The sequence below is a fragment of the Providencia sp. 2.29 genome (assembly GCF_015832305.1).
Classification (GTDB): Bacteria; Pseudomonadota; Gammaproteobacteria; order Enterobacterales; family Enterobacteriaceae; genus Providencia; species Providencia stuartii.
Genome location: NZ_CP065420.1, coordinates 3,569,042 through 3,626,712 on the forward strand (window position 1 = coordinate 3,569,042; position 57,671 = coordinate 3,626,712).

At 42.3% G+C, this 57,671-nt stretch carries 49 protein-coding genes, 2 tRNA genes, 3 rRNA genes and 1 pseudogene (2 of these 55 running past the window's edge); 17 read left to right on the forward strand and 38 right to left on the reverse strand.

Translation table 11 applies throughout. The features are described from left to right. Both pssA and I3B46_RS16860 read left to right on the forward strand, forming a co-directional pair. Positions 1 to 381 carry the end of a CDP-diacylglycerol--serine O-phosphatidyltransferase gene (gene pssA / locus I3B46_RS16855; RefSeq protein WP_004917572.1) on the forward strand. 975 nt of this gene lie to the left of the window's left edge, so only the last 381 of its 1,356 coding nucleotides appear in the window; the start codon falls outside the window, past its left edge; the stop codon is at positions 379 to 381. A gap of 73 nt (positions 382 to 454) precedes the next feature. Then, on the forward strand, positions 455 to 802 hold the full coding sequence (locus tag I3B46_RS16860; RefSeq protein WP_014657697.1) for a YfiM family lipoprotein: 348 nt from the start codon (positions 455 to 457) through the stop codon (positions 800 to 802). On the opposite strand, the gene I3B46_RS16865 is transcribed toward I3B46_RS16860, so the two are convergent. From I3B46_RS16865 to gmhB, 7 genes are all read right to left on the reverse strand, one after another. Further along, positions 794 to 1,441, reverse strand: coding sequence for a YiiX family permuted papain-like enzyme (locus I3B46_RS16865; protein ID WP_163762160.1), 648 nt, complete (start codon positions 1,439 to 1,441; stop codon positions 794 to 796). The two genes, I3B46_RS16860 and I3B46_RS16865, sit on opposite strands and share 9 nt — an antisense overlap. Positions 1,442 to 3,058: 1,617 nt before the next feature. Next, a 5S ribosomal RNA gene (gene rrf, locus I3B46_RS16870) occupies positions 3,059 to 3,174 on the reverse strand. Between the two features lie 130 nt (positions 3,175 to 3,304). Beyond that, a 23S ribosomal RNA gene (locus tag I3B46_RS16875) occupies positions 3,305 to 6,316 on the reverse strand. A 325-nt stretch (positions 6,317 to 6,641) separates the two neighbouring features. Next, positions 6,642 to 6,717 (reverse strand) — tRNA-Ala (locus I3B46_RS16880). Between the two features lie 180 nt (positions 6,718 to 6,897). Further along, positions 6,898 to 6,974, reverse strand: a tRNA-Ile gene (locus I3B46_RS16885). 64 nt (positions 6,975 to 7,038) lie between these two features. Then, positions 7,039 to 8,578, reverse strand: a 16S ribosomal RNA gene (locus tag I3B46_RS16890). Together the 16S, 23S and 5S rRNA genes with 2 tRNA genes alongside form the textbook arrangement of a ribosomal RNA operon. Positions 8,579 to 8,994: 416 nt before the next feature. Next, a complete protein-coding gene (gmhB, locus tag I3B46_RS16895; protein ID WP_004916695.1) occupies positions 8,995 to 9,561 on the reverse strand; it encodes a D-glycero-beta-D-manno-heptose 1,7-bisphosphate 7-phosphatase in 567 nt (188 codons plus the stop codon). A gap of 170 nt (positions 9,562 to 9,731) precedes the next feature. Between gmhB and metN the strand changes: the two genes are divergently transcribed. The 6 genes from metN to proS all read left to right on the forward strand — a co-directional run bounded on the left by metN (position 9,732) and on the right by proS (position 15,418). Further along, positions 9,732 to 10,763, forward strand: coding sequence for a methionine ABC transporter ATP-binding protein MetN (metN, locus tag I3B46_RS16900; RefSeq protein ID WP_004916698.1), 1,032 nt, complete (start codon positions 9,732 to 9,734; stop codon positions 10,761 to 10,763). After that, a complete protein-coding gene (gene metI / locus I3B46_RS16905; protein ID WP_004916702.1) occupies positions 10,756 to 11,409 on the forward strand; it encodes a methionine ABC transporter permease MetI in 654 nt (217 codons plus the stop codon). The genes metN and metI overlap by 8 nt, the downstream gene beginning before the upstream one ends. 62 nt (positions 11,410 to 11,471) lie before the next feature. After that, on the forward strand, positions 11,472 to 12,293 hold the full coding sequence (locus tag I3B46_RS16910) for a MetQ/NlpA family lipoprotein (protein WP_004916705.1): 822 nt from the start codon (positions 11,472 to 11,474) through the stop codon (positions 12,291 to 12,293). Between the two features lie 141 nt (positions 12,294 to 12,434). Continuing rightward, on the forward strand, positions 12,435 to 12,839 hold the full coding sequence (gene rcsF, locus I3B46_RS16915) for an Rcs stress response system protein RcsF (RefSeq protein ID WP_004916709.1): 405 nt from the start codon (positions 12,435 to 12,437) through the stop codon (positions 12,837 to 12,839). A gap of 7 nt (positions 12,840 to 12,846) precedes the next feature. Then, entirely contained in the window at positions 12,847 to 13,569 is a 723-nt protein-coding gene (gene tsaA, locus I3B46_RS16920; protein ID WP_060560934.1) for a tRNA (N6-threonylcarbamoyladenosine(37)-N6)-methyltransferase TrmO, read from the forward strand. A gap of 121 nt (positions 13,570 to 13,690) precedes the next feature. Further along, positions 13,691 to 15,418 (forward strand): proline--tRNA ligase, encoded by a 1,728-nt coding sequence (proS, locus tag I3B46_RS16925; RefSeq protein WP_163762161.1) that lies wholly within the window; start codon positions 13,691 to 13,693, stop codon positions 15,416 to 15,418. 40 nt (positions 15,419 to 15,458) lie between these two features. Here proS and chbG read toward each other — a convergent pair whose 3' ends face one another. The 7 genes and pseudogenes from chbG to nlpE all read right to left on the reverse strand — a co-directional run bounded on the left by chbG (position 15,459) and on the right by nlpE (position 21,697). After that, the gene (gene chbG, locus I3B46_RS16930) at positions 15,459 to 16,214 is read right to left on the reverse strand and encodes a chitin disaccharide deacetylase (RefSeq protein WP_072502894.1); all 756 of its coding nucleotides are present in this window, start codon (positions 16,212 to 16,214) and stop codon (positions 15,459 to 15,461) included. Beyond that, on the reverse strand, positions 16,211 to 17,599 hold the full coding sequence (locus tag I3B46_RS16935; RefSeq protein WP_154598844.1) for a 6-phospho-beta-glucosidase: 1,389 nt from the start codon (positions 17,597 to 17,599) through the stop codon (positions 16,211 to 16,213). Before I3B46_RS16935 ends, chbG begins: the two co-directional genes overlap by 4 nt. Before the next feature lie 56 nt (positions 17,600 to 17,655). Next, entirely contained in the window at positions 17,656 to 18,507 is an 852-nt protein-coding gene (gene chbR, locus I3B46_RS16940; protein WP_432653048.1) for a transcriptional regulator ChbR, read from the reverse strand. A gap of 15 nt (positions 18,508 to 18,522) precedes the next feature. Beyond that, positions 18,523 to 18,864, reverse strand: a complete 342-nt coding sequence (gene chbA, locus I3B46_RS16945; RefSeq protein ID WP_004916722.1) for a PTS N,N'-diacetylchitobiose transporter subunit IIA — start codon at positions 18,862 to 18,864, stop codon at positions 18,523 to 18,525. Between the two features lie 33 nt (positions 18,865 to 18,897). After that, positions 18,898 to 20,257: pseudogene (gene chbC, locus I3B46_RS16950) on the reverse strand (PTS N,N'-diacetylchitobiose transporter subunit IIC). Positions 20,258 to 20,356: 99 nt separating this feature from the next. Continuing rightward, the gene (locus I3B46_RS16955) at positions 20,357 to 20,674 is read right to left on the reverse strand and encodes a PTS sugar transporter subunit IIB (protein ID WP_036944146.1); all 318 of its coding nucleotides are present in this window, start codon (positions 20,672 to 20,674) and stop codon (positions 20,357 to 20,359) included. 366 nt (positions 20,675 to 21,040) lie between these two features. Beyond that, positions 21,041 to 21,697, reverse strand: coding sequence for an envelope stress response activation lipoprotein NlpE (gene nlpE / locus I3B46_RS16960; protein ID WP_004916731.1), 657 nt, complete (start codon positions 21,695 to 21,697; stop codon positions 21,041 to 21,043). A gap of 272 nt (positions 21,698 to 21,969) precedes the next feature. Between nlpE and rof the strand changes: the two genes are divergently transcribed. Continuing rightward, positions 21,970 to 22,233: a Rho-binding antiterminator gene (gene rof, locus I3B46_RS16965; protein ID WP_004916733.1), complete on the forward strand. Its 264-nt coding sequence runs from the start codon at positions 21,970 to 21,972 to the stop codon at positions 22,231 to 22,233. A 71-nt stretch (positions 22,234 to 22,304) separates the two neighbouring features. Here rof and tilS read toward each other — a convergent pair whose 3' ends face one another. The 19 genes from tilS to rpsB form a co-directional block, all read right to left on the reverse strand. Further along, positions 22,305 to 23,657, reverse strand: coding sequence for a tRNA lysidine(34) synthetase TilS (gene tilS / locus I3B46_RS16970; RefSeq protein ID WP_014657690.1), 1,353 nt, complete (start codon positions 23,655 to 23,657; stop codon positions 22,305 to 22,307). A 19-nt stretch (positions 23,658 to 23,676) separates the two neighbouring features. Next, positions 23,677 to 24,561, reverse strand: coding sequence for a DMT family transporter (locus I3B46_RS16975; RefSeq protein ID WP_014657689.1), 885 nt, complete (start codon positions 24,559 to 24,561; stop codon positions 23,677 to 23,679). 245 nt (positions 24,562 to 24,806) lie between these two features. Further along, the gene (gene accA, locus I3B46_RS16980; protein WP_004916741.1) at positions 24,807 to 25,766 is read right to left on the reverse strand and encodes an acetyl-CoA carboxylase carboxyl transferase subunit alpha; all 960 of its coding nucleotides are present in this window, start codon (positions 25,764 to 25,766) and stop codon (positions 24,807 to 24,809) included. A gap of 12 nt (positions 25,767 to 25,778) precedes the next feature. Continuing rightward, positions 25,779 to 29,261, reverse strand: a complete 3,483-nt coding sequence (gene dnaE, locus I3B46_RS16985; RefSeq protein WP_040132401.1) for a DNA polymerase III subunit alpha — start codon at positions 29,259 to 29,261, stop codon at positions 25,779 to 25,781. Between the two features lie 11 nt (positions 29,262 to 29,272). After that, complete coding sequence (gene rnhB, locus I3B46_RS16990; RefSeq protein WP_104873321.1) at positions 29,273 to 29,866, reverse strand: ribonuclease HII; 594 nt, start codon at positions 29,864 to 29,866, stop codon at positions 29,273 to 29,275. Beyond that, entirely contained in the window at positions 29,866 to 31,020 is a 1,155-nt protein-coding gene (lpxB, locus tag I3B46_RS16995) for a lipid-A-disaccharide synthase (protein ID WP_036943426.1), read from the reverse strand. The genes rnhB and lpxB overlap by 1 nt, the downstream gene beginning before the upstream one ends. Before the next feature lie 47 nt (positions 31,021 to 31,067). Continuing rightward, the gene (gene lpxA, locus I3B46_RS17000) at positions 31,068 to 31,865 is read right to left on the reverse strand and encodes an acyl-ACP--UDP-N-acetylglucosamine O-acyltransferase (RefSeq protein WP_004916754.1); all 798 of its coding nucleotides are present in this window, start codon (positions 31,863 to 31,865) and stop codon (positions 31,068 to 31,070) included. A 1-nt stretch (position 31,866) separates the two neighbouring features. Next, entirely contained in the window at positions 31,867 to 32,319 is a 453-nt protein-coding gene (gene fabZ / locus I3B46_RS17005) for a 3-hydroxyacyl-ACP dehydratase FabZ (RefSeq protein ID WP_004916757.1), read from the reverse strand. A 130-nt stretch (positions 32,320 to 32,449) separates the two neighbouring features. Further along, the gene (lpxD, locus tag I3B46_RS17010) at positions 32,450 to 33,487 is read right to left on the reverse strand and encodes a UDP-3-O-(3-hydroxymyristoyl)glucosamine N-acyltransferase (protein ID WP_004916761.1); all 1,038 of its coding nucleotides are present in this window, start codon (positions 33,485 to 33,487) and stop codon (positions 32,450 to 32,452) included. A gap of 3 nt (positions 33,488 to 33,490) precedes the next feature. After that, positions 33,491 to 33,985 carry a molecular chaperone Skp gene (gene skp / locus I3B46_RS17015; RefSeq protein WP_004916764.1) on the reverse strand — a complete coding sequence of 165 codons (495 nt, stop codon included), beginning with the start codon at positions 33,983 to 33,985 and terminating at the stop codon, positions 33,491 to 33,493. 90 nt (positions 33,986 to 34,075) lie between these two features. Continuing rightward, on the reverse strand, positions 34,076 to 36,490 hold the full coding sequence (gene bamA, locus I3B46_RS17020; protein WP_004916767.1) for an outer membrane protein assembly factor BamA: 2,415 nt from the start codon (positions 36,488 to 36,490) through the stop codon (positions 34,076 to 34,078). 40 nt (positions 36,491 to 36,530) lie between these two features. After that, positions 36,531 to 37,883: a sigma E protease regulator RseP gene (gene rseP, locus I3B46_RS17025; protein ID WP_014657684.1), complete on the reverse strand. Its 1,353-nt coding sequence runs from the start codon at positions 37,881 to 37,883 to the stop codon at positions 36,531 to 36,533. Positions 37,884 to 37,891: 8 nt separating this feature from the next. Next, positions 37,892 to 38,755, reverse strand: coding sequence for a phosphatidate cytidylyltransferase (cdsA, locus tag I3B46_RS17030; RefSeq protein WP_061064346.1), 864 nt, complete (start codon positions 38,753 to 38,755; stop codon positions 37,892 to 37,894). 12 nt (positions 38,756 to 38,767) lie between these two features. Continuing rightward, on the reverse strand, positions 38,768 to 39,520 hold the full coding sequence (gene uppS, locus I3B46_RS17035; protein WP_004916773.1) for a polyprenyl diphosphate synthase: 753 nt from the start codon (positions 39,518 to 39,520) through the stop codon (positions 38,768 to 38,770). 180 nt (positions 39,521 to 39,700) lie between these two features. Further along, positions 39,701 to 40,900 (reverse strand): 1-deoxy-D-xylulose-5-phosphate reductoisomerase, encoded by a 1,200-nt coding sequence (gene ispC / locus I3B46_RS17040; protein ID WP_036943421.1) that lies wholly within the window; start codon positions 40,898 to 40,900, stop codon positions 39,701 to 39,703. A 134-nt stretch (positions 40,901 to 41,034) separates the two neighbouring features. Further along, positions 41,035 to 41,592: a ribosome recycling factor gene (gene frr, locus I3B46_RS17045; RefSeq protein WP_004916781.1), complete on the reverse strand. Its 558-nt coding sequence runs from the start codon at positions 41,590 to 41,592 to the stop codon at positions 41,035 to 41,037. Positions 41,593 to 41,700: 108 nt separating this feature from the next. Further along, entirely contained in the window at positions 41,701 to 42,429 is a 729-nt protein-coding gene (gene pyrH / locus I3B46_RS17050) for a UMP kinase (RefSeq protein ID WP_004916784.1), read from the reverse strand. Positions 42,430 to 42,582: 153 nt separating this feature from the next. After that, positions 42,583 to 43,434: a translation elongation factor Ts gene (tsf, locus tag I3B46_RS17055; protein WP_004916787.1), complete on the reverse strand. Its 852-nt coding sequence runs from the start codon at positions 43,432 to 43,434 to the stop codon at positions 42,583 to 42,585. A gap of 143 nt (positions 43,435 to 43,577) precedes the next feature. After that, positions 43,578 to 44,303: a 30S ribosomal protein S2 gene (gene rpsB, locus I3B46_RS17060; RefSeq protein ID WP_004916790.1), complete on the reverse strand. Its 726-nt coding sequence runs from the start codon at positions 44,301 to 44,303 to the stop codon at positions 43,578 to 43,580. Positions 44,304 to 44,981: 678 nt separating this feature from the next. On the opposite strand from rpsB, the gene map reads away from it, so the two are divergent. The 4 genes from map to I3B46_RS17080 all read left to right on the forward strand — a co-directional run bounded on the left by map (position 44,982) and on the right by I3B46_RS17080 (position 50,195). After that, positions 44,982 to 45,779, forward strand: a complete 798-nt coding sequence (gene map / locus I3B46_RS17065) for a type I methionyl aminopeptidase (RefSeq protein ID WP_004916796.1) — start codon at positions 44,982 to 44,984, stop codon at positions 45,777 to 45,779. A 185-nt stretch (positions 45,780 to 45,964) separates the two neighbouring features. Next, positions 45,965 to 48,604 carry a bifunctional uridylyltransferase/uridylyl-removing protein GlnD gene (gene glnD, locus I3B46_RS17070; protein WP_104873320.1) on the forward strand — a complete coding sequence of 880 codons (2,640 nt, stop codon included), beginning with the start codon at positions 45,965 to 45,967 and terminating at the stop codon, positions 48,602 to 48,604. Between the two features lie 48 nt (positions 48,605 to 48,652). Beyond that, on the forward strand, positions 48,653 to 49,477 hold the full coding sequence (dapD, locus tag I3B46_RS17075) for a 2,3,4,5-tetrahydropyridine-2,6-dicarboxylate N-succinyltransferase (RefSeq protein WP_040132403.1): 825 nt from the start codon (positions 48,653 to 48,655) through the stop codon (positions 49,475 to 49,477). Between the two features lie 331 nt (positions 49,478 to 49,808). Next, entirely contained in the window at positions 49,809 to 50,195 is a 387-nt protein-coding gene (locus I3B46_RS17080) for a DUF3461 family protein (RefSeq protein ID WP_014657679.1), read from the forward strand. Positions 50,196 to 50,256: 61 nt separating this feature from the next. On the opposite strand, the gene I3B46_RS17085 is transcribed toward I3B46_RS17080, so the two are convergent. From I3B46_RS17085 to I3B46_RS17095, 3 genes are read right to left on the reverse strand one after another with little or no spacing between them, the layout of a single operon-like run. Then, positions 50,257 to 50,709 (reverse strand): flavodoxin, encoded by a 453-nt coding sequence (locus I3B46_RS17085; protein ID WP_036943415.1) that lies wholly within the window; start codon positions 50,707 to 50,709, stop codon positions 50,257 to 50,259. 21 nt (positions 50,710 to 50,730) lie between these two features. After that, positions 50,731 to 51,489 carry a tRNA pseudouridine(65) synthase TruC gene (truC, locus tag I3B46_RS17090; protein WP_104873319.1) on the reverse strand — a complete coding sequence of 253 codons (759 nt, stop codon included), beginning with the start codon at positions 51,487 to 51,489 and terminating at the stop codon, positions 50,731 to 50,733. Positions 51,490 to 51,496: 7 nt separating this feature from the next. After that, positions 51,497 to 51,832 carry a YqcC family protein gene (locus I3B46_RS17095; protein ID WP_004916805.1) on the reverse strand — a complete coding sequence of 112 codons (336 nt, stop codon included), beginning with the start codon at positions 51,830 to 51,832 and terminating at the stop codon, positions 51,497 to 51,499. Positions 51,833 to 52,091: 259 nt separating this feature from the next. Here I3B46_RS17095 and I3B46_RS17100 point away from each other — a divergent pair, with 259 nt between their 5' ends. Next, positions 52,092 to 53,006 carry a VirK/YbjX family protein gene (locus I3B46_RS17100; protein ID WP_036943413.1) on the forward strand — a complete coding sequence of 305 codons (915 nt, stop codon included), beginning with the start codon at positions 52,092 to 52,094 and terminating at the stop codon, positions 53,004 to 53,006. A 405-nt stretch (positions 53,007 to 53,411) separates the two neighbouring features. Here the strand turns inward: I3B46_RS17100 and syd are convergent, their stop codons facing one another. Beyond that, complete coding sequence (gene syd / locus I3B46_RS17105) at positions 53,412 to 53,972, reverse strand: SecY-interacting protein (RefSeq protein ID WP_004915359.1); 561 nt, start codon at positions 53,970 to 53,972, stop codon at positions 53,412 to 53,414. A 155-nt stretch (positions 53,973 to 54,127) separates the two neighbouring features. Here syd and queF point away from each other — a divergent pair, with 155 nt between their 5' ends. From queF to xni, 3 genes are all read left to right on the forward strand, one after another. After that, positions 54,128 to 54,973 (forward strand): NADPH-dependent 7-cyano-7-deazaguanine reductase QueF, encoded by an 846-nt coding sequence (gene queF / locus I3B46_RS17110; RefSeq protein WP_004915363.1) that lies wholly within the window; start codon positions 54,128 to 54,130, stop codon positions 54,971 to 54,973. Between the two features lie 193 nt (positions 54,974 to 55,166). After that, entirely contained in the window at positions 55,167 to 56,534 is a 1,368-nt protein-coding gene (ppnN, locus tag I3B46_RS17115) for a nucleotide 5'-monophosphate nucleosidase PpnN (protein ID WP_014657675.1), read from the forward strand. Positions 56,535 to 56,564: 30 nt separating this feature from the next. Further along, the gene (gene xni / locus I3B46_RS17120) at positions 56,565 to 57,323 is read left to right on the forward strand and encodes a flap endonuclease Xni (protein WP_036943252.1); all 759 of its coding nucleotides are present in this window, start codon (positions 56,565 to 56,567) and stop codon (positions 57,321 to 57,323) included. Between the two features lie 88 nt (positions 57,324 to 57,411). On the opposite strand, the gene rlmM is transcribed toward xni, so the two are convergent. Beyond that, positions 57,412 to 57,671: the 3' end of a 23S rRNA (cytidine(2498)-2'-O)-methyltransferase RlmM gene (rlmM, locus tag I3B46_RS17125; RefSeq protein WP_004916579.1), read on the reverse strand. The gene runs 838 nt beyond the window's last position; only the last 260 of its 1,098 coding nucleotides appear in the window; the start codon falls outside the window, past its right edge; the stop codon is at positions 57,412 to 57,414.

The window sequence follows — 57,671 nt, forward strand, 5'->3', positions numbered from 1 at the left end:
ATTAATCTACGGCGGTTTGTTAGCCGCTTACAAAAATTTGTTGATAGTAAGCAATTAACAATTCGTCTGTGGAAAGATGGTGATAATACTTATCACTTAAAAGGGATGTGGGTTGATAGCCAATGGCAACTTATTACAGGCAATAATCTTAACCCACGAGCGTGGGGATTGGATCTTGAAAATGCGGTTTTAATTCACGACCCAAATCAAGAGATGCAAGAGCAGCGTCAGCATGAACTTGACTGTATTCGCACTCATACAAAAATTGTGAGTCATTATCGTGAATTAGATAGTATCCAAACCTATCCAATCAAAGTGAAAAAACTCATTCGCCGCTTAAGACGAATTAGAGTAGACCGCTTAATCAGTCGTATTTTGTAATTTATCCGTATCTTGTATCTATAAAAAGCGCCACGACTGTGGTGCTTTTTATATTAGACCCGTTGATAAACAAATGAATCTGCTAAAAACATTATTATCTTATTTACTTATTGGCTTAATTTTTACGATAACAGGCTGTTCAGGGGCCCACTGGGCAAATGATAATTGGCAAGGTAAGGATAAGGCACAGCATTTTGCTTTTTCAGCCGCAATGGCGATGGCCGGCAATGCTTATGCTGATAGGCAAAATTGGCAACATCGAGATGCTGCGCAATTTGGCGTTTTATTTTCCATTACCCTAGGAGCAGCAAAAGAGCTGTATGACAGTCGACCTAATGGTACGGGATGGAGCTGGCATGACTTTGCTTATGATGTCGCTGGAGCCGTTGCTGGGTATAGTCTCTATCAATCATTAAAATGAATCCACCGTCATTAATAATGGTGAATCGAAGATAGCATTTGGCGAAATGACGGTTTCATCAAAAGGAATATTATCGCCATAACGCTCTTTTAATTTTTTAATTACCTTGTCTGAAGATAGGTCAAATTCATGTAATTTTTGTAAATGACCAACCTCAATATCAAGGGCACTCTTATAGATCTTCCATACGAGTTCAGAACAATAAATTCTTTCATCACTCCATGAAAAAGTTAAATCATAAGGTTTTGATTGATATGGAATGGCTTTTTGGATAAGTAACGCTTTTTGTTGTTCTGTTAAAGGGTTTTTCAATCTTTTAATGACATATTTATTTGCTACCCCTTGTTTTATCCATTGCTTTAATGGGGTGAATTTAACAACATTAGAAGCTTCATAAACATAGGGGTTATCATTCTTAAACAATATAATGCCCATATGGCTATAAGGCGATCGGGTTGCAGCCTGAATAGCTAGGCTTTGTTCTGAACGTGAAGTATGAAAAATAATATCCCCAGTTTCTGGTTGATATTGGTTATTAGCGAGCGCACTGTTAAAAGAAAATATGATTAATAAACACAGTAACAATGTAATATGCAGTTTGCGCCGCTGTAGTAACTGACGAATACTCAACCAATCCATTTTTTTATTAATACCTATTTAAAGAATCCACAATAAAAAGTGATATTAGATAAAGCAATGCCAATAAACAAGTAAGTCTTGGTGCACTATTTTATATCTAATGGCTCTATCATTTCGTCAATATGGAACAATAACCCAGTGAGCTGTTACTTACTACTTTATATTTGCCAAACCTATTCACCCTACCAATAGCTATCAAAAAAACAGTGAGTGATACCTTTTTCATTAATATCCTTTAAACATTGAAATAGCTAATAATTAATAATAAATTTGATATCCTCACCTCAATACCGGAACATACAAACCTGTGAGCTGTTACTCACTACTTTATATCCACTCAACCTATTCACCCTACCAATAGCTATCAAAAAAACAGTGAGTGATACCTTTTTCATTAATATCCTTTAAACATTGAAATAGCTAATAATTAATAATAAATTTGATATCCTCACCTCAATACCGGAACATACAAACCTGTGAGCTGTTACTCACTACTTTATATCCACTCAATCTATTCACCTTATCAATATCCAGCAAAGAGATTAGTGAGTTATAAATTCCTTGCTAATAATTCATTAACTCATTGAAATAAATAGTTTAGCAACTAACTTGATATCCTGATTAATACCGAAACACACAAATCTGTGAGCTGTTACTTACTACTTTATATTTGCCAAACCTATTCACCTTATCAATGTCCATCAAAAGAAGCGGTAAGTGATAAGTTTTTTACTCATCTGCCCTAATCCATTGGGATAGATAATAATTAACAACATATTTGATACCCTCAATACCTGAACACACAAACCTGTGAGCTGTTACTCACTACTTTATATCCACTAAACCTATTCACCCTATCAATACACAGCAAAAAACAGTGAATGATACCTTTTTTATTAACACCCTCTAACACATTGAAATAGCTAATAATTAGTAATAAATTTGACACTCTCAATACTGGAACACACAAACCTGTGAGCTGTTACTCACTACTTTATATTTACTCAATCTATTCAATGACCAAATAATTTTGTTTAAAGCAGGGCATTATCACTGAAGCTTTAATTCCCCCCTTTAATTAACGCATCAATCATCCTATCAATAACGGTTCATGTAGTGTGCCAAACTCGGTATAGCTGTGCTGTAGAGGGAGAATAACAACCATATTTATGGTTATAGCTAATCAGGGGGAGATATGCTCTGAGATAAAAAGTGGTTAATAAAGTATGAGATGGGGTTTGGGGTTTGGGGTTTGGGGTTTGGGGTTTGGGGTTTGGGGTTTGGGGTTTGGGGTTTGGGGTTTGGGGTTTAATTTTATGATATCGATAATAACCGCCATCAAAATAATGTATCAGCCACCATACCGTGTTTTATGGGATGCGGTGATTTAAATCGTGTGTGGCTGCCTATTCTTGCTAGGCTAAACTTCCCCCCACTATGTAAACAAAACTAAAAGTACAGGCGACTGAATTTGCCAAAATCAGTAAAACTGAAGGGGGGCGTGATGTTCGCAACGGCCTCTCACCGTGAGGCCGCTACCACAAAGTAAGGGATTAAACTTTATCTTCTCCAAACGCAAAAAAGCCACCCATCGGGTGGCTTTCTCACTGATTTGATGTCTGGCAGTTCCCTACTCTCACATGGGGAGACCCCACACTACCATCGGCGCTACGGCGTTTCACTGCTGAGTTCGGCATGGGGTCAGGTGGGACCACCGCGCTATTGCCGCCAGACAAATTCGGTTTCGTTCTCGTTCGCGTCGACACCGCAAACCAGAACTGCAATCTTGAACAAGCTGATTTCTCGCACCACTCTATCTCGTGCACTTCAACAATCGTCTCTCTAAAACACCTTCGGTGTTGTCAGGTTAAGCCTCACGGTTCATTAGTACTGGTTAGCTCAACGTATCGCTACGCTTACACACCCAGCCTATCAACGTCTTCGTCTTAAACGTTCCTTTAGGACCCTTAAAGAGTCAGGGAAGACTCATCTCAAGGCAAGTTTCCCGCTTAGATGCTTTCAGCGGTTATCTCTTCCGCACTTAGCTACCGGGCAGTGCCATTGGCATGACAACCCGAACACCAGCGGTGCGTCCACTCCGGTCCTCTCGTACTAGGAGCAGCCCCTTTCAATCTTCCAACGCCCACGGCAGATAGGGACCGAACTGTCTCACGACGTTCTAAACCCAGCTCGCGTACCACTTTAAATGGCGAACAGCCATACCCTTGGGACCTACTTCAGCCCCAGGATGTGATGAGCCGACATCGAGGTGCCAAACACCGCCGTCGATATGAACTCTTGGGCGGTATCAGCCTGTTATCCCCGGAGTACCTTTTATCCGTTGAGCGATGGCCCTTCCATTCAGAACCACCGGATCACTAAGACCTACTTTCGTACCTGCTCGAGCCGTCACTCTCGCAGTCAAGCTGGCTTATGCCTTTGCACTAACCGCATGATGTCCGACCATGCTTAGCCAACCTTCGTGCTCCTCCGTTACGCTTTGGGAGGAGACCGCCCCAGTCAAACTACCCACCAGACACTGTCCGCACCCCAGATTATGGGGCTACGTTAGAACATCAAACATTAAAGGGTGGTATTTCAAGGTTGGCTCCATGCAGACTGGCGTCCACACTTCAAAGCCTCCCACCTATCCTACACATCAAGGCTCAATGTTCAGTGTCAAGCTATAGTAAAGGTTCACGGGGTCTTTCCGTCTTGCCGCGGGTACACTGCATCTTCACAGCGAGTTCAATTTCACTGAGTCTCGGGTGGAGACAGCCTGGCCATCATTACGCCATTCGTGCAGGTCGGAACTTACCCGACAAGGAATTTCGCTACCTTAGGACCGTTATAGTTACGGCCGCCGTTTACTGGGGCTTCGATCAAGAGCTTCTCCTTACGGATAACCCCATCAATTAACCTTCCAGCACCGGGCAGGCGTCACACCGTATACGTCCACTTTCGTGTTTGCACAGTGCTGTGTTTTTAATAAACAGTTGCAGCCAGCTGGTATCTGCGACTGGCTTCAGCTCCATGGGTAAACCACTTCACCTAATGCCAGCGTGCCTTCTCCCGAAGTTACGGCACCATTTTGCCTAGTTCCTTCACCCGAGTTCTCTCAAGCGCCTGAGTATTCTCTACCTGACCACCTGTGTCGGTTTGGGGTACGATTAATGATAATCTAGAGCTTAGAGGCTTTTCCTGGAAGCGGGGCATGAGCTACTTCGCCACCGTAGTGACTCGTCATCAGACCTCAGTGTATAGCGAACCGGATTTGCCTAATTCACCCACCTACATCCTTAAACCGGGACAACCGTCGCCCGGCCAGCCTAGCCTTCTCCGTCCCCCCATCGCAATTATCACCAGTACAGGAATATTAACCTGTTTCCCATCGACTACGCATTTCTGCCTCGCCTTAGGGGTCGACTCACCCTGCCCCGATTAACGTTGGACAGGAACCCTTGGTCTTCCGGCGTGCGGGTTTTTCACCCGCATTATCGTTACTTATGTCAGCATTCGCACTTCTGATACCTCCAGCATGCCTCGCAGCACACCTTCACAGGCTTACAGAACGCTCCCCTACCCAACAACATTTACATGTCGCTGCCGCAGCTTCGGTGCATGGTTTAGCCCCGTTACATCTTCCGCGCAGGCCGACTCGACCAGTGAGCTATTACGCTTTCTTTAAATGATGGCTGCTTCTAAGCCAACATCCTGGCTGTCTGAGCCTTCCCACTTCGTTTCCCACTTAACCATGACTTTGGGACCTTAGCTGGCGGTCTGGGTTGTTTCCCTCTTCACGACGAACGTTAGCACCCGCCGTGTGTCTCCCGTGATAACATTCTTCGGTATTCGTAGTTTGCATCGGGTTGGTAAGTCGGGATGACCCCCTAGCCGAAACAGTGCTCTACCCCCGAAGATGAGTTCACGAGGCGCTACCTAAATAGCTTTCGGGGAGAACCAGCTATCTCCCGGTTTGATTGGCCTTTCACCCCCAGCCACAAGTCATCCGCTAATTTTTCAACATTAGTCGGTTCGGTCCTCCAGTTAGTGTTACCCAACCTTCAACCTGCCCATGGCTAGATCACCGGGTTTCGGGTCTATACCCTGCAACTCATTCGCCCAGTTAAGACTCGGTTTCCCTACGGCTCCCCTATTCGGTTAACCTTGCTACAGAATATAAGTCGCTGACCCATTATACAAAAGGTACGCAGTCACCCCACCACTAAGCCCCCTTTGCTTGATTTTTTGGGTTGGGCGTCACAAAGGACGTTCCGCCAACCGCCATCAAGTAAGGATGACGCTGTGATGACTCACCACTGGCTTAGTGGTGGGGCTCCCACTGCTTGTACGTACACGGTTTCAGGTTCTATTTCACTCCCCTCGCCGGGGTTCTTTTCGCCTTTCCCTCACGGTACTGGTTCACTATCGGTCAATCAGGAGTATTTAGCCTTGGAGGATGGTCCCCCCATATTCAGACAGGATAACACGTGTCCCGCCCTACTCGTCGAGTTCACAACACCAACACCTTCGGATACGGGGCTATCACCCTTTATTGCCGGCCTTTCCAGACCGTTCTCCTGATGCTGATGCTGATTAAGACTCTGGGCTGCTCCCCGTTCGCTCGCCGCTACTAGGGGAATCTCGGTTGATTTCTTTTCCTCGGGGTACTGAGATGTTTCAGTTCCCCCGGTTCGCCTCGTTTGACTATGGATTCATCAAACGATAGTGCAACGAATTGCACTGGGTTTCCCCATTCGGACATCGTCGGTTATAACGGTTCATATCACCTTACCGACGCTTTTCGCAGATTAGCACGTCCTTCATCGCCTCTGATTGCCTAGGCATCCACCGTGTACGCTTAGTCGCTTAACCTCACAACCCGAAATTGTTTCAACGATCACCTGACTGTCATGGCTGTGCGTGGTGAACTTCTGCGTTGGGCAGTGCTCGCAATGCTCACGTACTCCTGTACGCTGCGCTTGCTGCGCGCTGTCCGCCTTGAATTTCACCCTGCTCGCTCATGCCACTCGTTTGAATGACCGAAAATTTCAGGTTTGAAATTTTGAGAGACTCTCACATTGTTTAAGCGATAAACAATGTGCGTTGTTTCAATTTTCAGCTTGTTCCAGATTGTTAAAGAGCATAATTATTCGCAATAGACTAAAACTAATCTATTCTGAATAATTCAAAAATATTATGGTGGAGCTAAGCGGGATCGAACCGCTGACCTCCTGCGTGCAAGGCAGGCGCTCTCCCAGCTGAGCTATAGCCCCATAACAGGTTTAACAGTATCAATTAATCTCTTTGTAAGTTTCTTTACTTGGAGATCTTTTTTCTTAGGCAAGCACGTTTTTGCTATGCTTAAGTTGGTTAATTTTGTTTAGACTAGGCGTGGATTAGCGACGTTTACAATAAGTAAACGAGCTGAGCCACAACGACGTATTAACAAAATTTGGTAGGCCTGAGTGGACTTGAACCACCGACCTCACCCTTATCAGGGGTGCGCTCTAACCACCTGAGCTACAAGCCTATTGATACCGTTGACTCTTTCATCAGACAATCTGTGTGAACACTTCACAAAAACACTTCAACGGTAAGGAGGTGATCCAACCGCAGGTTCCCCTACGGTTACCTTGTTACGACTTCACCCCAGTCATGGATCACAAAGTGGTAAGCGCCCTCCCGAAGGTTAAGCTACCTACTTCTTTTGCAACCCACTCCCATGGTGTGACGGGCGGTGTGTACAAGGCCCGGGAACGTATTCACCGTAGCATTCTGATCTACGATTACTAGCGATTCCGACTTCATGGAGTCGAGTTGCAGACTCCAATCCGGACTACGACGTACTTTATGAGTTCCGCTTGCTCTCGCGAGGTCGCTTCTCTTTGTATACGCCATTGTAGCACGTGTGTAGCCCTACTCGTAAGGGCCATGATGACTTGACGTCATCCCCACCTTCCTCCGGTTTATCACCGGCAGTCTCCTTTGAGTTCCCGACCGAATCGCTGGCAACAAAGGATAAGGGTTGCGCTCGTTGCGGGACTTAACCCAACATTTCACAACACGAGCTGACGACAGCCATGCAGCACCTGTCTCAGAGTTCCCGAAGGCACTTCAGCATCTCTGCCAAATTCTCTGGATGTCAAGAGTAGGTAAGGTTCTTCGCGTTGCATCGAATTAAACCACATGCTCCACCGCTTGTGCGGGCCCCCGTCAATTCATTTGAGTTTTAACCTTGCGGCCGTACTCCCCAGGCGGTCGATTTAACGCGTTAGCTCCGGAAGCCACTCCTCTAGGGAACAACCTCCAAATCGACATCGTTTACAGCGTGGACTACCAGGGTATCTAATCCTGTTTGCTCCCCACGCTTTCGCACCTGAGCGTCAGTCTTTGTCCAGGGGGCCGCCTTCGCCACCGGTATTCCTCCACATCTCTACGCATTTCACCGCTACACATGGAATTCTACCCCCCTCTACAAGACTCTAGCTAACCAGTCTTAGATGCCATTCCCAGGTTAAGCCCGGGGATTTCACATCTAACTTAATTAACCGCCTGCGTGCGCTTTACGCCCAGTAATTCCGATTAACGCTTGCACCCTCCGTATTACCGCGGCTGCTGGCACGGAGTTAGCCGGTGCTTCTTCTGTCGGTAACGTCAATCGTTGATGGTATTAACATCAACGCCTTCCTCCCGACTGAAAGTACTTTACAACCCTAGGGCCTTCTTCATACACGCGGCATGGCTGCATCAGGCTTGCGCCCATTGTGCAATATTCCCCACTGCTGCCTCCCGTAGGAGTCTGGGCCGTGTCTCAGTCCCAGTGTGGCTGATCATCCTCTCAGACCAGCTAGGGATCGTCGCCTAGGTAAGCCATTACCTTACCTACTAGCTAATCCCATATGGGTTCATCCGACAGCGCAAGGCCCGAAGGTCCCCTGCTTTGCTCCTAAGAGATTATGCGGTATTAGCCACCGTTTCCAGTAGTTATCCCCCTCTATCGGGCAGATCCCCATACATTACTCACCCGTCCGCCGCTCGTCAGCGAGAAGCAAGCTTCCCCTGTTACCGCTCGACTTGCATGTGTTAGGCCTGCCGCCAGCGTTCAATCTGAGCCATGATCAAACTCTTCAATTAAAAGCGTTTGATGCTCAAAGAATTAAACTGACTACATTCTTTCATATATGAATTAACGTGTTAGTCACTCTTCAAGACTTTAAAATCAAATATTTTTTTGATAGTGTCCTGTGAGTGCCCACACAGATTGTCTGATAAATTGTTAAAGAGCGTTGCGACTTTATCTTTCGATATTAACCAGTTAGGTCGTTGTCGCGAGGTGGCGTATATTACGCTTTCCTCATCGAGAGTCAAGCTTTTTTTTCGCTTATTCTTTTCAGAATCTCTCGCCTGCCTTCGTTAGCCTGTTGGGCTTGCCATCACATTCAGTGTCGGCTCATCGTCGGTCAGTGGAGGCGCATTATAGGGAGTCAGAAAATTCTGGCAAGTGTTTTTTGAAAAAAAATTATCACTTGGTCAAATATCACTCACAAAGCCTATTTTTTGATACTTTTTACTACTTTTGGTAGCTCTGCGATACTTTCAATCACCATATCGGCATTCGCAATCGCTTCTTCTGATACCGCTTCACCACTTTTCACTAGAATAGTTGTACCCACTTTTGCTGCTTTCCCTGCTTGCATGTCTGCTAATTTATCTCCCACCATTATAGAAGATGCCATATCTATATTAAGAAATGATTGAGCATCTAGCAGCATGCCGGGTTTAGGTTTACGACAATCGCAATCTTGACGATACTCTTTATCTTTAGCTTCTGGGTGATGAGGGCAAAAATAGATGCCATCCAGATCAACACCGCGGTCGGCTAATGACCAATCCATCCATTCTGTCAGTTGCATAAAACTATCTTCAGAATAGATCCCTCTACCGATGCCTGATTGGTTCGTCACTACGACAAGCGCGTAACCCATTTTCTTTAACTCAGCCATGGCTTCAATGGCACCTTCAATAAATTGAAAGTCATCTATTTTGTGTACATAGCCGTGATCAATATTGATTGTACCGTCTCTATCTAAAAAGATTGCTGGTATGCCTTTACTCACCGATTTACTCCTCAAACTAAATGAGTTTTAAGTATCTCATGAAAAGAAAATAAATGAGAATAGAATAAATAAACCAAACCTTGTTGACTTAGACGTCTAGACGCCTTAACATCCAACCATATTAGATTTAGACATCTAAAAATTGATTCCTATATACTTAGAAGAAATAAATGATAAAGCTCTCAAATATTAATAAAGTTTTCCAGCAAGGAAGCCGTAACATTCAGGCACTTACAGATATTAGCCTGCATGTTCCTGCTGGACAGATCTATGGTGTTATCGGTGCTTCTGGCGCGGGTAAAAGTACGCTAATCCGTTGTGTAAATATGCTTGAACGCCCAACCTCTGGGCAAGTTATCGTTGACGGTCAAGATTTAACGGCTTTACCTGAAAAATCTTTGACGAGAGCACGTCGTGGTATTGGCATGATCTTTCAACATTTTAATTTGCTATCTTCTAGGAACGTATTTGATAACGTGGCACTGCCACTTGAGCTAGATAATACGCCTAAAGATAAAATTAAAGCGCGTGTTAGCGAATTACTGGATCTTGTTGGCCTAACAGAGAAAAAAGATGCTTATCCCGCGAATCTTTCGGGAGGGCAAAAGCAGCGTGTAGCAATCGCGCGTGCATTAGCCAACTCGCCAAAAGTTTTATTATGTGATGAAGCTACGAGTGCACTGGATCCTGCGACAACACGCTCCATCTTAGAGTTACTCAAAGATATAAACCGCCGTTTAGGGCTAACTATTCTCTTAATCACCCATGAAATGGATGTGGTGAAGAATATTTGTGACCAAGTCGCTGTCATTAGTGGCGGTCAGTTGATTGAACAAGATAAAGTAAGTGAGGTTTTCTCTCATCCTAAAACGCCTGTGGCACAAGAGTTTATTAAATCAACGTTGGTCATTGATATTCCTGATGACTATAAAGAACGACTCAAAAATGAACCAGCAGCAGATTTATCGCCTTTATTGAAGTTAGAATTCACAGGGCAATCTGTTGATGCACCACTAATTTCTATGGCTGTTCGTAAATTTGACATCGATATCAATATATTAAGTTCACAAATTGACTATGCTGGTGGCGTAAAATTTGGCGTCATGCTCGCTGAATTACATGGGGTTAATGGCGGTGTTGAAGCAACCATTGAATTTTTGAAAGAGCATCATGTCAAAGTAGAGGTTTTGGGTTATGTCTGATGGAATGATTTCACTGCTTATATCGGGAACGATTGATACTATTATTATGACTTTCGTTTCGGCGATCCTCGGTTTTATCATGGGCGTACCTACAGGGGTTCTACTCTATGTGACTCGCCGAGGGCAAGTCATGGAAAATACGGCTCTTTATGCGGTGATCTCGGCTATAGTGAACATTTTCCGTTCAATACCATTTATTATTCTATTAGTCTGGATAAGCCCGTTTACCAAGTTTTTAGTCGGCTCAGCAATCGGCATTGAAGGTGCTATTGTTCCCCTTACTGTTGGTGCAATCCCTTTTATTGCTCGTATGGTTGAAAATACCTTATTAGAAGTACCAAGTGGTTTGATTGAAGCATCCAGAGCTATGGGCGCTACACCACTGCAAATTATTCAAAAGGTTCTATTACCTGAGTCTTTACCTGGGATCATCAACGCTGCAACGATCACCTTAATTATGCTGGTTGGGTATTCTGCAATGGGCGGTGCTGTCGGTTCAGGTGGCCTAGGCCAAATAGCAATGCAGTATGGTTATTACAGTTATAATCCATTAGTGATGAATACCGTACTTGTCCTGTTAGTCATCTTAGTTTTCGCCATTCAATTTACTGGTGAATACTTAATGAAAAAAGTGTCACATAAATAGTCCGTAAAATAGCAGCGCCGTTATTAAGGTGCTATAAAGAAAAGCATTTAAGGGGTATATCTATGTCTATTAAGTTGAAATCTATCGCAGTTGTCGGCGCGCTATTAGGATCATTAGTTCTAGTGGGTTGTGGCGAAAAAGAAAAAGATCCCAATAGCATCAAAGTCGGTGTTATTATGGGGAAAGAGCTAGAAGTTGCTGAAGTTGCACAAAAAGTAGCAAAAGAAAAATATGGTTTGAATGTGGAACTGGTTGCGTTTAATGACTTTGTTCTACCAAACGAAACCTTAAGCAAAGGTGATCTTGATGCCAACGCATTCCAACACAAACCGTATCTTGATCAGCAAATTAAAGATCGTAACTATAAATTAGTGCCTGTAGGTAATACATTTATCTACCCAATCGCGGCATACTCTAAACAAATTAAATCAGTTGATGAACTTGCCGATGGCTCACAAATTGCGTTGCCTAACGATCCAACTAACTTAGGTCGTTCACTACTTCTGCTGGAAAAACAAGGCTTAATTAAACTGAAAGAAGGTACTGGTTTAATGCCGACCGCTTTGGATGTGGTCGAAAACCCTAAGAACTTGAAATTTGTTGAATTAGAAGCACCACAATTGCCACGTGCATTGGATGATAAAAAAATTGCTCTGGCCATCATCAACACAACTTGGGCGAGCAGCGCAACGCCTAAACTGACGCCAGCAAAAGATGGTTTATTTGTAGAAGATAAAGATTCTCCTTATGTCAACATTATTGTGACTCGTGACGATAATAAAGATAATGAGAATGTGAAGAAGTTTGTTCAAGCATATCAATCAGATGAAGTTGCTAAGAAGGCAGATGAAGTCTTTGATGGTGGTGCAGTTAAAGGCTGGTAATCTTTTTTATTAGTAAAAAAGCGATTAATATACTAGGTGGTCAGTGCCACCTAGTATTTTTTGTATTATATAAAGACAACACATAGCAAATATCATTTTCCCAATACCTATAAGACTATAAGATTAAAAAAGGAAAAACTTATGAGATTGTTATTGCTCACCCTAGCAACTTTTGTTCTCGCTGGGTGTGGAATGAATCAATACATTCATCAGGGTCCAAATAAAGGCTTCACAAGTATGAAGCTTTCAAAACCAGTACCAAAAACAGACACCAAACCTAGCACGACAAATGTAAAACTCATGAACAGCCCTGAAGAGCTATTGGGAATGCCATTTAAAGATTTAGGTGTTGTTTCAGGTCAATCATGTCGTGAAAGCCTTCAAAGCCCACCAGCAAATCTGAATACTGCGAAGAAAAGTATGTTAACCAAAGCAGCGTATATCGCCGCCGATGCTGTTGTATTGCATCAATGCCAAACAATGGCTTCTCCTGGTTGCTACCAAGCAACGATTTGTGAAGGTAGTGCGATAAAAATTGTCGAATAAATACCTAATGAAATCGTTCGAATGTAATGTAATTGGGCATATTGAATCCCCCTATAAGGAAAAATTTGCCATCCCACGCCAACCTGGACTTGTTCCAGGTGGCTCGGGGCGATTGCATTTGCATCCTCCCTATAATGATCCTAATTCGATTAGAGGTTTAGACCAGTTCAGCCATATTTGGGTACTATTTGTTTTCCACCAAACCATGCAAGGGGGGTGGAAACCACTAGTGCGCCCTCCTCGGCTTGGTGGTAATGAGAAAATGGGCGTTTTCGCTACACGCTCAACCTTTAGACCAAACCCAATTGGCATGTCATTAATTGAATTAAAAGGAATAAGCCAAAATAATAATCAAATTATTTTGGAGTTAGGGAGTTTAGATTTAGTTGATGGCACTCCAGTCATTGATATCAAACCATACTTACCTTTTGCTGAAGCTATCCCTACAGCGCAGGCTGGTTTTGCTCAAGATGCCCCGGCGGATGATATGCAAGTGATTTTTCATCCCCAAGTTCAGCAAGATTTATTAAAATACCAAACAAGCTACCCTGGGATCGCGCAATTTATACAGCAAGTTCTCATGCAAGATCCACGTCCAGCCTACAAGAAACAGGCTATGACTGAAGAGCGTAACTATGCTGTGCATTTACTCGATTTTAATGTGCGTTGGAGAGTGCTCAATAATATAACAGAAGTGTTCGCCATCGAACCTTATGAAAAAATCGACTAACCCCTTTTGGCAAAGCACGGTCACTGGTAGACTAGCTGTTTTATCATGCTGCTTTTGCAGCCTAGATTAAGTTGGCAAGAACATTTTTGCCATCACCCGTTGTTCTAATGGAACCTATACAATGCGTACTAGCAAATATCTGCTCTCAACACTAAAAGAGACTCCTGCAGATGCCGAAGTGATCAGTCACCAATTGATGCTTCGTGCAGGAATGATCCGTAAACTTGCATCTGGCCTTTATGACTGGTTACCGACTGGTGTCCGTGTTCTGCGTAAAGTCGAAAACATTGTCCGTGAAGAAATGGAAAATGCGGGCTCAATTGAAGTGTCTTTGCCCGTTGTTCAACCCGCTGATTTGTGGCAAGAGAGTGGTCGCTGGGAGCAGTATGGTCCTGAATTACTGCGTTTCGCTGATCGTGGCGAGCGCCCTTTCGTTTTAGGTCCAACCCATGAAGAAGTCATTACTGATTTAGTGCGTAATGAAATTACTTCATACAAACAGCTACCACTGAATTTATTCCAAATTCAGACAAAATTCCGTGATGAAGTGCGCCCACGTTTCGGTATCATGCGCTCACGTGAATTTATTATGAAAGATGCTTACTCTTTCCATACATCGCAAGAATCATTGCAAGAAACCTATGATGCAATGTATGAAGCCTACAGCAAAATCTTTACTCGTATCGGTTTTGATTTCCGTGCTGTACAAGCTGACACAGGCTCAATTGGGGGCAGTACTTCTCACGAATTCCAAGTGCTTGCGCAAAGCGGTGAAGACGATATCGTATTCTCTACAGGCTCTGATTTCGCAGCAAATATTGAGCTGGCTGAAGCCATCACTCCGCTAACACCACGTTCAGCGCCAACAGAAGAAATGCGCCTTGTCGATACACCAAACGCAAAAACTATTGCGGAGTTGGTGGAGCAATTCGGTTTGCCTATCGAAAAAACCGTTAAAACACTCATTGTTAGAGCTAAAAAAGAGTCTGGGCACACATTAGTTGCCTTATTAATTCGTGGCGATCATGAATTAAACGAAGTTAAAGCGGAAAAACACCCATGGATCTCTAGCCCATTAGAGTTTGCATCTGAAGAAGAAATCAAAGCGGCAGTTAAAGCAGCACCGGGCTCATTAGGCCCTGTCAATATGCCTCTGCCAATGGTGATTGACCGTAGTGTTGCCGTAATGAGTGACTTTAGTGCAGGTGCCAATATCGATGGCAAACACTACTTTGGTATCAACTGGGAACGTGATTTAGCACAACCTGAAACGTTCGATTTACGCAATGTTGTTGAAGGGGATCCAAGCCCAGACGGCAAAGGCACATTGCTGATTAAGCGTGGTATTGAAGTAGGGCATATCTTCCAACTGGGGACTAAGTATTCAGAAGCGATGAAAGCTTCAGTACAAAATGAAGAAGGTCATAATCAAATCGTAACCATGGGTTGCTATGGTATTGGTGTTACGCGTATTGTTGCAGCGGCAATTGAACAGAGCCACGATGAGCGTGGTATCATTTGGCCAGATGCGATTGCGCCATTCCATGTTGCGATCCTGCCGATGAATATGCACAAATCTTATCGAGTCAAAGAAGTCGCGGAAAAACTGTATGCTGACTTAAAAGCACAAGGTATTGACGTTATTTTTGATGACCGTAAAGAGCGCCCAGGCGTTATGTTTGCTGATATGGAGCTTATCGGTGTTCCATACACCATTGTTATTGGCGACCGTAACTTAGACAATAATCAAGTTGAATATAAAGCTCGCCGTAATGATGAAAAAGCCCTTATCGGTCTTGATAATGTTGTCAGTTTCTTAAAAGAGAAGCTCGCAAATACTGTGCGCTAATCCTTCCTGCCCAACCTATTACCTGATAGGTTGGGCATATTTATGATAAATCTAAATACGAACCAAGTAAAAACCCCTTCTCAGCAATAGCCGCTTTTAAGTTTTTTGACGTTAAAACGTCTAACTCTTTTACTCGGGAATACACATAGCCGCTATTTAATAATTCATTATCAATAAATGCGGGATGGCACATTATTTCGAGTGAACGCTCCCCTCGTTGCTTTGCCTTATGGAGTATTTCTAAAAAAAGCGACTCTGATATGCTATTTGGCTCCCCATAAAAGTCAGCGGAAAACGCATCTGTTGTACGTACTTGAGTATTTTTTATTTTATTGTGGTAACCGACCCGTAATGCTATCCCTTTTTGATTGGCGAAATCGACCATTAAAGGATAAAGGGACGCCATCATATGTACATGATGATGGCTATCAATGTGGCTGGGGGGTTTACCAAAAATATCAATAAACTGATTATATTGGCAGTGTAGCTCTTGCACTATTTCGGCTATAGGAAGTTGATCTGATTTTTCCATCTCCCATATCCACTTCCCTAATATACCGTTACGCACAAGCGAAGGCATTGGCGAACACGGTTTCCCCATTGTAAGGACAAAATGCATTCCTACAGCCAATAATGGCTGCTCTGTGGCTAATTGTGCCGCATGTTGGATACTAGGCATATTTACCATGGCCGTAGTTGATGTCACAATACCATTTCGATGAGCCTCTAAGATCCCATAATTGACCGACTTACATAAGCCAAAATCATCTGCGTTCACAATAAGTAAACTCGTCATACTGCAATGCCATTAAGATGGGGTTTATTCGCACTCCCCTCTTCTTCAAGATATTTAATTACCTTAGAAAAATTCGGTAAATAATGTTTATGGGCTAAAAGAAGTGCTTTAGCCATATCCCGAGCATCATTGTCTGAATGAACTAAAGGATTTAAGTTCATTGCTAATAAAAGCTCATTAAAATCGCCACTCACTGCCGCTTGGCTCGCGGCTATTTCAAATTCTTTGATGCTATAAATTAAGCCGAGAACTTTTTCATCGAACTGAGTCACTCTTTCGTGCGGTGTAACGCCATTACGCCCTAATTTACAGGTCATTTCGACAACCCAATTTGCAGGGATATTACTAATATGGCCGTTATGGGGAATATTCACATAATGCTCGGTCTGCTTGTCATTATACAGTGCATTTATCACTTCACAGGCGGCATCTGAATAATAAGCTCCCCCCCGCAATTCAAGCTGTTTTGGTTTAATTTTTAATTCGGGATCTTGGTATAATTCAAAAAGCTCTTTTTCAATTTTTTGTACAACTTGCGCTCTGGTGCCTTCTTTATAGAATTCCGCCATTTCAATCGCGAGCATTTCTTTATACTTAAAATAGTACTGTAAGTATGAGCATGGAATTAATTTCAAGGCCTTCAATAACCCACTATCAAAGGGTAAACCTGTAATATTTTTTACCGAGCTTGCTTTATAAGCTTTCGAAATAATGCCATTAAGTACTTCATCAAAGCGAGACACGCCGTCGACAAAAATGTCTTTGACAAATACCATATGATTTAAACCAAAAAGCGTTATCGACAAATTATTTTTTTTTGTTAAACCGAGCACATCCGTAATAAACATTTTCAGGCCAATTGGAATATTACAAACGCCTATAAAACGTCTAAATTGCGTATGCCGGTATACTGCTTCGGTTATCATTCCTGCTGGATTGGTAAAATTAATCACCCAGGCTTGGGGGCAGAGAGCTTCAATATCTTTAAGGATCTCAAAAATTACCGGAATGGTACGTAACCCTTTAAATAAGCCTCCCACTCCATTCGTTTCTTGCCCTAAGTATCCATATTGTAATGGTATTACTTCATCTTTCTCTCTCGCTTTTAATAACCCGACACGTAGCTGTGTCGTCACAAAATCAGCATCCTTTAGTGCAGCTTTGCGGTCTAATGTTTTATAGAGTTTTAACGGTATATTGGCATTTTTTATCATGCGCAACCCTAGCTCATAAATGATATCGAGTTTTTCTTTTCCTTCTTCAATATCAACCAGCCAAAGTTCACTAATCGGTAGTTCATGATAACGTTTAATAAAACCATCTATTAATTCAGGAGTGTAACTGCTTCCACCACCAATAGTGACGACTTTTAATTTATGCACCATATTAACACCTACCTATTTTATTAATAAACATTGGCTATCATTTTCACTGGATATCTTTAATAAAAACTTGACTGTAGGCTTTTTCTATATTCACTTGGTGTTAATGATGTCGCCTCTTTAAATTTTTTCACAAATAAACTAGGGCTACTGTAACCTGATTCAAATGCAATATCAGTGATTGAATAATTTGTAATTTCTAGCTGTTTTTTAGCAAAATTAATTCTAATTTCATTAATGATTTGCATTGGCGTTTTTCCGCAATAGCGCTTTGTGGCACGAGTTAAATACTCTTGTGACTTCCCTGTTATTGTCACCATATTTTCTAACGCATTTTCATTAAACATTGCAATTTCATGCATTTCTTCAATCGTGTTTTTTAGCCATTGTGGCGTATCATCATAGACTTTGCTTTCTCTATAATGACGTAGTCTATTGACCACATTAAAGGTTACTACCTCAATAAACTCATTAAATTCACTATCAAGAAAGTTTAATGACGCAATCACTGATTCTATATAAGCCATAAATTCATTTTTTAATGGGTAGGCTTGAGAGGCAACAAAAAATGATGGTAATAAGGGTGAAAAATATTTTTCGAAGAATGACTTTCTTATACCAACATTTAAAATTCTTGTTGCTCCAAAGTCATAGAAACTTTCATGATGAGAGCCAATTGGCAGAAAAACAAAATTCCCTCGTTCAAGCAATACTTTTCTGCCATTAATTTTTTGATAATAACGCCCTGTTAGGACAATCGTATATTCATAATAATCATGCTGATGCAGCCCTGTTGCACTTTCTGTTTTATTATAAATAACAACATGGAAATCCTTGTCATTAAATATATCATTCTCATAGACCATTTTAATCTCTATATTTGAGTTATTAACATTTAGTGTCGGCTGCATCATCATCCCCTTTATTTAATTTATTTTTTTATGGACTTCGATTAACTCCGTGATCAATTCACGAGCAAGTATCGTATTCATTAAGTGATCTTGAGCATGAACAAGTATTAAACTCACTTTAATTTTGCCTTCCCCCATATCCGTCTCTATCATTTTTGTCTGCACTTTATGGGCTTCAGTTAAGGCTTCTTTTGAATCTTCCATTAGCTCCATCGCCTCAACAAACTTGCCTTCCTTGGCATAAGTTAACGCTTTATAAGCGAGGCTTCTTGCCCTACCAGAATTAATGATTAACCCCATCACTACTTCTTCCAGACTGTCAGCAGAGAGTGTTCCATTACTATCTATGTCAATCATAACTTCCCCATTTATTATTCATTTTTAATATATTTAAAACTTCAATGCATTTTTGATCTCTTCTTCACTTTCCGTATTATTTGCAATAGTTTGCGCCTTATTAGAAATAATAACGAAAGGTAAATAAACAAGAACGGAAATACCAAGGTTAAACAGTGCTAAAAATAAAGCAGAAATATTACCATTTGTGTTAAAGAATGCGCCTAATCCTGTTGGCATAGTCCATGGACCTATATTCGTAATCGGCGGAATAATACCTATATAATAGGCAATCACCGTGATTGCGGCTAACAGAGGTTGAATAATGATAAATGGAATAAAAAGGATTGGGTTCATGATCACAGGGATCCCAAATATAATTGGTTCATTAATTTGAAATATCCCCGCTGGTAACCCTAATTTAGCGACCTGCCGATAATCTGCTCGCCGTGAGGCTATAAATATGGCAATAATTAATCCAAGCGTAGCGCCTGTTCCACCAAGGAAAACATAGGAGTCTAATAAAGGTTTTGCCCACAGATGAAATGTCTGCCCCGCTTCAATCGCATCATTAACCGAACCATATTGATTATATAACGCGACATTTTCTAGCGCCCAAGGCGTCATAATCCCTGAGTCTAGTGCTGTAAGAGCCAAAGCACCATGAATACCAAAGAACCATAATAGTGAGGTGAAAATCGTATACGCCCAACCGACAACCCCTCCCAGAGAAGCTAATGGGGTTGAGATCGTATCCATAATAAATTGATGGAAGTGAGTCGCTTGCCCTGCTAGCACCCATGCAATAATCCCTACCACTAATAGTATCAAGAAACCTGGCACTAATGCAGAAAAGGAGCGGCTAACTGCTGGCGGTACTGTATCCGGTAATGTAATTACCCAGTTACGGCGGACAATAAAGGTAAAAGCTTCAGCAATAACTAAGCCAATGATAATACCTGAAATAATATTTGCGCCACCTAGCCAATTCGCACCGATAGCATAGGCACCATTCACATCAAATGGTGTAACAGCCACAAAGGCTGCTATCGCAATAATTCCTGCCGCTATAGAGTCCACTTTGCGTTCTTCAGCGAGAGCCATAGCAATAAAAAAAGGCGTCATTAAAGACATAATCCCTAATGTACCGTTATATAACATTACCGCCGATGCCTTTAAACTTATTAATGAACTCTATTGTTTCTGGTGATAGACGAACACCTAATGAATAGAAAAACGACCCTTCATTAAAACTCAGAAAAACGTTATTAATCAAAACAAACATTGCCCCAATTAACACTAATGGCATTAATCTAATAAAACCATTTTTTATTGCATTGATATGAGGTTGATTACCCAATTTTAATGCGATCGGAAGCAATACTTTTTCAAGAGAAGAGAGCATATGATCCATAGAATATCCTTAGATACTTTAATCACATATCTTGTTTGTATGCATAAGACGACCATAGCAAATAGATAAATAACTGAAGTTGTAACAAACTATAATTGATTAACGTGATTTATTTTTTATTGATGCGACCGCTGCTTTTAAAACACCTAAGCCATCAACTTTTCCATATAAAACCGAATCAATAACTTCAACATTTTTAGTTGGCAGTAAACGCTGGATTTCGGAATGCTTCCAAGCAATTTGAGGACCAAGTAAAACGAGATCTGCATCATTCCCTTTTTGGAGGACAAGCGTTTCAGAAAAAGCTTCTATAATAACGGGAACCTCATACTTTTCAGCTTGTTGCCTCATTTTAGAGACAAGTAGTGAGGTTGACATCCCAGCGGAACAAAACAAGTAAATAAGCTTCTTTTCCACAGTAATCCTCTCAATCATATCGTTCACTTAAAATACCTACCTCTCGCATCAGATATTTTTACGTTTTTTTGTTATCTAAATTCAGCTTGCGTCATTCGCGAGTTGCTTTTAGTTGAAGACATTATACGTAATATCCCTTGTAATGAATATTTCAGGGTTATAGTGAATTGTTTCTGATTGACTAATCGTTATGACGTTCTTCACATTTCATATAAATATATTATTGATAAAAAATATCAATTAATCATATTTTTATTATTATAAATTAAGTAATAATTTAAATTTTCTATTTTTATCCACTTATCAAAAAAAATATCGGCTCAAATTGAGCCGATATTTATTATTTTAATAATAGATTAAATCTATTTATTTACATGCGCTCGATTTATCAAACATAATATCACCTGTTTGCACTAACGCAGGATCAAATTTACCGTCTTCCATTGATGGCCTTACCGTATAGTAACCTTCAATTTCAGCATAAACAGGCGTTCCTCCTGTCACACCTGTTGCACTATAACCTTTCTCAAGCTCTATCCCTGTTGCAGTATAAGTACGGCCTGTTTTACATTCGGTAAATGTTGCTGCATCAGCAAAGTAGCGGTATTCACCTGTTTTTTTGCTTGGTGCGACTTGGGTTAGCGTATAATTCAGTTGTGATTGAATTTTGTTGCCTTCCTGATCAAGCAAGACCATTGATTTATCATCTGCCGATGGTGCAAAGTACGCGCGCTCACCATTTGCATTCGTCATGCGTAATTTATCGCCATCTTTTGCCCATGTGCCCGTTTCATAAAATGTTTGGTCACCATCGCGAGACCCTAAATATACTAATTGCTCTACGTATGTACCATCTTGGTTAACCAGTAGAGTGGCCTCAATTCCAGAACAATCCGCACACGGTAAAATGCCTGTATATGCTCTATCAATATAAGTTACGCTAGGTTGTTTAACGGCTGTTTGGCAACCCACTAATGTCATCACACCGGTCGCCATTAATGCTAAGAATAGTGACTTTTTCATTACCTTTATCTCCTAACAGTTCAATTCTTATATTTTTAGTCTATATCTAATCATAACATTTTATGCAGAGAAAAATGGCGAGATTATTATATTTCGGACTTTACTGATATTAGTTCATTTTTTACCACATACGTTAATCATGAATTTACGTTTTCATCTATTGCTGATTATTGTTATTAAAATTACTGTGCTATTATCCTATGAAGCACATGATGCTTGGTAAAAAATAGTCAAGGCGGCAATAACCGCCACTAACATAGTGGTGAGGGAATATGTCTACAGATACTGAATATCAACCTATCAATTGTGATGATTACGAATATCTTGAAATCGCGTGCCAACGCCAATTGAAACTGGAAATTAAACTTCATGGCGGCGAAATCATTGAGGGGAAGGCCAGCGACTTGCTCTTGCGTAAAAAAGTTGAGTACCTAATCTTAGAGACTCAAGATGGAACAAAAGAGCTTCGTTTGGATCATATCAACACCTTCAGTCATCCTGAGATCGGCACTATCGTTGTCGATTGCTCTCACTAAAGCTCATACTCCATTGAGCCCCTCTACGCCCCTTATGAATGGTCACTGTCATAAGGGGCTCTCTATTTTATTTACACCTCTATTTGATATTCATCGAACTTATCCCAATGGAAGGCAACCCCAATTTCCTCATCTGCAACGAGGCCTTCAGGAGTGATAAAGCACCCAATGGCGGTAATTAATTGTTCATCATAATAAACTAGTGGGGTTCTTTCTCGCATCCAAGGAGAGATACCAAGCTCTTGCCAGATTTTTTTGCTACTTCTTGAATGCGTCCTACCCACAATGTTCAATGTGCCTTGTAAGCCAAAACGAACGGTCACTTTTTCTGTTGGCAGAGGCGGGCGAATTTGCCCTTCATCGGCAATAATCTCAAGTCGCCCTAATCCTTCAGGCAAAATAAAAGGTTGGGGATAATCCCAGCAAAATTGTTGCCCTAATAACGGGTTGATACGACGTACAATCCATAATGCGCCTTGGTATCGACGAATATCGACATGGCCTAACTGACAAATCGGCTCAGCATCCTGACGGGCTAGCGCCACTTCTTGCCAAATGCGTTGTAGTTGATGGTAAGGTGGCATTGGCAAGCGGTGTAGACCAACCCAACGCCTAAGTAGCGCGTTACGTTTCGCTGGGCTGCAATCATGCAAGTTATCAATAAATAGACCACCGCGATAATCCATCATTTCATCCAGCGCATCTTGTAATAGCTCATCAAGCAGCGATTCCTGTTCAGCACATAAGGATGCACTACGCGAAACTGCGGCGGCAAAATGAGGCCAACGCTCAGTTAAAGTCGGCATAATATGTAACCGAAGGAAATTGCGATCATAACGATCGTCTTGATTACTGTCATCTTCGACCCACGTTAACGGGCATTCACGTGCATAATTTTCCAGATCGCCGCGAGATATTGCTAATAACGGACGTAGTAACCACGTTTCCCCTTTTTCTGCATAAAATGGTGACAATTCGGGCATTGACGAAAGCCCAGCAGGTCCACTGCCACGCTTTAATGCCAACATAAAGGTTTCTGCTTGGTCATCAAGGTGCTGAGCGGTGGCTATGATTTCCCCCTCTGCCAACTCGTTTCGGTAAGCCTGATAACGCGCCTCACGAGCAGCCGCTTCAATACCACGATTTGAAGGATCAACTGTAACATGCGTGCAGACAAAGGGAATATGCCACTGTTCACACAAGTGTTGGCAGTGAGCTTCCCAATCGTCGGCCCTAACGTTAAGCCCATGATGAATGTGAATAGCCCGGATCTCTAACGAGGGAAGCTGATATTTTTTGATTTGGTAAAGTGCATGCAGCAATACGGTTGAATCTACGCCCCCGCTAAATCCCACCAGTATTTTTCGAAAATGACCTATTTTGTTGAGCACCTGCTCTATAATTGCTTGCGGCTGTAGCGCCATGAATCTGCCCTTCTTTACGCTAATATGATTGCTTTCTCTTCTGACCAACACATAACACACCAGAAACGATAACTAGCAATACACCGATGATATAAGCGATTTCAAACGGATCACTTAAAATGACCACCAACCAAAGTACGGATAATACTGGGGATAAAAATACGATGGAGGCAATTTTTGCAGAATGTCCCGTATTCATCGCCTTAAACCATAAAATGTAAGAAACACCGTTAATGAGCACCCCGTTGATTACCGTCGGCCAAAATGCAGCTTTGGAAGGTAATTGTAGTTCACTAAATGACAGTAGTAACACCAATGAAGTTAACGTTGAAAAGATAAATAACCAAACTGTACTAATATAAGGGTCAATCGAATATTGCCGTGAGAACACCGACATCAGTGCGAAACAAAATGCACCACTAAATACGAATAACAGAGCCACCGGATCCTCAACCTGTAGTTGAGTAATATGCCCTTTGGTAAAAGTGATAATCACTGCAATAAACCCGATAATCACGCCCACAATCTGCCTGCCAGCTAGCTTATCTTTTAATAAAAAGACCGACAGCAAGATAATGATTAAAGGCCAACTATACTGGATCACTAATACTGCAATACCATTTTCAATGGCGTAACCGTAATAAAGAAGCAAATAAAATAAGCAATCTAAAAAGCCAAGCACAAAGACTTTAAGGAGGATATCACGAGGAAGAATAAACAATTTGGTTGGCTTATAACCCGCGATCAGTGCAACCAGTATTACTGACATCGCTGAAATAAGATTAGACCAAAATAAAAATTGAAAGCTATCTAAACCATTTTGCCCAAAACGAGAAACAATTGGGATAAAACTCCATATTAATACACACATCAAGGCGTAAATTAAGTAGTTATATTGCCTCATTCTTATCTCTTATTTATGTCAGTTTTTAATCGGAAAAGTGACATCAACTTTGGAACGACCGTCGCTGCCTATATTCATTATTTTAGCAAAAACAATAAAGTGCTTATGTGGTTAACTACCCTATCAAAGTTACCAATTAATCACCACCTTGACTAGATTTCACGACTCAAAGAGCGTGATGCACGAATAAAAAACGGGAGCTGGCTATCCCAAACTCCCGTTTTTACTTTGCTAATAGGTCTTAATTAGCAATAGCCATATTCCATTAAACGCTGGTAGCGACGATTTTTTAATGCTTCTTCATCTAGCTCAAGCAATTCGTCTAAATCTTCGACGATACGTGCTTTTAAAGACGCCGCAACTTCATCGTAACTGCGGTGTGCGCCACCTAACGGCTCAGTGACCACATTATCAATAAGTTTCAACTCTTTAAGACGAGATGCGGTGATCCCCATTGCTTCTGCCGCTAATGGCGCTTTATCAGCGCTTTTCCACAGAATAGATGCACAACCTTCTGGAGAGATAACGGAATAGGTGCTGTATTGCAGCATATTCACTTTATCACCTACGCCGATAGCCAGCGCGCCACCAGACCCACCTTCACCAATAACGGTACAGATAACTGGCACTGATAAGCGAGACATTTCACGCAAGTTACGTGCAATGGCTTCCGACTGACCACGCTCTTCCGCGCCAACACCTGGGTAAGCCCCCGGAGTATCAATAAAGGTAATAATAGGTAAGTTGAAACGATCGGCCATTTCCATCAAGCGTAATGCCTTACGATAGCCTTCTGGTGCTGGCATACCAAAGTTACGGCGAATTTTTTCTTTTGTCTCACGCCCTTTTTGATGGCCAATAACCATAACAGGACGACCGTCCAAACGTGCAATACCGCCAACAATAGCTTTATCATCAGCATAAGCACGATCACCAGCGAGTTCTTGGAAGTCAGTAAATATACGAGAAATATAATCTAATGTATAAGGACGGCGTGGATGACGAGCAAGTTTAGCAATTTGCCATGCACCCAGATCAGAGAAAATCTTACGCGTCAGTTCAACACTTTTTTCACGTAAACGAGCAACCTCGTCATCTAGGTTGACTTCTAAATTGTTGTCTTGACGGCTAACTGCAGTCAGCGAATCAATTTTCGCTTCCAATTCAGCAATTGGCTGTTCAAAATCAAGAAAATCCAGACTCATAATATTCCTATTTTAGTCAAATTCTAATTCTACCTGCTCATTACCCAGCAGAGTTCGCAGAGAATTCAGAAGGTCATCAACGGGTGTTACGCGCCAAACAACACCAAATTTAAGCTTTGCTCTGGCATCATCCTTCTGATAATACAAATGAACCGGAATCGTTCCTGAACGATGGGGTTCAAGAGTGCTGCGAAGTCGGTTCAGTAACTGATCATTAATTTGTTTGTCTGACAGTGAAATTGCAAGTCCTCGCGCATATTTTTCCCTTGCTTCACTAATATCCATTAACTCCCGCACTGTCATTTTATTACCACCGTTGAAATCATCAAAGCTGACCTGACCGGTGGCAATCAGGATACTGTCTTTTTCCAGCAAGTGCTGGTATTTATCTAGTGCATCTGAAAATAACATAATATCCAGACGACCGGAACGATCATCAAGCGTACAAATACCAATTCGATTGCCACGCTTGGTAGTAATAACTTTGGCTGAAAGTACTAAACCTACCACAGTTGTCACCTGACCACGAGGGGTAGGGTTCACATCTTTCAATCTCAGACCATTAGTATAACGTTCTATTTCATTTAAATAACGCGTTATCGGGTGCCCTGTCAAATAAAGACCCAGCGTTTCCCTTTCACCGTCCAAAACAACTTGATCTGGCCATTTTGGTACGCTCGCGTATGAGCTTTCCACTTGTTCAGGGGCTTCTGCAAGCACACCAAACATATCAGTTTGCCCTATAGCCTCTGCTTTGGCGTGCTGATCCGCCGCTTTCAGCGCATCTTCCAGTGAAGACATTAAGGCTGCGCGGTGAGGCCCTAAATGATCGAACGCCCCCGCCATGATCAGTTTTTCCATGACGCGACGATTAATTTTTTTAAGATCAACACGCGCACAAAGATCAAAAATTTCCTTAAAGATGCCACCTTTTTGGCGAGCTTCTATAATCGCCTCAATTGGGCCTTCACCGACACCTTTAATCGCACCGATACCGTAAACAATTTCACCTTCATCGTTAACGTGAAAATGATATAGCCCACTATTAATATCAGGAGGTAATACTTTTAACCCCATTCGCCAACATTCATCGACGAGGCCGACGACTTTCTCGGTGTTATCCATATCCGCGGTCATAACAGCCGCCATAAATTCAGCCGGATAATGCGCTTTAAGCCATAATGTCTGGTATGAAACGAGCGCATAAGCGGCGGAGTGAGATTTGTTAAATCCGTAACCGGCAAATTTTTCTACCAAGTCAAAGATTTTCATCGATAGCTCACCATCGATACCGTTTTTGATGGCTCCTTCCTCAAAGACGGAACGCTGTTTTGCCATCTCCTCCGGTTTCTTTTTCCCCATCGCACGACGTAACATATCCGCGCCGCCGAGAGTATAACCAGCGAGTACCTGTGCAATCTGCATCACCTGTTCCTGGTATAAGATAATGCCATACGTCGGCTCTAGAACAGGTTTTAATGATTCATGTTGCCACTGCACATCAGGGTATGAAATCTCTTCACGCCCATGCTTACGGTCGATAAAGTTATCCACCATCCCTGATTGCAATGGACCAGGGCGAAACAGTGCCACCAATGCAATCATATCTTCAAAGCAGTCAGGACGCAGGCGCTTGATCAAATCCTTCATCCCTCGGGATTCAAGCTGGAATACCGCCGTTGTTTCTGAACGCTGCAACATGTCGAAACTTTTTTGATCATCCAATGGTATTGCCGCAATATCCACTGGCTCAAGGTTTTTCTTAGCCCGCCTTGCGTTGATCATCTCTAACGCCCAGTTAATGATCGTGAGCGTACGTAATCCCAAAAAGTCGAACTTCACCAATCCCGCATATTCAACGTCGTTTTTATCAAATTGGGTGACTGGGTTATTCCCTTCCGCATCGCAATACAGAGGGGCAAAATCGGTAATTTTGGTAGGCGCAATAACCACGCCCCCAGCATGTTTCCCGGCGTTACGTGTGACCCCTTCAAGTTTACGCGCCATATCGATGAGCGCTTTCACCTCTTCATCGGCTTCGTAAATTTCAGGCAGTTGCGGCTCGGCCTCAAATGCTTTCTCTAATGTCATTCCCGGATCAGGGGGAACCAGTTTCGAGATCCGATCGACAAAACCGTATGGGTGGCCTAATACACGGCCTACGTCGCGGATAACCGCCTTCGCCGCCATCGTACCGAACGTGATGATCTGTGAAACCGCATCTCGTCCATACATTTGAGCAACGTGATCAATCACTTGATCGCGTTTTTCCATACAGAAGTCAACGTCAAAGTCAGGCATAGAAACCCGTTCAGGGTTTAAGAAACGTTCAAAAAGGAGATCGAACTCTAACGGATCTAAGTCCGTAATTTTTAGAGCGTAGGCAACCAAAGAGCCTGCACCGGAGCCACGACCAGGCCCTACTGGTACACCGTTATCTTTTGACCATTGAATAAACTCCATCACGATCAAGAAATAACCAGGGAACCCCATTTGGTTAATAACGTTTAGCTCGACTTCTAGCCGTTCATCATATTCAGGACGTCTTTCGGCTCTCACTTTCTCATCAGGAAAAAGGAACTTCAGGCGCTCCTCTAATCCCTCTTTTGACCGCATAACCAAAAAGTCTTCCGTTTTCATATCCCCTGTTGGGAATTGGGGAAGGAAGTACTCACCAAGACGAATGGTTACGTTACAACGCTTAGCAATCTCTACACTATTTTCAAGTGCTTCAGGGATGTCGGCAAACAGCTCACACATCTCTTCTTCAGATCGTAAATATTGCTGAGGGCTATATTTTTTAGGCCTTTTAGGATCAGATAAAGTAAAACCATCATGGATAGCGACACGTATTTCATGCGCATCAAAGTCGCTACTTTCAATAAAACGTACATCATTAGTCGCAACAACAGGTAAACCACGCTGCGTTGCAAGCTCTACCGCCGCATGTAAATAACTCTCTTCGTCAGGCCTTCCTGTACGAATGAGTTCTAAATAGTAGCAACCGGGAAAGTGGGTTTCGTAAAATGCCAAGCATTCATCAACGAGAGCTTGATTACCGCGCAGTAAAAATTGCCCTACATCCCCTTGGCGGCCACCTGAAAGCAGTATCAAACCTTCTTTATGCTTAACAAGCCAATCGCGATGGATCGTTGGCCCTATCGCCCCATAGCCTTTTTGATAGGCTTCTGAGATCAACAGTGTCAGGTTTTGGTAGCCTTCGTTATTACGAGCTAGTACGGTTAAGTGAGCAATCTCATCACCCAATTGCTCGCTTTCAACAAAAAAGTCAGCGCCAATAATAGGTTTAATACCAGCACCGTGCGCTGCCCCATAGAACTTCACCAAACCACATAAGTTAGTGAAATCAGTGATCGCAAATGCTGGCATGCCCATTGCTGCCACTTTTTTAACTAATGGGCCGGTTTTTGCCAGACCATCAATCATTGAATAGTCGCTGTGAACGCGTAAGTGAATAAAACGAGGTTCAGCCATCTAATTTATACTCAATCTTTCGCTTCTAATGCACGGCGCACAGGAGCAAAACTCTTGCGATGAAATTTTGTTGCGCCAAACTGTGCCAGTTTTTCTAAATGATAAGCCGTCGGATAGCCCTTATGTTTTGCAAAACCATATTCTGGATAAGCTTTATCTAGCTCAACCATTTCTCGGTCTCTAACCACTTTGGCTAAAATTGATGCCGCGCTTATTTCCTGCACCAAACTATCACCTTTAATCACCGCTTGTGAAGGCATTGATAAGGTTGGGCAACGGTTACCATCCACTAAAACAAAATCAGGTGTTATGCTTAAACCAGCAACAGCACGTTGCATCGCAAGCATGGTGGCATGCAGGATATTGATTTCATCAATTTCTTCAGGTTCGGCTCGCCCAATACAACAGCACAAGGCTTTTTCTTGGATCTCAACAAAGAGTTTTTCGCGTTTTTTCTCGGTGAGTTTTTTTGAGTCAGTCAAGCCAATGATTGGATTTTTAGGATCCAATATTACAGCGGCGGTCACCACCGCACCAACAAGGGGGCCGCGCCCAACTTCATCTACGCCAGCAATTAAGTTGGCTTTTGGGTATATAAAATCCATTAATTTCGAACCAAATCCAATACAGCTTCAGCCGCTTGTTTATCTGCATCACAGCGGATCAATTGATGGAGCTGTAAAAATGTTGCTTTTAATTGTTCTACCTGTTCGCCGCCTTCCAGTAAGGGAATTAGCTGCTGAGCTAACTTTTCAGGTTGGCACTCTTCCTGTAGTAACTCTTTGACTATCTCTTTTTCAGCTAACAAATTAGGCAATGAAACATAGGGTGTCTTTACTAAACGTTTTGCCAACCAAAAAGTAAATGGTTTCATACGATAACCCACTACCATTGGACATTTCGCTAGCATACATTCAAGAGCCGCCGTTCCCGATGCGAGCAACGTCGCATCCGCCGCGATCATCGCATCTCTGCCTTGGCCATCTAACATATGGACAGCTAGCTCTGGAGCGACTTGTTGACGGATCGCTTCAAACTGTTCACGCCGTTTTTGGTTGACCAAAGGCACGACAATATGAAGATCCGTAAAATGCTGTTGTAAAATTTTCGCTGTTTTCAAAAAATCAGCACTTAGCATTTCAACTTCTGAGTGACGGCTGCCCGGTAAGAGGGCTAAACACTTTCCTTCTTCAGGTATACCAATGCGTTGCCTTGCCGCTGTTTTATCGACATGAAGCGGGATAGCATCTGCCATTGTGTGCCCAATAAAGCGACACGGAACATTAAAACGATCATAGAAGGCTTTTTCAAACGGCAAAAAGGCAAGCACTAAATTTGTTGCTCGACCAATTTTGAAGACGCGTTTCTGCCGCCATGCCCACACAGAAGGGCTGACGTAATGAATGGTTTTAATGCCTTTTGATTTTAACTTCCCTTCAAGGGTGATATTAAAATCAGGTGCATCAATACCAACAAAGATATCTGGCTGTAATTGTGTAAAGCGTTCGGTAAGATCTTTGCGAATAGCGAGTAACCGAGGAAGCCTGCCAAGCACTTCAACAATCCCCATTACCGCTAACTCTTCCATCTCATACCAAGCTTCACAGCCTTCTGCTTGCATTAAAGGCCCTGCGACACCTACAAAACGTGCATCAGGTACTTGTGCTTTGAGTGCTCGGATAAGCCCTGCGCCGAGTATATCGCCGGATGTTTCCCCAGCAACAAGGCCAATAGTAAGTGGGCGGTGATGATTCGCCAAAATGATCTCCTTAATAAAGGCCCTGACTTCGTTATCTTAACTACCGACTAACGAATAATACCACGATTAGACTCTGCGGAGTTCTCAAGGAACTCGCTGAACACTTTCACATGCGGGTTAGCTTGTGCAAGTTGAGCGATTTCGCTACGTGCTTCCTCTAGTGATTTACCTGAACGATAAAGGACTTTGTAAGCATTACGAATCGCATGTAGAGACTCTTTATCAAAACCGCGACGCTTCAAGCCTTCAATATTCAGGCCATAAGGCGTTGCATGGTTACCTTGCGCAATGACGTAAGGTGGAACATCTTGCGCCACACCTGAACAACCGCCAACCATAACATGAGCACCAATTTGGCAAAATTGATGAACGGCAGTCATTCCGCCAATAATTGCGAAGTCACCTAAAATAACATGACCACCCAGTGTACCGTTGTTTGCAATGATGCAGCGGTTACCAATAATACAATCGTGGGCAATATGCACATTCACCATAAATAGGTTATCGTCACCCACTTTGGTTAAACTACCGCCTTGGATCGTTCCGCGATGGATAGTGACACTTTCTCTTATACGGTTTCTGTCACCGATCTCGACTCGTGTTGGTTCACCTTGGTATTTCAGGTCTTGGTTGATTTCACCAATCGATGCGAACTGGAAGATCACATTGTCACGGCCAATTTTGGTGTGGCCATTAACAACAATGTGCGATTTGAGCTCAGTGCCTTCGCCGATTTCAACGTTAGCACCAATATAACAAAAAGGGCCAATACGAACATTGGCACCAATAATAGCTCCATCTTCGACAATCGATGAGGGATGAATACAGGCTGTTTTATCAATCATATCAGACCTCACGGCGACGGGCGCACATCATTTCAGCTTCGCAGGCCACTTCTCCATCAACTTTTGCAACACCTTTAAAACGTGCAACACCGCGACGTTCTTTAATAAACTCGACTTCGAGGATCATCTGATCTCCCGGCAACACTGGGCGCTTGAAACGAGCATTATCAATCGCTGCAAAATAGTACAATTCACCCGGTTCTAGTTTACCAACGCTCTTAAATGCTAGGATACCTGTTGCTTGAGCCATTGCTTCTAGGATCAACACACCTGGAAAAATAGGTTTGCCCGGAAAGTGGCCTTGGAAAAAGGGTTCATTGAATGACACATTTTTTACTGCGCGCAGAGATTTTCCTTTTTCAAAATCCAGTACACGGTCAACCAAAAGGAATGGGTAACGGTGTGGAAGTAATTCTAAAATCTCTTCAATATTCAGAGTATGATTATCACTCATCGAAATACTCTTCCTGTCTATTAATACAATTTAATTAACGAATCGGCCTGCTTTAACCATAAAGTTAGGTTAACTGGCAGGCCGGAAAAACGTAACTCAGTCGATTATTTTAACCTGAATTACGAAATGATTACTGATTTTTTTGAGTTTGACTATCTAATTCACGCTCAACAGCTTTTAAGCGCTTATTCATCTCATTGATATTCAAAACCAAAGCTGCTGTTTTACGCCAAACTTTATTAGGCTGTAAAGGAATACCAGAAGAGTATACACCAGGTTCAGTGATTGGTCTCATAACCATTCCCATCCCTGTGACAGTCACCTTATCGCAAATTTCCATGTGACCGTTAATAACACTCGCACCACCAATCATGCAGTAGCGACCAATTTTCAAGCTACCCGCCATGATAACGCCACCTGCTACGGCGGTATTATCACCGATGGTTACGTTGTGTGCTATCTGACATTGGTTATCAATAATAACACCATTACCAATAACTGTATTATCTAGCGCACCACGATCAATTGTTGTACAAGCGCCAATTTCTACGCGATCGCCAATAATAACTGTGCCTAGCTGAGGAATTTTGACCCAATTGCCACGATCATTCGCGTAGCCAAAACCATCAGAACCGATAACAGCTCCTGATTGGATCAAGCAGTGTTCACCAATTTCAACATTATGGTAAACGCTAACATTCGCCCATAAACGCGTACCAGCCCCGATACGAGTATTTTTACCAACAAAACAACCTGCGCCAATAACAACGTTATCGCCTAACACAACGCCGCTTTCAATCACGGCATTCGCCCCAATCGCCACGTTGTTTCCTAACTTCGCCCCTTCATCGATAACGGCTGACGAATGGATATTCTCTGCTGGGCTTGGCGTTGTATCCATGATTTGTGCCATGCGAGCATAGGCAAGATAAGGGTTATCGACTACCAGCGCCGCCACTTTACAAGCATCAAGATCTTTCGCTGTTAATACCACAGCGGCAGCCTGACACTCAGCGAGTTTGTCGCTGTAGCGACTATCTGATAGGAATGTAATTTGCTGATTATTTGCTGAATACATCGGTGCAATACCGGTGATGACGATATCGCCATCACCGTGTAACTGTGCATTCAACTGCTGAGCGAGGTCAGCCAATCGAATTGAGGACATCTATTATTTAACCTGTTTTTGAACCTTACTCGTGATGTCTACGCTATCTTTGGCATATGCAACAGCATTTGCATCGATAACCACATCATAACCTTCTTTGGCTGCAACAGATTTAATAGAATCCTGAATACGACTTAGGATTTTGTTACGCTCTTCCATTTGACGACGACGGTTGTCTTCTTCAAATTTTTGCGCTTTTTCTGCGAACTGATCACGTTTAGCCATCAGCTCTTTTTCTTGTTTTTCACGTTCGCTTTGCTTCATTGTTGCACCATCACGACGTAATTTTTCTACGCGTGATTGAAGGTCTTTTTCTAAATTTTGCAACTCTGTCGCACGGCTTTTGAATTCACTTTCAAGCTGTTTAGCTACAGCTTCGCGCGCTGGCATTTTTTGGAAAATTTCGCCAACGTTCACGACTGCAATTTTATCTGCATAAGCACCTGCTGACATAGCCAAAGCCAGAGTGACACCCGCCGCACACAACAATTTTTTCACACGAAACTCCTTAACCCATATTTATGGCTGGAAATTTTGGTCACCCTCACAATATATGCAAGGGCTTTCCTTAGATAGAGACGTTCTAGATTACCACGTTCTACCAATATTAAATTGGAACTGTTCTGATTTATCCCCTTCGTAATCCTTAATAGGTTGCGCATAGGAGAAGACCAGAGGCCCAAGCGGTGACATCCACTGTAGAGCAACCCCCGTAGAAACACGGACGTTTGTTGCTTTACCATAATCTGGCATGCCTTTACGCCAATCTGCATTGATACTGTTCCAGTTGGTATCCCATACTGTACCCGCATCAACAAATAACGATGTACGAACTGTATTTGAGTATTTCTCATCGATAAATGGTGTTGGTGTAATCAGCTCAAAGGACGCCGCATACATCGCATTACCACCTACCGCATCGCTTGATGGGCTACCCGGTTCAGGCTCACCTTTACCATTAACATTTTTCAGATAAACCGCTTTTGGCCCGATATTGTTAGAACGGAAACCACGCAGCGTACTTGAACCACCAGCATAGAAGTTTTCATAGAATGGCATTTGCTTGCTGCCAAGACCATCCCCGTAGCCTGCTTGTGCACGACCTAAGATAACCCAAGTCTCATCTTCATTGATTGGGTAGTACTGTGCTGTATCAAAACGCAGTTTGTAGTACTCGTTATCAGAGCCTGGAACGGTGATTTTACCTGAAACACTGGTTTTATTACCCGATGTCGGGAAGAAACCACGGTTCAAGGAATTATAAGTCCAACCTAAATTAACAGTGAAGTCATCCGCATTAAATTTCTCTTTATTGCGACCATCATCATTAATTGGTGGCTTATCGCCCATAGAATAGAGGTAATCCCACATTGCTGCTTGCGGACGCATATCAGACAATGAGTTATGAACGTAACCTGCACCAACACGGAATGAGTTATTCTCGTTGAATGGGAAGCTTAAGAACGTATCTAAACCATAGGTTTTATTGGTATAGCCAGACAAGTCAGCATCTTTCGCACGGAAATCATTATAGAAAACACGCCCGCCTAAGCTCACACCATTAACGGTGAAGTAAGGATCCGTAAACGACATTTCAACGTTGGTTGAGTAATCGTTTTTACTTGCGTTGATCCCAACCGCATTACCGGTTCCTAACCAGTTGTCTTGACTTACACCGACTTGGAAACTCACGCCACTTTCAGTACCGAAACCGACACCAAAGTTCATGGAGCCTGTATTACGCTCTTTAACTTTGTAGACCACATCGACTTGGTCTGGGCTACCCGGTACACGTTGCGTTTCGACATCAACAGTTTCAAAGAAACCCGTACGGTTAAGACGCTCTTTGCCTAATTCGACTAAATCATTACCAAGCCAAGCCCCTTCCATCTGGCGCATTTCACGACGAAGGACCGAGTCTTTACTTGTGTCATTACCTTGGAAACGGATTTGACGAACATAGAAGCGGTTACCTGCATCGATATTGACATGCAGTTTGACCGTTTTATCTTCATCATTAATTTCAGGTTGTGTCATTACACGAGGATAGGCATAACCATAACGACCAAGAAGATCCTTGATTTTGTTTTCCATACTCGTCACCTGCGTGCCGTTATACAGCTCGCCTGGGGTGATCGTAATGAGTTCTTGAATTTCAGTCAGATGATCTGCGGTATTACCATTAATTTCCACACCAGAGATCTTATATTGATCGCCTTCAGTGACATTAATTGTAATGTAGATATCTTTTTTGTCTGGCGTCAAACTGACTTGAGTGGAATCAATATTGAAACGCGCATAGCCACGGTCAAGATAGAAACTACGAAGAGTTTCTAAATCACCAGCCAGTTTTTGTTTTTGATATTTTTGGTCTGCCGCTAGGTTCCACCATGGCACATCATCACGCAATTGGAATTTATTAACCAATTCAGCCGTCGTGTAATTTTTGTTTCCTACGACGTTAATCTGCTGAATTTTTGCAGACACGCCCTCAGAGAACACAAATTTTAAATCTACACGGTTACGAGGCAGTGGCGTAGCCACTGCTTTTACTGTCGCATTGTATTTACCAACACTATAGTAAAAGTCTTCCAGACCTTTCTCGATATTCGCTATTTTCGTGCGGTCCAAAGCCTCACCAACACGAATGTTTGATGCTTCCAAGTTTTGTTTGAGCATATCATCTTTAACAGATTTATTGCCTGTAAAAGTGATACTCGCGATGGTTGGTCGCTCTTTAACTTGAACGATCAGCGTGTTTCCATCACGCAGGACCCTAACATCTTCGAAGTTGCCAGTAGAGAATAGAGATCGAATTGAACGGCTAATATCTTCGTTATCAATCGAGTCACCTACCCTGACAGGCATGTTCAATAATGCTGCACCAACGGCGACGCGTTGTAGACCTTCGAAACGAATGTCCTTAACTACGAATCCGTCTGAACCGTATGCAGTCGCGCTGCCAAATAGCAGCGACGCTATGAGCAACTTTTTCATCGCCATCGTTGTTATGCGTATTCCTTACTGGTCCCCAGCTTACTTGTTAGAAGCGAGAGAAATCATTAAAAAGTGCAAGTCCCATTAACAGAATCAATGCCATTGCACCTATCCGATAACTAAAGTCTTGTACTCGCTCAGACACTGGACTTCCTTTAATTTTCTCAATTAACAGGAAGAGCAAGTGCCCCCCATCTAATACAGGCAATGGAAACAAATTGATAATGCCCAAGTTTACGCTTATCAGCGCAATGAACATCAAATAATATACCAAGCCTGACTCTGCCGATACCCCTGCACCTTTCGCAATAGATATCGGTCCACTCAAGTTGTTAAGTTTGACATCCCCAACAACGAGTTTGCCCATCATATTCACGGTCAGTTTCATCAACTGCCACGTTTTATCGCTAGCTTGATAGATGGCAGAAAATGGCCCATATTGCTGCACCATTCTATATTCATCTGCTAACGGTAACACTGAAAGTTCAACTCCCGCAAATCCAATTTGCTCGCCACCCTTTCCATTTTGACTATCAGGCGTCAATGTGAGTGAGATGATCTGATTATTTCTTTCAACAGCTAACTTCAACGGTTGATTCGGACTATTACGAATCAACCGAGTTACCGGATTCCACAAATCTAATGTTTCGCCATTTACGCTAACAATTCTATCTCCGGGTTGCAAACCTGCTCGCTCACCAGCTAAACCCGGTGAAACTTTCGATATCACAGGATCAATTCTAGCGGAAACCGGCATAATTCCCATGGAAAGAACGGGATCTTGCTTTTCAGGATCAAATTGCCATGCGGTTAAATCTATCGTTTTAGTCACTGGTTCACTAAACCCTTGAGGCAATACGGACACAGTGAGTTCACTGTCGCCAATTTTGCCAACTAAGGCTAATCGAATTGAATTCCAGTCAGGCGTTTCGATACCATCAATCGATTTTAGTTCCATTCCCGGCAAAATATTTGCACTAGCGGCAACGGAGCCAGGTTTCACATCTTCAATCACAGGGCGTACTGATGGAATCCCCATCATGAACACCACCCAGTAGACAACAATTGCAAGTAAAAAGTTCGCAATTGGGCCAGCACTAATGATGGCGGCTCTCTGACCAACCGTTTTATTGTTAAACGCTAAATGACGGCGTTCAGGTGACACATCACCGACGCGCTCATCAAGCATTTTGACATAACCGCCTAGCGGGATCAGGGCAATAACAAATTCGGTTCCTTGTCGATCCACCTTGCGCCATAACGTTTTCCCAAAGCCGATAGAAAAACGTTCTACATAAACACCGCAGCGACGTGCAACCCAAAAGTGACCAAATTCATGTACGGTAATTAACACCCCAATGGCGATGATAAATGCCGCTAGACTCCAAAAAAATCCCATGTCTTATCCTAGAGACCGAACCCGTTAAAAACTAACAAATTTAACCCTGCAAATACAGGTATTGCCGCTGTTAGACTGTCAATTCGATCAAGAATTCCACCGTGACCAGGAATTAAATGGCTACTGTCTTTAATTCCTGACTGGCGTTTAAACATACTTTCCGTCAAATCACCGAACACAGATACTACAACAACAATAATTGATGTAACCAGCAAATAATCAGGCATTACTGGGATTGGCGCAAATGAACTAAATAGCCAAGAAATAATACCTGCGGTGATCAACCCACCAACAAGGCCTTCCCAGGTTTTACCGGGGGAAACCTTAGGTGCCATCTTATGGCGCCCCATTGTACGACCAAAGGCATAAGCACCTGAATCAGCACCCCACACCAGCAACATAACATATAGCAACCACCAAGCACCAAAAAAGGTGTCACTATGGTAACCAATGGTTCGAAGCACCATCATACCGCAATAAAAAGGAATGATAGTTAACAGCCCAAACAGTACACGTACTAACGCCGATTGCCCCCATGCTTTTGCCGATGCTGGGAAAGTAATCACAAGTAAAATTGCCACTATCCACCAAATAAGACCGGCCCATAAACCATATAAAATAAGCGGCTCATTCTTTAACGTTGTGATATCAGCAAAAGAGAACTGCATGGCTAGCAGTATGATGGCAAAAACCACCGCAAGACCAATTCGCTTAGCTTGTGTGTGCCAACCTGCAAATTGCGCCCATTCCCAAGCCCCTAAAGCACATACGGCAATCACCACATAACCAAAAGCGGCAGGTGAAAGCAAAAAAAGCGCAGCAATAACCAGCGGTATTAATACAATCGCTGTCATTAAACGATATTTCAGCACAATTTACCCCTTTTATTTAACGAGCTCATCATCAGACTCAGCTCCACCATAACGCCGCTCGCGTTGACTAAAAGCATCAATTGCATTCTGAAACACCATTTCATCAAAATCTGGCCACAGTACATTGGTGAAATAGAATTCCGCATAAGCAACCTGCCATAATAAAAAGTTACTGATACGGTGTTCTCCACCAGTTCTGATAACCAAATCAACATTTTCTTGATCATGCATACAAACATAATGGTCAATGGTATTTTCATTGATATCGTCAAGAGAAAGTTGCCCACTTTGTACGCGCGCAAAGATTTGCTTCATACTATTAGCAATATCCCAACGACCACCATAATTCGCCGCAATATTGAGTTTTAAGCCCGTGTTATTTGCAGTTAATTTTTCTGCTTTTTGAATACGTTTTTGAAGACGCTCACTAAATCGACTAATATCACCAATAACCAATAATTTCACATTATTTTTATGTAGATTCTTGACTTCATTATCTAACGCAAAAACAAATAGCTCCATCAGTGAACTGACTTCTTTTTCTGGTCTTCTCCAGTTTTCACTACTAAATGCATACAGCGTCAGTGAGCTAATCTTGTTTTTTACTGCAAAACGTACTGCATTACGCACAGACTCAACGCCAGCCTTGTGCCCTGTTATTCTTAGTTTTCCTCTCTGCTTTGCCCAACGCCCATTGCCATCCATGATAATCGCAACATGTTTTGGCAAGGCTGAATGAGAGAGATTTTCACCACTAGAGTTCATTAAATAGTAATCCTTGTATGCATAGCGTCGAGAATTCAGCATTATCATAACCGCTATTGTTGAGTTTGCTGATAAGACACATCCTTAATTCTCCGCTAAATACTGATATTATCTTTCGTTCTTATAAGCGTCACATATTAAAGACTTATTATACTTATCAGCAACTAAATAAATCACATACTAGACTGAAAATGTATGTTTGATTAGTTGTGCAGCTTCTCGACGAGCTTGATTGTCGATGTCTAAGACCTCATCAATCGAAACTGGTTCAGATAAATGCAATTTTTCTAATGTACTTAGGTTAATTTTTGCAATATCTGTAAAGCGTATTTTACCGTCCAAGAATGCAGCGACAGCGATTTCATTAGCGCCATTTAGAATAGTTGTGGCTGCTTGCCCAGCATGGCAGGCATCGATAGCCAATTTTAAACAAGGGTAACGTTGATAATCTGGCTGTACAAAGGTTAATGATGACAATTTTGTAAAATCTAACGGTTCGACACCAGAAGAAATACGCTGCGGATAAGCCATGCTGTATGAAATTGGGGTGCACATATCAGGCGTACCTAGCTGAGCTATCACGCTACCATCACGATAACGCACCATAGAATGGATAACGGATTGAGGGTGAATAATCACTTCCATTTGTTGTTGATTGGCATTAAAGAAATAACAAGCCTCAATATATTCAAGCCCCTTATTCATCATCGTCGCTGAATCAACAGAAATCTTACGCCCCATAGACCAATTTGGATGGTTGCATGCTTCGTCCGGCGTCACATTATCTAGGTGCGACAACGGAGTATCCCTAAAAGGACCACCAGAACCTGTCAAAATAATGCTTGAAATTCCCGAGGCCGATAAATCGGCAAAACCCAAGTTGAGTTGAATGTTTTCAGGTAAACTTTGGAAAATCGCATTATGTTCGCTATCGATAGGAAAGACTGTCGCACCGTGCTCACGAATCGCATTAAAGAATAGACGACCGCTCGTGATCAGCGATTCTTTATTCGCTAATAAAATTCGTTTGCCCTTGCGGATTGCGGCTAAGGTAGGAAGTAGTCCAGCAACACCAGTAATAGCGGACATCACTTGGTCCGCATCATCCAAGCCTGCAAGTTGAATGGCAGCATCTGTTCCTGATAAAACTTCTGTTTTGCAATTATTTTCAGACAAAATTGCCCGTAATGCTTGAGCAGAAGATTCATCAGCCATAGAGGCGTATTGAGGTTGAAATTCAAGGCATTGGTTTGCTAATTCCGCCACATTGCGACCAGCAACTAAAGCGACAATTTGAAATTTATCACGGTTATTTCTGACAACAGAAAGTGTGCTTTTACCAATTGAACCTGTTGATCCTAGAATAGTAAGACGTTTCATTATGCGGATGCTCTGTATTTACTCAATACTGAGATTATATCAGCTTGAAAGGGAAGAAAGGATTTTTATTAGATATGAATGAATAAAGCCATCAGAGATTTCCCTCTAGATGGCTTTATTCGCTACTTGATAGATTAGAATTCCATCAATTCAGCTTCTTTCTGCGCTAATGCTTCATCAACTTTCTTAATGTAGCCATCAGTCAGTTTTTGGATGTCATCTTGTGAACGACGTTCTTCGTCTTCACTGATCTCTTTATCTTTCAGCAGGGCTTTAATTTTATCGTTCGCATCACGACGAATGTTACGAACAGCAACACGACCTTGCTCAGCTTCCGCTCTAACAACTTTGATCAGGTCTTTACGGCGCTCTTCTGTCAGTGGAGGAAGTGGAACACGGATAACAGTACCGGCAGAAGATGGGTTTAAACCTAAATCAGACGCCATAATCGCTTTTTCAATCGCAGGAGACATTGAGCGATCAAAGACTGAAATCGCTAAAGTACGCGCATCTTCAACAGTTACGTTAGCAAGTTGGCGCAAAGGCGTTGCGGCGCCATAATAGTCAACCATGATGCCATCAAGTAGGCTTGGTGACGCACGGCCTGTACGAACTTTACTGATTTGGTTTTTTAGTGCTTCAACACTCTTTTCCATACGGTCTTGAGCATCTTTTTTGATTTCATTAATCACGTTTTCAACCCTTAAGAACTGGTTATTAAAGGCCGCAATGCAGCCTCGCTTAAATTGTCTGAACTTATATTAGATAATACAGTTAAACGCGGTTGATGTCTCTGAGTATTAATTGTGAGAAATCAGAGTTCCTTCATTTTCACCCATTACAACACGACGTAGAGCGCCAGGTTTATTCATATTGAAAACACGAATAGGCAAGTTATGATCACGTGCTAACGTAAACGCTGCCAAATCCATCACTTTCAATTCACGCTCAAGCACCTCTTGATAAGTCAGCGTTTCATAAAGTACGGCATCTGGGTTCTTTGCAGGATCCGCTGAATAAACACCATCAACTTTTGTTGCTTTCAATACAACATCCGCTTCAATCTCAATACCACGTAAACACGCGGCAGAGTCAGTTGTAAAGAATGGGTTACCTGTTCCAGCAGAAAAAATCACAACACGACCATGGCGTAACAGACTGATAGCTTCAGCCCAGCTATAGTTATCACACACGCCGTTAAGAGGAATAGCAGACATCAGTCTTGCATTCACGTAAGCACGATGCAATGCATCACGCATCGCTAGCCCGTTCATCACAGTGGCTAGCATTCCCATATGGTCACCGACCACACGGTTCATCCCCGCCTGTGCCAAACCAGCACCACGAAACAGGTTACCACCGCCAATAACGACACCGACCTGTACACCCAGCTCTATAAGTTCTTTGATTTCCTGAGCCATACGATCTAAAACGCTAGCATCGATTCCAAAACCTTCTGCGCCTTGTAAGGCTTCGCCACTGAGCTTAAGCAGGATACGCTGATAAACGGGTTTTGCATTGGTTGCCATGGTGTTCTGTCCTACACAGATAATTTATTGGGGTAACACACGCAGAATACTTAAAGGTGGATTCTACGTACCTTAATTATTGAATTCGTTGTATTACTACAATGTATATTAAAACAGAGCCGCCAATCGGCGGCTCCTTGTAAAACTGACGACTTATTTGCTCATTGCAGCAACTTCAGCTGCAAAGTCAGTTTCAACTTTCTCAATACCTTCACCCACTTCGAAACGGATGAAGTTAGTGACTTTCGCATTTTTCTCTTTCAGCAGATCACCAACAGATTTGCTTGGATCCATCACGAAAGGCTGGCCAGTCAGAGAGATTTCGCCAGTAAATTTGTTCATACGGCCAGTAACCATTTTCTCTGCGATTTCGCGTGGTTTACCTGACTGCATAGCGATGTCTAGTTGGATTTGGTGCTCGTGAGCAACAACGTCCGCTGGTACATCGTCTGGAGTAACATATTCAGGCTTGCTTGCAGCAATGTGCATAGCAATGTGTTTTAGCAGCTCTTCATCAGCGCCTTCAGCCGCAACCAAAACACCGATACGCGCACCGTGCAGGTAGCTACCTACTTGTGCACCGTCTAGGATTGCGACGCGACGAATGTTGATGTTTTCACCAATTTTAGCGACCAGAGCAGTACGTGCATCTTCGAATTTCGCTTTAACTGCTTCGATATCAGTATTTCTATCAGCGATAACAGAAGCCATAACTTCTTTACCAAATGCCAAGAAACCAGCATCTTTAGCAACGAAGTCAGTTTCACAGTTCAGTTCGATCAGAGCACCGCTTTTGCCATCAGCAAAAACTTCTGCAAGGATAACACCTTCAGCAGCAACACGGCCTGCTTTCTTAGCAGCTTTAGCTTGACCTGATTTACGCATGTTGTCGATTGCTAATTCGATATCACCATTAGCTTCAACTAGTGCTTTTTTACATTCCATCATACCTGCGCCAGTACGTTCGCGCAGTTCTTTTACCAATGCAGCGGTAATTCCAGACATGTGATTTATTCCTCGATATACCTCGTAGGGGGCTCCCTACAAGGGTCATTCTGATTCAGATAGATAAAAGGGGCCATATAGGCCCCCTTCTAACCATATAGCAATACCTGGTTTATAAGGGCTCTTTATTAGAGCAGGCCTTATTATTCAGCTTCTACTAAGCCTTCTTCTGCTTGAACAGCCAGATCCTGAGAACGACCTTCACGAACGGAAGTTGCTACAGCGCTCAGATACAATTTGATTGCACGGATTGCGTCGTCGTTACCAGGGATAACGAAGTCGATACCGTCTGGATCAGAGTTAGTATCAACGATAGCAAATACTGGGATACCCAGGTTGTTTGCTTCTTTGATAGCAATGTGTTCGTGTTCTGCATCGATAACGAACAGAGCGTCAGGTAAACCGCCCATATCTTTGATACCGCCTAAGCTGTTTTCTAACTTACCAAGTTCACGAGAACGCATCAGCGCTTCTTTTTTGGTCAGTTTGTCGAAAGTACCGTCTTGTGACTGAACTTCCAGATCTTTCAGACGTTTGATTGACTGACGAACAGTTTTCCAGTTAGTCAGCATACCACCTAACCAACGGTGGTTAACGAAATACTGGTCACAGCTATTAGCAGCTTCTTGAACGGCTTCGCTTGCTGCACGTTTAGTACCAACAAACAGAATCTTGCCTTTACGAGAAGCAATTTTAGTCAACTCAGCCAGAGCTTCGTTGAACATTGGAACGGTTTTTTCCAAGTTAATGATATGTACTTTGTTACGAGCGCCGAAAATGAAAGGTTTCATTTTAGGGTTCCAGTAACGAGTCTGGTGACCAAAGTGTACGCCCGCTTGTAGCATATCGCGCATGGAAACAGTTGCCATTTAATACCTCTGTATTTTAAGTAATTGGGGTTATGCCTCCACGGATCCCATAACACCGACTCCAAAGCTGCGCTAAAACGCATAAGAGCACCCCGGTGCATGTGTCGACCCGTGTGTGTTATACACAATTGAGTTTAGTTTTCGCTAATCCATAATGCCAATCGAATACGCTTTAACAGGGTAGCAAAACGATTTTTTCGAAGAGATAATGTGGATCGCCGGCGCGCTTTATACCATAAAATGGATCAATAAGCCAACTTTTGTTGTTTTTTTACGGGGTGAAAAAACACCATCAAATGGCTTGAATCTCTTCATTAAAACGAGGCGAAATCTCCTTGGTAAGCATCATTGAGCGTTTTATACACGGCGTATGGATAGCGTTTTTTCTTTTTATTATTTGATAAAAAAATCTTCAACGACAAATACTCGTGTTTCACTATCCATAATATCAGACCCAAAGTGTATTTGCTCTCAATACCTTTTATTTAATGGCGTACATTCCAGCCTGATATTTCACTCTAAAGGCTAAGAAGCATCAATGCCTAGTTGGCAGAAAATGCAGTGGCTGATACCATAAACATCATCATGTTGATATAGATGGTACTATCGCTCATCTATTAAACCCTTTTCATACAAACTATGTCACAGAGTCGTTACTGACATAAATGGACTGAATTCATGGCTATTATTATCAAAACTGAAGAAGATATTCAGAAAATGCGCGTTGCTGGTCGTTTAGCAGCCGAAGTGTTAGAAATTATTGCTCCCCATGTAAAACCGGGCGTTAGCACGGGGGAGTTGGATCGCATTTGTCATCAGCACATTGTCGATGTACAACAAGCGATACCTGCTTGCTTAAATTATCATGGCTTCCCTAAATCAGTCTGTATTTCAGTCAATGATGTTATCTGCCATGGTATCCCTAGTGATGATAAGATTCTAAAAGACGGCGACGTTGTGAATATCGATGTTACCGTGATTAAAGAGGGTTTTCATGGCGATACCTCAAAAATGTTCATTGTTGGTAAGCCAACCATCCAAGGCGAACGCCTGTGCCATATTACCCAAGAGAGCCTCTATTTAGCGTTACGTATGGTAAAACCGGGTATCCGCCTACGCACCTTGGGCAAAGCGATTCAACAATTTGTCGAGAAACATGACTTCTCTGTTGTTCGTGAATATTGTGGTCATGGTATCGGTGAAGGTTTCCATGAAGAGCCACAAGTCCTTCATTATGATGCCGATGACAGCGGTGTTGTATTACAAAAAGGCATGGCTTTTACTATCGAACCGATGGTCAACGTCGGTGATTACCGCATCCGTACTATGAATGATGGTTGGACCGTAAAAACCAAAGATAGAAGCTGGTCGGCTCAATATGAGCATACGCTAGTTGTCACCGACAACGGGTGTGAAATCATGACATTACGTAAAGAAGAAGAGCCATATATCTCAGCGGTGCTGGTTAACGATTAATTTTTAGCACGCGGCTCTTATGTGGCATGTTACCTGTTAGAGAAAACAACTTTCGTAACATGCCGCATACTTAAGGCTTCCCTTCTCTTTTTTTACTCGAAATAATTTAATTTGCGGCTGTTCATCCATGAAAATCCCCAGTAAGCTGTTCACTATTGTGTTCAGCCTATCGATGCGGAAAGATAATGATGACACCATCCTCTGTAGCGTTTTTATCACCCACTTTATTTCAATCTTCTGACCTCGAACTGCTTCGCCTCAAGCAGCATGTCGAATCTTTCCATAACCACTTAGAAGCCGCATTCAAGCAAAACGAGTCCGTGATTGATTTAGTCCATGCGCGCAGTGATTACTTAGATGCCCTACTCACGCGTTTATGGAAAGAGTATCAATTTGACCGACAACCCAATATGTCTTTAATTGCTGTAGGTGGATACGGGCGACATGAGCTGCATCCCTTATCAGACATTGATATTTTAGTGTTAAGTGCAGAGCCTCTTTCTGAACAGATAGCCTCAAAAATAGGCCAGTTTATTACTCTATTGTGGGATCTTAAATTTGATATCGGCCATAGTGTTCGCTCATTGCAAGAGTGTATTGATGCGGGTATCGCCGATTTAACCGTTGCGACAAACCTTATTGAATCGCGCCTAATTTGTGGTGATATCGCCCTATTCTTACGCTTACAAAAAACCATCTTTAGTGATAGTTTTTGGCCTTCAGCAACCTTTTTTGCCGCAAAACTCGAAGAGCAGCAAGATCGCCATCATCGCTATCACAGTACTAGCTATAACTTAGAGCCAGATATAAAAAGTAGCCCTGGAGGGTTACGCGATATCCATACGCTACTTTGGGTCGTTCGGCGGCACTTTGGAGCCACCACCGTCGATGAAATGGTCGGGTTTGGTTTTCTTACTGAAGAAGAGCGCCAAGAGCTAAAAGAGTGTCTCACTTTTTTATGGAAAATCCGCTTCGCTTTACACTTAGTTGTCAAACGCTATGACAATCGCCTTTTATTTGATCGCCAATTTAGTGTCGCTCGCTTACTCGGCTACCAAGGGGAAAAAAACCAGCCCGTTGAACTGATGATGAAGGATTTTTATCGTGTGACACGCCGCGTTCGTGAACTCAATCAGATGTTATTACAACTGTTTGATGACGCTATTCTTACTCTCAATCCTGATGAAAAACCTCGTCCACTAGATGAACAATTTCAGTTGCGGGGGCCATTAATCGATGTTATTGATGATATGCTGTTCGTTAAGCAACCCGCCGCCATTTTAAAAATGTTCTATTTAATGGCTCGATACCCCAATATCACGGGGATCTACTCAACGACCTTGCGCCAACTGCGCTTTGCGCGACGTAATTTAACCGCTCCTTTATGCGAACTCCCTGAAGCTAGGCGGCTTTTTATCAAAATATTACGTCACCCTAGAGCCATTAAAGGGGCTTTCGTTCCCATGCATCTACACAGTGTATTAAGTGCTTATACCCCTTATTGGAGCAATATCGTTGGTCAGATGCAGTTTGACCTTTTTCATGCGTATACGGTCGATGAGCACACCATCCGAGTGCTACAAAAAATAGATAGCTTTACTCATGAAGAAAATCGCCGCGACCATCCACTCTGTGTTAGCGTTTACCCTAAGCTGTTGCATCCAGAAACATTAAGGCTTGCCGCATTATTCCACGATATTGCGAAAGGGCGTTCGGGAGATCATTCTGATTTAGGAGCTGAATTTGTGTATGAGTTTGCTCTGCAACATGATTTGCCGCTCAAGGAAGCTGAGTTAGCCTCTTGGTTAGTAAAAAGCCATTTATTAATGTCAGTTACGGCACAACGTCGCGACATTCAAGACCCCGATGTCATCAAACAATTTGCCCTCGAGGTCAAAACAGTGACGCGGCTAAACTATTTGATGTGTTTAACTGTTGCCGATATTTGTGCAACTAACAGTACGCTTTGGAATAGTTGGAAGCAGAGCCTAATTCGAGAACTGTTTTTATCTACTGAACATCAACTCAACCAAGGAATGCAAAGCACCCCTGATTTACGGGAACGTATCCGCCATCATCGCCACCAAGCGTTAGCATTATTACGCCAATCTTCAATCAATGAAGAAAAATTAAACCAATTATGGTCTCGCTGTCATGCAGACTATTTTTTGCGTCACACGCCTTCTCAATTAGCTTGGCATGCCTGTAACCTATTAAAACATGATCTTGAGCAGCCTCTCGTGTTGATCAGCACACAGCCAAAACACGGTGGAACCGAAATTTTTATTTGGTGCCCCGATAAGCCACACTTATTTGCGGCCGTGGCTGGGGAGCTTGATAGGCGCAACCTGAGTATCCACAGTGCACAGATTTTCACCAACAAAGACAACATGGCAATGGATACCTTTGTGGTGTTAGAACCGAATGGCACGCCATTATCAAAAGATAGATATGAGCAGATCCGCCATAGTCTGCTACACGCGGTACAACAACCAGCGATCTCACTTCCCCAGGCTCGCACTCTACCGTCAAAACTACGCCATTTTACCGTTCCTACCAAAGTGAATTTTTTACGCTCAACCAATGAGCGCCGTAGCTATATGGAGCTCTTTGCTCTCGATCAACCGGGGTTATTAGCACGGGTTGGGCATGTGCTCGCTCAGATGGAAATCTCGTTACATGGTGCACGGATCACCACAATTGGCGAGAAAGTGGAAGATTTTTTCGTCCTTGCAGATAAAAATCACAAAGCGCTCGATAAAAAAATGCAACAAGAGTTATCAGAAAGGTTGACAGAAACCCTCAACTCGAAGGATAAATGTTAGGTTTTATAAGCAATATTATTACTGGTCCTTAAAGGGGAAAATTAATCAATGCAGCAATTACAAGCCATCATTGAACAAGCATTTGAAGATAGAGCGGCTATCACACCATCCACAGTGACCCCCGCCGTTCGCCAAGCGGTGACAGAAACCATTGCCCTACTTGATAGTGGTAAACTGCGTGTTGCTGAAAAAATTTCAGGGGTTTGGGTAACACATCAATGGTTGAAAAAAGCAGTATTACTCTCCTTCCGCATTCACGATAATCAGGTAATCGAAGGGGCTGAAAGCCGTTATTTTGATAAAGTTCCCATGAAATTTGCGGATTACGATCAGGCTCGCTTTGAACGCGAAGGCTTCCGTGTTGTTCCACCCGCTGCTGTTCGCCAAGGGGCATATATCGCTAAAAATAGTGTTTTGATGCCTTCTTATGTCAACATTGGTGCTTATATTGATGAAGGCACCATGGTAGACACATGGGCGACAGTAGGCTCTTGTGCCCAAATCGGTAAAAATGTGCATTTATCCGGCGGAGTTGGTATTGGTGGCGTACTTGAACCACTACAAGCTAACCCAACCATCATTGAAGACAACTGCTTTATTGGCGCCCGTTCAGAAATTGTTGAAGGCGTTATTATTGAAGAAGGGTCTGTCATTTCAATGGGGGTTTATATTGGTCAAAGCACAAAAATTTATGACCGCGAAACTGGTGAGATCCACTATGGACGTGTGCCAGCGGGCTCTGTGGTTGTATCGGGTAATCTGCCATCGAAAGACGGTAGCTACAGCCTTTATTGTGCCGTGATTGTTAAAAAGGTCGATGACAAAACCCGTGGAAAAGTCGGTATTAATGAGCTATTAAGAAGCATTGACTAATCCCACATCCTCGCTCGGCTAGAGATAAAACACGTTCTCTACCCAATCTAAAAATGATAGACCTCTTTTTCTTATGATGAGGGGTTTGTCAATTTCCTCATTTCGCGCATAATATATAAGTTTAGCTATTGTCGGGCTTTCGAGAATATAAACTGTATGATTTTATTTTTTGCCTTTTTAAAACACAGATTAATAGCATCGCTAAGTGTTATTCGCTTTAATGCGCGTGTTTTTAATTCCTGCCAAAAATAGAATAATACTGTTTCTGCTGGCATATGCTAACGGCTCTGTGCCTCTACAAATTTCGGTTTCCTATAACTCGGTGAACAACATGTACGATAATCTAAAAAGTTTAGGTATTAGCAACCCTCAAGATATTGACCGTTATACGCTACGCCAAGAAGCAAATAACGATATTTTAAAAATCTATTTTCGCAAAGATAAAGGGGAATTCTTTGCGAAAAGTGTAAAATTTAAATATCCACGCCAACGCAAAACTGTAGCCGCGGCAGATGGTAGCAATAATTTCAAAGAAATTAATGAGATCAACTCCAACCTACGTTACGCTATTGAAGAACTAGACCAAATTTGCCAAAACGATACAAGTGATATTGATTTGAAGCATAAAATTTTGGATGACCTACGTCATCTTGAGCATGTGGTCTCAAACAAAATCGCTGAAATTGAAGCTGACCTTGAAAAATTAACCCGTAAATAGTTTTAAAATACCGCTCTTATTTTCTTTACTGCACCGAGAATCCTATTCACGGTGCAGTAATTTACAGTTGCTCACCCCAAGATTGTATCCAAGGCTTCGCATATTCTTCGGGTACATCTTCTTCTATCGCGTCAATGAACAAAACCTCACCAATCCGTGTTCCCGATTGTTCAGTTAATAACTCATCAAAACGCTTTCCTGCCCCACAAAAATTTTCGTAGCTGCTATCACCTAAAGCGATTAACCCGTAACGTAATTCAGGTTGATAACCAACAACATCTTGAATTTCATAAAATAGTGGAGCAATCGTATCGGGTAAATCCCCTTGCCCTGTAGAGGAAGTGATGACTAAGGCGACCCCTTCACCCGCATTATATTGCTGCCAGTCACTGAGCATTGGCTCATCAAAAATCGTGACCTCATGGCCGAGTTGCTCCAATATTTCCTGAGCAGATTCAGCCACCGCTAAGGAATTACCATAAACTGTTCCCACAAAAATACCAATTTTTGACACGAACACCTCCTATTGACCCAACTACAGTGATGAATTGAATTCTCCCATTCCCAATTTGCTGGCGATATGCTGCCACCCAAACTGATTTACCAATGACAACCATGACTCATCCCATTGTGCAATCAGAGAGATACGCTCCCCTGAAATGGGATGAGCTAATACTAGCAGGCTGGCATGCAACATTAGCCGTGAAACGGCAAAATGTTGGCTTACACCGCGGTTTTGACGTAAATCACCGTGTTTACTATCGCCAATAATGGGGTGACGAATGTGCGACATATGACGTCGTAACTGATGTTTGCGCCCTGTTTCTGGTTTCAATTCTAGTAAACTAAACCGAGATGTTGGATAACGCCCAATTGCGACTGAGCACTCAACTTGAGCGATTGGCTGGCAATGTGTAACACACTCTTGCAATGCCGGCTCTCTGGTCGCATGTTTATCCGCAATTTTGTCCAACTGCTCAAGTAATGGATAATCAATGGTTTGAGGCGCTTCAACATAGCCACGAACCACCGCATGGTAGATTTTTTCTATTTGATGAGATTCAAACTGCGCCGCTAATTGCCTCTCCACATCACTGGATAATGCAAACAACAACACACCCGATGTTGGCCTATCAAGACGATGGATTGGATAAACAAATTGACCAATTTGGTCTCGTAATGTTTGCATAACAAACACAGTTTCCTTGCTGTCTAACCAGCTGCGGTGCACCAACATACCGGCAGGCTTATTAACAGCAACCATATACTCATCTTGATAAATAATCTCTAACATCAATGAGCTACCTACCCAACTGAGTACTGAAAAAATCATCTAATTCACGAAGGTGAATCAGCAATAAATGATATTGCCCTTCCTCATCATTCTTATAAACTTCTTCAAAATAAGGGGCTATAGCAAAAGCTCCGGGTAAAACAGCGCCTTGCTCAATGAGTGCTTGTAAACGAGGGATAAGTACCCATTGTAACCACTCTGTTGCTTCCATCGTATCAATTGAAAAAGGCTCTGTACTTTCAAAAGCTTCAGGGCTAGGTGGTAATTCACGCCAAAGTGCCTTCGCTCTCATTTCCTCTTCAATATGACGAAGCTTTTCCATGATGCGCTGTTCAATATTCATATAAAAACCTACTTAATAAACTTAATTCGAAATATACGGCATATCCTTCATTAATTCTGTCGTAAATATGGGGTGTAGAACAACCAAAATAATTTCCCACACAAAATCCTAGTTACTTTCACGCAATCCATCTTACCGCAAGCGATTTTATAAGTTTATTTAAAGTTTATTTACCTTTTGTTGTAGTTAATAAGAGTAATATCAGACGCTTTTCACTTTACTGAATAAAAAACACTCAACAATCAAGTATGGTTTATATATGGGATTATTAAAGCAGTGGCGTAAACAAAATAAATTTTGGCAGTCTATTAACAACAGCTATGACCATTTAAAACGACAAGTCCGTATTGCCAAACTCCCGTCTAAACCTTATCAGCAATTTCAATCCATGTGTGAAAGCTACACCAGTGCCCGCATGTCTAAGGAATTAAATAATATTCCTGATTTTGCTGAACGCCCCTTAAATAAGTATTTGCATCGCGAGTGGAACGGAAAACAAAAATTACTCACCGCGAGTCACACCCTAGAACTCATCGAAAAAACATTTTCGACGGATGCTATCAAAGCAATGTTTTCTATTGATCGCCAAGGGTTAAAAGTTGCAGATATCGAATTAAAATCGGGAGATTATGCGCAATTAAGGCTTGTTTACTCCCAATATCCACGCGAAGGTGACCTCACCTTACACCTGCTAAACGAAACAGGGGATGATATCTATTTAATGAGCTTTTCGTTTGGTACTGAGGGCCAACTTTATATCTGTTCTTTACAGGGGCCTGCTACTGAACAAAGTACCGAACAAGTGAAGTCCATTACGAAGCAAATGCATGGGATGCGACCTAAAAATTTATTGATGTCATCTATTTATGCAGTTGCCGCTTTTTTCCACTGTACATCTATTATGGGTATTTCAAACCATTGCCATATTAAGCGCCAACATTTGAAATCAAGCTACGATAATTTTTGGCAAGAGTGTAATGGCACGGTTTCCGCGGATGGCTGGTATCACTTGCCTTTAACAGAGCCTGTTCGTGATATCGAATCGGTCAAAAGCCAACACCGCTCTGCGTTCCGTAAGCGTGAGTCTCTAAGAGAAGCCATGTATCAAAGTGTGTTAAACGCATTAACGCAATATTCTACCGACCCACATCAAAAGACACGAACGCAACACTAAGTGAAAAAGAAGCCAGCCAACAAGAGGGTTGACTGGCTTATCTCATGTTTTAAAGGGTGTTAAAGCATCCTGCAAAAACGACCTCCTGCCGTTCGACATCCTGTCGCTAATAAACAGATTAAAGTCAGCGACATGCGCCACTTTGCCATCCATGACCTCTGTTTACTGATAAAGCAGCAAACTCACTGCTCCCTCATTCAGTCGTTTAAGAATGTATTAAAAACACTAATGAAACAACCTAGTGCAATAAACTTAAAAACAGCCTTAAACCTTCAATTTAAGAGATTGATAGTAACTACATGAAATTAAATGTTAAATAATGCTCACTTAGATAAATTAAGAAAATTAAGGTTTATTTCTTAATTGATTTGTAAGCTATTTCCTACAGCTTCCATCAGCAATATCTTACTCAAGCGGTTCTACTACTGGGGTTAACTCTTGAATAAAATGGATAAGATTAGGCGCTAACACGCGTTTTTCCTTACTACCAAATTTTTCTAAAATAATTTCTCCCGTTAAATTACATAACGAAATCATTTCTAAATCAGATTCTAATGTTGCTATAAATAATGTTGGTGATAGTTTTAAACGCTTTTGGGTAACTAGATGACCAATTAAATTTTCTTGCAAACGGATAAAATCCTCTTCGCTCCACACTTGAACCAAATTCAATAGATGACCTTCAAATTGAGCCTTCATATCCCCCGCAAGCTGAGTGGTATAAAAAGGATGGATCATCGGCTGTAATTCAATATCCAATGCTGTCGCTACTTTATTTAAGTTTTTATCTGCTATTGGGAAGGCTTGTGGCTCCCAATAAACCCAATTTTCCCCCGTCCGAATGACACAAGGAGACGGAATGCCATATAGGTCACAGGAAGCAGGCGATAGACCTGTTTGCTCCTTCCATTTGGTCACATATTGTTGAGTAAATTGAGTAAGCGCTTCAGAAACGGTTGTATTCATAATGATTTAATAACTTTAGATTGAGTGAACTGAAATGGCGGCAATATCATTAATAAATGATATTATGACAGAAGTTAACCGATGAATGAATTGCTCTCATTTTCAGCCGTTTTATGGTATCGCGTGCTTTTAGTACATGAAGTTTAAGGATCACTATGTCACACTATCAAAATAACCCTGCTTTGGATAATCTCACACTAGGAAAAAAAACGGCATATTATGATCAATATGACCCAAGCCTACTCCAAGCCGTTCCGCGCAGCTTAAATAGAGATCCGTTAGATATTCACGCTGATAACCTACCGTTTCATGGGGCTGATATTTGGACCTTATACGAGCTATCTTGGCTCAACAAGAAAGGTGTTCCGCAAGTCGCTATTGGTTCAGTCCATGTCGATGCACAAAGTGAAAACTTGATCGAATCAAAAAGTTTTAAACTCTACCTAAATAGTTTTAACCAAACTCGCTATGATTCATGGGAAAATGTGCGAAGTGTTTTGCAAAACGACTTAAGCAATTGTGCTAATGGAAAAGTTAGCGTTACACTCCATAAACTTGATGAGTTTTCACAGCAAGCGATTTGCCAATTTGAAGGGATTTGTATTGATGAACAGGATATCGAGATCAATCAATATGAATTTAGTCGTGATTATCTCGCAAATAGCACGGAAAATGAAAACGTAGAAGAAACACTAGTTAGCCATTTATTAAAGTCGAATTGTTTGATTACTAACCAACCCGATTGGGGGTCAGTACAAATTCGTTATCGTGGCCCGAAGATCAACCGTGAAGCACTGCTGCGCTATTTGGTCTCTTTCCGTCATCATAACGAATTCCATGAACAATGCGTCGAACGTATTTTTAATGATATAACACAACTGTGTAAGCCTGAACAACTCAGTGTTTACGCACGCTATACGCGCCGTGGTGGTCTTGATATCAATCCATGGCGTAGTAATACCCAATTTACGCCTGAAATAGGACGTTTAGCACGGCAATAAGCACCTTAATTAAGTTAATTGATATAATTTTATATACTCTAAATAGTTCGAGGTACAGCAAGGCGACCGGTAGACCAGTCGTAGCAAGGCAGAAATAACGATGCCAATGGTGCGAAAGTAAACTGAGTCAATGACGCCGTAACTTGAAGTATGGCGAGTATATCAAGATCCCTTTGGGATAAAGGAGAGTTACTTGATTACTCATATCAGTCCATTAGGATCCATGGATCTCTTATCTCAACTTGAAGTTGATATGTTAAAGCGTACCGCAAGCAGTCATTTGTATCGCTTGTTCAGAAACTGCTCATTAGCGGTTTTAAATTCAGGGAGCTTAACAGACAACAGTAAAGATTTATTGGATAAGCATACTGACTTCGATATCAACGTATTACGACGTGAGCGCGGTGTCAAACTTGAGCTAATTAACCCACCTCAAGATGCTTTTGTCGATGGTAAAATCATCCGTTCTATACAAGCAAACCTGTTTGCGGTACTGCGTGATATCCTCTTTGTTCATGCTCAAATCATCAATGCAGAGCAAAAAATGCATTTAGATCTGGGAAATGGCACTCACCTAACTAACGTCATTTTCTCTATATTACGTAACGCGCGTACACTGCATCTTGATGAAGATCCAAGCATGATTGTTTGCTGGGGTGGTCACTCTATCAACGAAACCGAGTACCTATATGGCCGTAAAGTCGGTAATGAGCTTGGTTTAAGAGAGCTAAATATCTGCACAGGTTGTGGCCCCGGAGCCATGGAAGCCCCAATGAAAGGGGCGGCTGTTGGCCATGCTCAACAACGCTATAAAAATAGCCGTTTTATCGGCCTAACAGAGCCATCTATCATTGCTGCTGAGCCACCTAACCCTTTAGTCAATGAGCTTATCATCATGCCTGATATCGAAAAGCGCCTTGAAGCGTTCGTTCGCTTAGCGCATGGGATCATTATTTTCCCTGGGGGCGTCGGTACAGCAGAAGAGCTTCTCTATTTGCTAGGCATTTTGATGGATCCTGAAAATAGCGAACAAGTATTGCCATTGGTTTTAACGGGGCCAAAAGAAAGTGCCGAGTACTTCTCTGTGTTAGATGATTTTATTCGTCATACACTTGGTGAAGAAGCCAGCAAACACTATCAAATCATCATTGATGATCCCCAAGAAGTCGCTCGTGTAATGAAAAAACACATGCCATTGGTGAAAGACAACCGTCGTAGCACAGGCGATGCTTATAGCTTTAACTGGTCAATTAAGATCAACCCTGAATTACAGCATCCTTTCGAGCCGACTCATGAAAATATGGCGTCACTGAATCTGTATCCAGGTCAATCACCAGAAAAACTGGCCTCTGATCTTAGAAGAGCCTTCTCTGGTATCGTTGCGGGTAACGTGAAAGAAGTCGGTATGAAGGCTATTGAACAGTATGGCCCGTTTAAAATTCATGGTGATAAAGAAATTATGCAACGCATGGATATTCTACTGCGCGGTTTTGTCGACCAACATCGAATGAAACTGCCGGGTGGAACAGCCTATGAGCCTTGCTACGAAATAGTGAAATAATATAATGAGGCCAAGGATGGCGTAAATTTTATGATCCACTTACTGATAATTGATGCACTTAATTTAATTCGCCGCATACATGCCGTACAAGGCAGTCCTTGCGGCGATGCCTGCTTATCTGCGGTAGCACAGCTTATCTCTCACACCTCACCGACCCATATTGTTGCAGTATTCGATGAGGAAGGTAGGCACAATAGCTGGCGGCATGAAAAACTGCCTGACTATAAAGCAGGCCGTCAGCCCATGCCTGAAAATTTATATGCTGAGCTACCTTCATTAGTCAAACAATTCGAAGCAAAAGGCGTCCACTGCTGGCAATCAAGTGGTGACGAAGCGGATGATTTAGCGGCAACTTTAGCCAAGAAAATCGCCGATGCAGGGCAAACTGTCACTATCGTTTCTACTGATAAAGGCTATTGCCAACTACTGTCGCCTTCAATTCGTATTCGCGACTATTTTCAAAAACGCTGGTTAGATGTGCCTTTTATCGAAAAAGAATTTGGCGTAAAACCTTGCCAATTACCTGATTACTGGGGGTTAGCGGGGATCAGCAGCAGTAAAGTGCCTGGTGTCGCGGGAATTGGTGCTAAAAGTGCCACACAACTGCTACAACAATACCACTCCATTGAGAACTTATTTGCTCATTTAGATAGCGTTGATGAAAAATGGAGAAAAAAGCTTATTGGTCAGTTTGATATAGCAAAAGTTTGCCGCGATATTGCAACCTTAAGAACAGATATTCAGTTGCAAGGGAACCTGAACCAATTGCGCTATCACCCCAAACCATAAGCAATAAAAAACTGCCTCTTCATTCACTGTTAACCAGCGTTTAGGAAGCAGTTTTTGCTATATGATATGTTCTTACTAAATATCAGATTTAGTCGCGTATTGGTGCATAAGCAGACCAAATACGTTGTACATGAACGGTAATTTCTTCGCGGTCATGGTACAGCTGTTTCGCTTGGATCCGCACATTGATGCCATTTTCTGCCAATTGTGTACGCATCTTTTCAAGGATATGAGACACTTCCTCATAGCGCTTTTTCATCGGTAGCTTTAAGTTGAAAATGGTTTCACGGCACCACCCATGCAATAGCCACTCCGTGATTAACGCAGCGACTTTCGCCGGTTTTTCAA

Excerpts from the sequence above, each read along its gene's own strand:
- bamA (WP_004916767.1), bottom strand. The coding sequence starts at position 36,490 with ATGGCGATGAAAAAGTTGCTCATAGCGTCGCTGCTATTTGGCAGCGCG.
- chbG (WP_072502894.1), bottom strand. The coding sequence starts at position 16,214 with ATGACGAGTTTACTTATTGTGAACGCAGATGATTTTGGCTTATGTAAG.
- glnD (WP_104873320.1), top strand. The coding sequence starts at position 45,965 with ATGATGACACCATCCTCTGTAGCGTTTTTATCACCCACTTTATTTCAA.
- tsaA (WP_060560934.1), top strand. The coding sequence starts at position 12,847 with ATGAAATCGTTCGAATGTAATGTAATTGGGCATATTGAATCCCCCTAT.
- xni (WP_036943252.1), top strand. The coding sequence starts at position 56,565 with ATGATCCACTTACTGATAATTGATGCACTTAATTTAATTCGCCGCATA.
- nlpE (WP_004916731.1), bottom strand. The coding sequence starts at position 21,697 with ATGAAAAAGTCACTATTCTTAGCATTAATGGCGACCGGTGTGATGACA.
- rpsB (WP_004916790.1), bottom strand. The coding sequence starts at position 44,303 with ATGGCAACTGTTTCCATGCGCGATATGCTACAAGCGGGCGTACACTTT.
- metN (WP_004916698.1), top strand. The coding sequence starts at position 9,732 with ATGATAAAGCTCTCAAATATTAATAAAGTTTTCCAGCAAGGAAGCCGT.
- metI (WP_004916702.1), top strand. The coding sequence starts at position 10,756 with ATGTCTGATGGAATGATTTCACTGCTTATATCGGGAACGATTGATACT.
- dapD (WP_040132403.1), top strand. The coding sequence starts at position 48,653 with ATGCAGCAATTACAAGCCATCATTGAACAAGCATTTGAAGATAGAGCG.
- uppS (WP_004916773.1), bottom strand. The coding sequence starts at position 39,520 with ATGAACTCTAGTGGTGAAAATCTCTCTCATTCAGCCTTGCCAAAACAT.
- dnaE (WP_040132401.1), bottom strand. The coding sequence starts at position 29,261 with ATGGCTGAACCTCGTTTTATTCACTTACGCGTTCACAGCGACTATTCA.
- fabZ (WP_004916757.1), bottom strand. The coding sequence starts at position 32,319 with ATGAGTGATAATCATACTCTGAATATTGAAGAGATTTTAGAATTACTT.
- I3B46_RS17100 (WP_036943413.1), top strand. The coding sequence starts at position 52,092 with ATGGGATTATTAAAGCAGTGGCGTAAACAAAATAAATTTTGGCAGTCT.
- I3B46_RS17095 (WP_004916805.1), bottom strand. The coding sequence starts at position 51,832 with ATGAATATTGAACAGCGCATCATGGAAAAGCTTCGTCATATTGAAGAG.
- lpxA (WP_004916754.1), bottom strand. The coding sequence starts at position 31,865 with ATGATTGATAAAACAGCCTGTATTCATCCCTCATCGATTGTCGAAGAT.
- I3B46_RS16975 (WP_014657689.1), bottom strand. The coding sequence starts at position 24,561 with ATGAGGCAATATAACTACTTAATTTACGCCTTGATGTGTGTATTAATA.
- rof (WP_004916733.1), top strand. The coding sequence starts at position 21,970 with ATGTCTACAGATACTGAATATCAACCTATCAATTGTGATGATTACGAA.
- rseP (WP_014657684.1), bottom strand. The coding sequence starts at position 37,883 with ATGGGATTTTTTTGGAGTCTAGCGGCATTTATCATCGCCATTGGGGTG.
- rcsF (WP_004916709.1), top strand. The coding sequence starts at position 12,435 with ATGAGATTGTTATTGCTCACCCTAGCAACTTTTGTTCTCGCTGGGTGT.
- I3B46_RS16860 (WP_014657697.1), top strand. The coding sequence starts at position 455 with ATGAATCTGCTAAAAACATTATTATCTTATTTACTTATTGGCTTAATT.
- I3B46_RS16865 (WP_163762160.1), bottom strand. The coding sequence starts at position 1,441 with ATGGATTGGTTGAGTATTCGTCAGTTACTACAGCGGCGCAAACTGCAT.
- truC (WP_104873319.1), bottom strand. The coding sequence starts at position 51,489 with ATGTTAGAGATTATTTATCAAGATGAGTATATGGTTGCTGTTAATAAG.
- queF (WP_004915363.1), top strand. The coding sequence starts at position 54,128 with ATGTCACACTATCAAAATAACCCTGCTTTGGATAATCTCACACTAGGA.
- rnhB (WP_104873321.1), bottom strand. The coding sequence starts at position 29,866 with ATGGATTTTATATACCCAAAAGCCAACTTAATTGCTGGCGTAGATGAA.
- syd (WP_004915359.1), bottom strand. The coding sequence starts at position 53,972 with ATGAATACAACCGTTTCTGAAGCGCTTACTCAATTTACTCAACAATAT.
- map (WP_004916796.1), top strand. The coding sequence starts at position 44,982 with ATGGCTATTATTATCAAAACTGAAGAAGATATTCAGAAAATGCGCGTT.
- I3B46_RS16910 (WP_004916705.1), top strand. The coding sequence starts at position 11,472 with ATGTCTATTAAGTTGAAATCTATCGCAGTTGTCGGCGCGCTATTAGGA.
- ispC (WP_036943421.1), bottom strand. The coding sequence starts at position 40,900 with ATGAAACGTCTTACTATTCTAGGATCAACAGGTTCAATTGGTAAAAGC.
- tilS (WP_014657690.1), bottom strand. The coding sequence starts at position 23,657 with ATGGCGCTACAGCCGCAAGCAATTATAGAGCAGGTGCTCAACAAAATA.
- I3B46_RS16935 (WP_154598844.1), bottom strand. The coding sequence starts at position 17,599 with ATGGTGCATAAATTAAAAGTCGTCACTATTGGTGGTGGAAGCAGTTAC.
- lpxD (WP_004916761.1), bottom strand. The coding sequence starts at position 33,487 with ATGTCCTCAATTCGATTGGCTGACCTCGCTCAGCAGTTGAATGCACAG.
- proS (WP_163762161.1), top strand. The coding sequence starts at position 13,691 with ATGCGTACTAGCAAATATCTGCTCTCAACACTAAAAGAGACTCCTGCA.
- chbA (WP_004916722.1), bottom strand. The coding sequence starts at position 18,864 with ATGATTGACATAGATAGTAATGGAACACTCTCTGCTGACAGTCTGGAA.
- I3B46_RS17080 (WP_014657679.1), top strand. The coding sequence starts at position 49,809 with ATGTACGATAATCTAAAAAGTTTAGGTATTAGCAACCCTCAAGATATT.
- accA (WP_004916741.1), bottom strand. The coding sequence starts at position 25,766 with ATGAGTCTGGATTTTCTTGATTTTGAACAGCCAATTGCTGAATTGGAA.
- chbR (WP_432653048.1), bottom strand. The coding sequence starts at position 18,507 with ATGCAGCCGACACTAAATGTTAATAACTCAAATATAGAGATTAAAATG.
- tsf (WP_004916787.1), bottom strand. The coding sequence starts at position 43,434 with ATGTCTGGAATTACCGCTGCATTGGTAAAAGAACTGCGCGAACGTACT.
- pyrH (WP_004916784.1), bottom strand. The coding sequence starts at position 42,429 with ATGGCAACCAATGCAAAACCCGTTTATCAGCGTATCCTGCTTAAGCTC.